Source organism: Vibrio sp. 1401, assembly GCF_033340295.1.
In genome coordinates, this window is the sequence record NZ_JAWOWF010000003.1 from 1 (window position 1) to 57,671 (window position 57,671).

General features: G+C 44.9%; 50 protein-coding genes and 4 pseudogenes (1 of these 54 running past the window's edge). 30 read left to right on the forward strand and 24 right to left on the reverse strand.

Annotation, left to right across the window (positions count from 1 at the left end; all coding sequences use genetic code 11):
- A pseudogene (locus tag R7Z77_RS02290) lies at window positions 1–168 on the forward strand (IS5/IS1182 family transposase); the annotation flags it as partial.
- Window positions 169–218: 50 nt separating this feature from the next.
- Here R7Z77_RS02290 and R7Z77_RS02295 read toward each other — a convergent pair.
- A pseudogene (locus tag R7Z77_RS02295) lies at window positions 219–308 on the reverse strand (DUF3379 family protein); the annotation flags it as partial.
- On the reverse strand, window positions 301–876 hold the full coding sequence (locus tag R7Z77_RS02300; protein ID WP_318136591.1) for a sigma-70 family RNA polymerase sigma factor: 576 nt from the start codon (window positions 874–876) through the stop codon (window positions 301–303). The pseudogene R7Z77_RS02295 and the gene R7Z77_RS02300, both read right to left, overlap by 8 nt.
- Before the next feature lie 720 nt (window positions 877–1,596).
- Between R7Z77_RS02300 and fadI the strand changes: the two genes are divergently transcribed.
- Both fadI and fadJ read left to right on the forward strand, forming a co-directional pair.
- A complete protein-coding gene (gene fadI, locus R7Z77_RS02305) occupies window positions 1,597–2,904 on the forward strand; it encodes an acetyl-CoA C-acyltransferase FadI (protein ID WP_213913642.1) in 1,308 nt (435 codons plus the stop codon).
- Complete coding sequence (gene fadJ / locus R7Z77_RS02310) at window positions 2,904–5,015, forward strand: fatty acid oxidation complex subunit alpha FadJ (RefSeq protein WP_005380532.1); 2,112 nt, start codon at window positions 2,904–2,906, stop codon at window positions 5,013–5,015. Before fadI ends, fadJ begins: the two co-directional genes overlap by 1 nt.
- A gap of 62 nt (window positions 5,016–5,077) precedes the next feature.
- Here fadJ and R7Z77_RS02315 read toward each other — a convergent pair whose 3' ends face one another.
- Together R7Z77_RS02315 and R7Z77_RS02320 are read right to left on the reverse strand one after the other, a co-directional pair.
- Window positions 5,078–5,332: a CG2 omega domain protein gene (locus R7Z77_RS02315; protein ID WP_213968039.1), complete on the reverse strand. Its 255-nt coding sequence runs from the start codon at window positions 5,330–5,332 to the stop codon at window positions 5,078–5,080.
- Between the two features lie 167 nt (window positions 5,333–5,499).
- A complete protein-coding gene (locus R7Z77_RS02320) occupies window positions 5,500–8,277 on the reverse strand; it encodes an insulinase family protein (RefSeq protein WP_318136592.1) in 2,778 nt (925 codons plus the stop codon).
- A gap of 374 nt (window positions 8,278–8,651) precedes the next feature.
- Here R7Z77_RS02320 and sixA point away from each other — a divergent pair, with 374 nt between their 5' ends.
- The gene (gene sixA / locus R7Z77_RS02325) at window positions 8,652–9,116 is read left to right on the forward strand and encodes a phosphohistidine phosphatase SixA (protein WP_005380537.1); all 465 of its coding nucleotides are present in this window, start codon (window positions 8,652–8,654) and stop codon (window positions 9,114–9,116) included.
- A gap of 96 nt (window positions 9,117–9,212) precedes the next feature.
- Here the strand turns inward: sixA and smrB are convergent, their stop codons facing one another.
- The gene (gene smrB / locus R7Z77_RS02330) at window positions 9,213–9,743 is read right to left on the reverse strand and encodes an endonuclease SmrB (RefSeq protein WP_005380539.1); all 531 of its coding nucleotides are present in this window, start codon (window positions 9,741–9,743) and stop codon (window positions 9,213–9,215) included.
- Window positions 9,744–9,805: 62 nt separating this feature from the next.
- Here smrB and prmB point away from each other — a divergent pair, with 62 nt between their 5' ends.
- Window positions 9,806–10,738, forward strand: a complete 933-nt coding sequence (prmB, locus tag R7Z77_RS02335; protein WP_005380541.1) for a 50S ribosomal protein L3 N(5)-glutamine methyltransferase — start codon at window positions 9,806–9,808, stop codon at window positions 10,736–10,738.
- A gap of 179 nt (window positions 10,739–10,917) precedes the next feature.
- Window positions 10,918–12,003: a chorismate synthase gene (gene aroC, locus R7Z77_RS02340; RefSeq protein ID WP_053349555.1), complete on the forward strand. Its 1,086-nt coding sequence runs from the start codon at window positions 10,918–10,920 to the stop codon at window positions 12,001–12,003.
- Between the two features lie 223 nt (window positions 12,004–12,226).
- Here aroC and R7Z77_RS02345 read toward each other — a convergent pair whose 3' ends face one another.
- The gene (locus R7Z77_RS02345) at window positions 12,227–12,850 is read right to left on the reverse strand and encodes a trimeric intracellular cation channel family protein (protein WP_005380544.1); all 624 of its coding nucleotides are present in this window, start codon (window positions 12,848–12,850) and stop codon (window positions 12,227–12,229) included.
- 332 nt (window positions 12,851–13,182) lie between these two features.
- On the opposite strand from R7Z77_RS02345, the gene R7Z77_RS02350 reads away from it, so the two are divergent.
- From R7Z77_RS02350 to R7Z77_RS02360, 3 genes are all read left to right on the forward strand, one after another.
- The gene (locus R7Z77_RS02350) at window positions 13,183–13,713 is read left to right on the forward strand and encodes an elongation factor P hydroxylase (protein WP_005380546.1); all 531 of its coding nucleotides are present in this window, start codon (window positions 13,183–13,185) and stop codon (window positions 13,711–13,713) included.
- Window positions 13,714–13,738: 25 nt separating this feature from the next.
- Window positions 13,739–14,002, forward strand: coding sequence for a YfcL family protein (locus tag R7Z77_RS02355; protein WP_033907374.1), 264 nt, complete (start codon window positions 13,739–13,741; stop codon window positions 14,000–14,002).
- Between the two features lie 146 nt (window positions 14,003–14,148).
- On the forward strand, window positions 14,149–14,673 hold the full coding sequence (locus R7Z77_RS02360; protein WP_005380552.1) for an NADPH-dependent FMN reductase: 525 nt from the start codon (window positions 14,149–14,151) through the stop codon (window positions 14,671–14,673).
- 76 nt (window positions 14,674–14,749) lie between these two features.
- On the opposite strand, the gene mnmC is transcribed toward R7Z77_RS02360, so the two are convergent.
- On the reverse strand, window positions 14,750–16,768 hold the full coding sequence (gene mnmC / locus R7Z77_RS02365) for a bifunctional tRNA (5-methylaminomethyl-2-thiouridine)(34)-methyltransferase MnmD/FAD-dependent 5-carboxymethylaminomethyl-2-thiouridine(34) oxidoreductase MnmC (protein WP_064354220.1): 2,019 nt from the start codon (window positions 16,766–16,768) through the stop codon (window positions 14,750–14,752).
- A 128-nt stretch (window positions 16,769–16,896) separates the two neighbouring features.
- On the opposite strand from mnmC, the gene fabB reads away from it, so the two are divergent.
- The 10 genes from fabB (at window position 16,897) to purF (ending at window position 31,311) form a co-directional block, all read left to right on the forward strand.
- A complete protein-coding gene (gene fabB / locus R7Z77_RS02370; RefSeq protein WP_064354219.1) occupies window positions 16,897–18,108 on the forward strand; it encodes a beta-ketoacyl-ACP synthase I in 1,212 nt (403 codons plus the stop codon).
- Between the two features lie 340 nt (window positions 18,109–18,448).
- Window positions 18,449–19,582: a 4-phosphoerythronate dehydrogenase gene (locus tag R7Z77_RS02375; protein WP_017635930.1), complete on the forward strand. Its 1,134-nt coding sequence runs from the start codon at window positions 18,449–18,451 to the stop codon at window positions 19,580–19,582.
- Window positions 19,579–20,592: an aspartate-semialdehyde dehydrogenase gene (locus tag R7Z77_RS02380; protein WP_017635929.1), complete on the forward strand. Its 1,014-nt coding sequence runs from the start codon at window positions 19,579–19,581 to the stop codon at window positions 20,590–20,592. The genes R7Z77_RS02375 and R7Z77_RS02380 overlap by 4 nt, the downstream gene beginning before the upstream one ends.
- A 197-nt stretch (window positions 20,593–20,789) precedes the next feature.
- Complete coding sequence (locus R7Z77_RS02385; RefSeq protein ID WP_154205115.1) at window positions 20,790–25,229, forward strand: FimV/HubP family polar landmark protein; 4,440 nt, start codon at window positions 20,790–20,792, stop codon at window positions 25,227–25,229.
- A gap of 142 nt (window positions 25,230–25,371) precedes the next feature.
- A complete protein-coding gene (gene truA / locus R7Z77_RS02390; protein ID WP_064354215.1) occupies window positions 25,372–26,166 on the forward strand; it encodes a tRNA pseudouridine(38-40) synthase TruA in 795 nt (264 codons plus the stop codon).
- 197 nt (window positions 26,167–26,363) lie between these two features.
- Window positions 26,364–27,290 carry an acetyl-CoA carboxylase, carboxyltransferase subunit beta gene (gene accD, locus R7Z77_RS02395; RefSeq protein WP_005380583.1) on the forward strand — a complete coding sequence of 309 codons (927 nt, stop codon included), beginning with the start codon at window positions 26,364–26,366 and terminating at the stop codon, window positions 27,288–27,290.
- 46 nt (window positions 27,291–27,336) lie between these two features.
- Window positions 27,337–28,599: a bifunctional tetrahydrofolate synthase/dihydrofolate synthase gene (gene folC / locus R7Z77_RS02400; RefSeq protein WP_064354214.1), complete on the forward strand. Its 1,263-nt coding sequence runs from the start codon at window positions 27,337–27,339 to the stop codon at window positions 28,597–28,599.
- A 14-nt stretch (window positions 28,600–28,613) separates the two neighbouring features.
- Window positions 28,614–29,207 (forward strand): SPOR domain-containing protein, encoded by a 594-nt coding sequence (locus R7Z77_RS02405; protein ID WP_005380588.1) that lies wholly within the window; start codon window positions 28,614–28,616, stop codon window positions 29,205–29,207.
- Between the two features lie 61 nt (window positions 29,208–29,268).
- A complete protein-coding gene (locus R7Z77_RS02410; RefSeq protein ID WP_005380590.1) occupies window positions 29,269–29,760 on the forward strand; it encodes a CvpA family protein in 492 nt (163 codons plus the stop codon).
- 36 nt (window positions 29,761–29,796) lie between these two features.
- Complete coding sequence (gene purF / locus R7Z77_RS02415) at window positions 29,797–31,311, forward strand: amidophosphoribosyltransferase (protein WP_005380592.1); 1,515 nt, start codon at window positions 29,797–29,799, stop codon at window positions 31,309–31,311.
- Between the two features lie 65 nt (window positions 31,312–31,376).
- Here the strand turns inward: purF and R7Z77_RS02420 are convergent, their stop codons facing one another.
- Window positions 31,377–32,252 carry a LysR family transcriptional regulator gene (locus R7Z77_RS02420; protein ID WP_005384959.1) on the reverse strand — a complete coding sequence of 292 codons (876 nt, stop codon included), beginning with the start codon at window positions 32,250–32,252 and terminating at the stop codon, window positions 31,377–31,379.
- 289 nt (window positions 32,253–32,541) lie between these two features.
- Here R7Z77_RS02420 and R7Z77_RS02425 point away from each other — a divergent pair, with 289 nt between their 5' ends.
- From R7Z77_RS02425 to recR, 7 genes are all read left to right on the forward strand, one after another.
- Window positions 32,542–33,648 carry a response regulator gene (locus R7Z77_RS02425; protein WP_213967591.1) on the forward strand — a complete coding sequence of 369 codons (1,107 nt, stop codon included), beginning with the start codon at window positions 32,542–32,544 and terminating at the stop codon, window positions 33,646–33,648.
- 223 nt (window positions 33,649–33,871) lie between these two features.
- Window positions 33,872–34,003: a hypothetical protein gene (locus R7Z77_RS02430; protein ID WP_005380608.1), complete on the forward strand. Its 132-nt coding sequence runs from the start codon at window positions 33,872–33,874 to the stop codon at window positions 34,001–34,003.
- A 33-nt stretch (window positions 34,004–34,036) separates the two neighbouring features.
- Window positions 34,037–34,423, forward strand: coding sequence for a YbaN family protein (locus R7Z77_RS02435; protein ID WP_080276930.1), 387 nt, complete (start codon window positions 34,037–34,039; stop codon window positions 34,421–34,423).
- A gap of 162 nt (window positions 34,424–34,585) precedes the next feature.
- Window positions 34,586–35,131 (forward strand): adenine phosphoribosyltransferase, encoded by a 546-nt coding sequence (gene apt, locus R7Z77_RS02440; RefSeq protein WP_005380615.1) that lies wholly within the window; start codon window positions 34,586–34,588, stop codon window positions 35,129–35,131.
- A gap of 8 nt (window positions 35,132–35,139) precedes the next feature.
- Window positions 35,140–37,245, forward strand: coding sequence for a DNA polymerase III subunit gamma/tau (gene dnaX, locus R7Z77_RS02445; RefSeq protein ID WP_171342828.1), 2,106 nt, complete (start codon window positions 35,140–35,142; stop codon window positions 37,243–37,245).
- Window positions 37,246–37,327: 82 nt separating this feature from the next.
- Complete coding sequence (locus R7Z77_RS02450; RefSeq protein ID WP_005380618.1) at window positions 37,328–37,657, forward strand: YbaB/EbfC family nucleoid-associated protein; 330 nt, start codon at window positions 37,328–37,330, stop codon at window positions 37,655–37,657.
- Between the two features lie 30 nt (window positions 37,658–37,687).
- Complete coding sequence (gene recR, locus R7Z77_RS02455; RefSeq protein WP_005380619.1) at window positions 37,688–38,287, forward strand: recombination mediator RecR; 600 nt, start codon at window positions 37,688–37,690, stop codon at window positions 38,285–38,287.
- Between the two features lie 51 nt (window positions 38,288–38,338).
- On the opposite strand, the pseudogene aqpZ reads toward recR, so the two are convergent.
- From aqpZ to R7Z77_RS02470, 3 genes and pseudogenes are all read right to left on the reverse strand, one after another.
- Window positions 38,339–39,036 (reverse strand): annotated as a pseudogene (gene aqpZ / locus R7Z77_RS02460) (aquaporin Z).
- 232 nt (window positions 39,037–39,268) lie between these two features.
- Window positions 39,269–39,517 (reverse strand): YkgJ family cysteine cluster protein, encoded by a 249-nt coding sequence (locus tag R7Z77_RS02465; protein ID WP_017820793.1) that lies wholly within the window; start codon window positions 39,515–39,517, stop codon window positions 39,269–39,271.
- A gap of 137 nt (window positions 39,518–39,654) precedes the next feature.
- The gene (locus R7Z77_RS02470; protein ID WP_005380625.1) at window positions 39,655–39,903 is read right to left on the reverse strand and encodes a GlsB/YeaQ/YmgE family stress response membrane protein; all 249 of its coding nucleotides are present in this window, start codon (window positions 39,901–39,903) and stop codon (window positions 39,655–39,657) included.
- Window positions 39,904–40,091: 188 nt separating this feature from the next.
- On the opposite strand from R7Z77_RS02470, the gene R7Z77_RS02475 reads away from it, so the two are divergent.
- Window positions 40,092–40,532 (forward strand): YcgN family cysteine cluster protein, encoded by a 441-nt coding sequence (locus R7Z77_RS02475; RefSeq protein WP_005384948.1) that lies wholly within the window; start codon window positions 40,092–40,094, stop codon window positions 40,530–40,532.
- 191 nt (window positions 40,533–40,723) lie between these two features.
- Window positions 40,724–42,403 (forward strand): mechanosensitive ion channel family protein, encoded by a 1,680-nt coding sequence (locus R7Z77_RS02480; protein ID WP_005380681.1) that lies wholly within the window; start codon window positions 40,724–40,726, stop codon window positions 42,401–42,403.
- A gap of 69 nt (window positions 42,404–42,472) precedes the next feature.
- Here the strand turns inward: R7Z77_RS02480 and R7Z77_RS02485 are convergent, their stop codons facing one another.
- From R7Z77_RS02485 to gap, 10 genes and pseudogenes are all read right to left on the reverse strand, one after another.
- On the reverse strand, window positions 42,473–42,757 hold the full coding sequence (locus R7Z77_RS02485; RefSeq protein WP_005384942.1) for a putative quinol monooxygenase: 285 nt from the start codon (window positions 42,755–42,757) through the stop codon (window positions 42,473–42,475).
- Between the two features lie 17 nt (window positions 42,758–42,774).
- Window positions 42,775–43,170 carry a VOC family protein gene (locus tag R7Z77_RS02490; protein ID WP_005380685.1) on the reverse strand — a complete coding sequence of 132 codons (396 nt, stop codon included), beginning with the start codon at window positions 43,168–43,170 and terminating at the stop codon, window positions 42,775–42,777.
- A gap of 140 nt (window positions 43,171–43,310) precedes the next feature.
- Window positions 43,311–43,610: a ribbon-helix-helix domain-containing protein gene (locus R7Z77_RS02495; protein WP_005384938.1), complete on the reverse strand. Its 300-nt coding sequence runs from the start codon at window positions 43,608–43,610 to the stop codon at window positions 43,311–43,313.
- A gap of 136 nt (window positions 43,611–43,746) precedes the next feature.
- Window positions 43,747–45,324, reverse strand: a complete 1,578-nt coding sequence (locus R7Z77_RS02500) for an alkaline phosphatase (RefSeq protein ID WP_005380687.1) — start codon at window positions 45,322–45,324, stop codon at window positions 43,747–43,749.
- Window positions 45,325–45,722: 398 nt separating this feature from the next.
- A complete protein-coding gene (locus tag R7Z77_RS02505) occupies window positions 45,723–46,082 on the reverse strand; it encodes a hypothetical protein (RefSeq protein ID WP_005380688.1) in 360 nt (119 codons plus the stop codon).
- Window positions 46,083–46,333: 251 nt separating this feature from the next.
- Window positions 46,334–47,281, reverse strand: a complete 948-nt coding sequence (locus tag R7Z77_RS02510; RefSeq protein ID WP_318136593.1) for a ChaN family lipoprotein — start codon at window positions 47,279–47,281, stop codon at window positions 46,334–46,336.
- 99 nt (window positions 47,282–47,380) lie between these two features.
- Complete coding sequence (gene rlmA / locus R7Z77_RS02515) at window positions 47,381–48,208, reverse strand: 23S rRNA (guanine(745)-N(1))-methyltransferase (protein WP_005380691.1); 828 nt, start codon at window positions 48,206–48,208, stop codon at window positions 47,381–47,383.
- 96 nt (window positions 48,209–48,304) lie between these two features.
- Window positions 48,305–50,341: pseudogene (locus R7Z77_RS02520) on the reverse strand (methyl-accepting chemotaxis protein).
- 198 nt (window positions 50,342–50,539) lie between these two features.
- On the reverse strand, window positions 50,540–51,424 hold the full coding sequence (locus R7Z77_RS02525; protein ID WP_017635820.1) for a D-hexose-6-phosphate mutarotase: 885 nt from the start codon (window positions 51,422–51,424) through the stop codon (window positions 50,540–50,542).
- Between the two features lie 155 nt (window positions 51,425–51,579).
- Window positions 51,580–52,575: a type I glyceraldehyde-3-phosphate dehydrogenase gene (gene gap / locus R7Z77_RS02530; protein ID WP_005380697.1), complete on the reverse strand. Its 996-nt coding sequence runs from the start codon at window positions 52,573–52,575 to the stop codon at window positions 51,580–51,582.
- A gap of 337 nt (window positions 52,576–52,912) precedes the next feature.
- On the opposite strand from gap, the gene msrB reads away from it, so the two are divergent.
- Window positions 52,913–53,320, forward strand: coding sequence for a peptide-methionine (R)-S-oxide reductase MsrB (gene msrB, locus R7Z77_RS02535; RefSeq protein ID WP_005380698.1), 408 nt, complete (start codon window positions 52,913–52,915; stop codon window positions 53,318–53,320).
- A 117-nt stretch (window positions 53,321–53,437) separates the two neighbouring features.
- Here the strand turns inward: msrB and R7Z77_RS02540 are convergent, their stop codons facing one another.
- Window positions 53,438–54,259 carry a DUF2989 domain-containing protein gene (locus R7Z77_RS02540; RefSeq protein ID WP_176311111.1) on the reverse strand — a complete coding sequence of 274 codons (822 nt, stop codon included), beginning with the start codon at window positions 54,257–54,259 and terminating at the stop codon, window positions 53,438–53,440.
- 101 nt (window positions 54,260–54,360) lie between these two features.
- Between R7Z77_RS02540 and R7Z77_RS02545 the strand changes: the two genes are divergently transcribed.
- Window positions 54,361–54,645 (forward strand): YeaC family protein, encoded by a 285-nt coding sequence (locus R7Z77_RS02545; RefSeq protein WP_005380700.1) that lies wholly within the window; start codon window positions 54,361–54,363, stop codon window positions 54,643–54,645.
- 95 nt (window positions 54,646–54,740) lie between these two features.
- Here R7Z77_RS02545 and ansA read toward each other — a convergent pair whose 3' ends face one another.
- Together ansA and sppA are read right to left on the reverse strand one after the other, a co-directional pair.
- Window positions 54,741–55,754 (reverse strand): asparaginase, encoded by a 1,014-nt coding sequence (ansA, locus tag R7Z77_RS02550; RefSeq protein WP_017635822.1) that lies wholly within the window; start codon window positions 55,752–55,754, stop codon window positions 54,741–54,743.
- Window positions 55,755–55,918: 164 nt separating this feature from the next.
- Window positions 55,919–57,671 carry the 3' portion of a signal peptide peptidase SppA gene (sppA, locus tag R7Z77_RS02555; protein ID WP_005380705.1) on the reverse strand. The gene runs 98 nt beyond the window's last position, so only the last 1,753 of its 1,851 coding nucleotides appear in the window; the start codon falls outside the window, past its right edge; its stop codon occupies window positions 55,919–55,921.

The following is a 57,671-nucleotide window of genomic DNA, read 5'->3' on the forward strand; positions in this document are numbered from 1 at the left end:
CACAAGCGTTCGCTCTCTGAAACAGCCATGTATCGCGTGAAGCAGTTGCTAGGTGGGAGGTTAAGCCTGAGAAACTACAATTCTCAGGTTGGCGAAACCTACGCCATGATTAAAGCGCTGAACAAGCTTACAGGGCTTGGTATGCCTGAAACTCAGTATATTGTTTAATAATTATTCAATTTCGGACGACTTGGTTTTCTGTCCGAATTACGCAACAAAGCCTCGCTACCAGCTAAAGCTTGCAGAATCTCTTCATCCTTTTGTTTTGGATCCGACAAAATACGACGACGAAATTCTAAATCATCCATTCTTTTGTCCTCTCTTGGTATCTTGAGAATCCAACATCTCTTTAAGTTGATTACGAGCGCGAAATAGTCGAGTCATCACTGTGTTTTTATTTAAATCAAGAATGTCGCCAATTTCTTCTCCACTGAAACCACCAACAACCTGGAGAAATAAAGGCTCACGGTATTCAACATCGAGCTTCATGAACTGTGCCTGCAGCCATTCTTGCTGATGATGTGAGTCATCGCTGACTTTAGCGTCATTGCCGTAATCATCGATATCAACTAAATCAAATTGTTTACGTTCGAAGCGGCGCGCATTTTCTCGTCTCAATATTGTGATGAGCCAAGACTTGGCAGCTTTTTCGTCTTGGAGGCTATCGAGTGACTTCCAAGCTCTAAGACAGGTTTCCTGAACTAGATCTTCCGCGACCGCTTTATCTTTGCACAACCAATATGCGTAGCGGTACAAGTCACGATGATACCCTCGGACGAGCGCTTCGTATTTTCTTTGCTTGTCCATATCAGAGTTGACCGGACTGTTGGAATTTTTCTTTCCAAACATTTTTAATATGGCCACAGGAGCCTCCATCCTCGCTCTGTGAGTTTCTTATTTGTTCTGAGCATGACTTTACTTGCTTCATCGCTTAGCGGTTTTGGTTGCAGGATTTGTCATGCAACCCCTTTGACACAATAAGCCATGTGGTTACCTAAAAGTGTATACGCAAATGTCAGATATCATCGAACACGAATTGATATATATTGTTAACAATATCATCATTAGTAATCAATGGCTTGGATAAGTTCACTCGATGGAGCATTAAAAGGGACTTCTGATGGTGGATTCTTGAATTGTTTTGAATCAATAATCGCTTTAGGTGAGCTTAAAACTCGTAAAATCACTATAAAATTGATCTATTTCAAAATATCAAGCAGTGAAGGGGTTATAGTACACCTTGTCATCTCGTTAGTCATTGCGACTAACATGTTGAGCAAGATGACACTTCCTTTTGAAGGCTGACTTTACTTTCTCCTAATCAGGAAACTGATTACTTTTCAATTGGCGTAAGTTAATTGTTTTATAGATATTCCGACCACACAGTTATGTGTGGTTTTTTTTTGCTTCGATTTTACTTTCCGTATACCTCTTACCGTTTTAACTCTCTATAGTTAACCATTAGTAATCGCATAAGAATCAAAGAAGTAGAGTAATTGAACTACTTGCTTCACGTTTATTTAAACGCACGTTTGATAAATTTAACAAATTCATTACAATGCATCAGGTCAGACCTCTTGTATTTAAGGAGAAACAATGGGCAAGCAGGAAGTAAAAACACGCAATGGTGAGCGTGTCGCTATTGTCGCGGGGCTTCGAACTCCCTTTGCTCGTCAAAGCACGGAATTTAGCCAAGTGCCAGCGGTCGATTTAGGGAAAATGGTAGTAAGCGAAATGCTTGCTCGAACAGATATTGATCCGAAGCTAATCGAACAAGTGGTATTTGGACAAGTAGTACAAATGCCTGAAGCGCCAAACATCGCACGAGAAATCGTGTTAGGCACTGGTATGAACATCCATACTGATGCTTACAGTGTGACTCGAGCGTGTGCGACGAGTTTTCAAGCGGCGGTTAATGTCGCAGAAAGCATCATGGCGGGAACCATCGATATTGGTATTGCTGGCGGTGCAGACTCTTCTTCCGTCCTGCCTATTGGCGTATCAAAGAGATTGGCTGCTAATCTGCTTGCTCTTAGTAAGACAAAAACAATGGGTCAGAAGCTTAGTATCCTCAAAAACTTGAGCTTTAAAGACCTGATGCCAGTGCCACCAGCAGTAGCAGAGTACTCTACGGGTTTATCCATGGGACAAACTGCAGAGCAAATGGCTAAAACACATGGTATTTCTCGCGCAGAACAGGATGCGCTTGCACATCGTTCTCATACGCTGGCTTCTCAAGCTTGGAAAGAAGGAAAAATCCAAGATGAAGTGATGACGGCTTTCCCTGAACCATACAAAAAGTGGATTTCGGAAGACAACAATATCCGTCATGACTCAACGGTTGAGGGATACGCGAAATTGCGACCTGCGTTTGATCGTCAGTATGGCAGTGTTACGGCTGCGAACAGTACGCCATTGACTGATGGTGGTGCGGCAGTGATGTTGATGCGAGAAGGTAAAGCGAAAGAGCTCGGAATGGAGATTCTTGGTTACATCCGAGGTTATGCATTCTCTGCTATCGGCGTGGAAAAGGACATGCTGATGGGGCCGACTTATGCCACAGCGAAAGTGCTTGAAAATACAGGCTTGGAACTGTCAGACCTGACGTTGATCGACATGCACGAGGCCTTTGCTGCTCAAGCATTGGCGAATGTGAAGATGTTTGCTTCCGATAAGTTTGCTCAAGAAAACCTTGGTCGCTCAAAAGCGATTGGTGAAATTGACATGGATAAGTTCAACGTGCTTGGCGGATCAATTGCTTATGGTCACCCATTTGCTGCGACTGGTGCGCGTATGATGACGCAAACCCTACGAGAACTAAAACGCCGTGGCGGTGGTATTGCATTGAATACCGCATGTGCTGCTGGTGGTCTTGGTGCGGCAATGATTCTGGAGGTTGAGTAATGAGCGAGCAAAAAGCATTTAGTCTAAAGGTTGATGAGCAAAATATTGCTTGGTTAGCAATTGATGTTCCTAATGAAAAAATGAATACGCTGCAGGCGGCTTTTGCTGACGAAATGAAAGAAATTTTTGCTCAGCTAAAAGACTCCAGTGGTATTAAAGGGATGATCATCCACTCCCTAAAACCGGACAATTTTGTTGCGGGCGCAGATGTTCGAATGCTAGAAGCATGCACCACAGCAAGTGAAGCGGAAGACTTAGCAAGGCAAGGTCAGGATTTATTCCAGCAGCTATCGGACTTACCGTATCCTGTCGTTGCGGCTATTCATGGCCCATGTTTGGGCGGTGGTTTAGAACTGGCTCTTGCATGTGATTACCGTGTTTGTACGGATTCTGACAAAACGCGTTTAGGTCTGCCAGAAGTACAACTTGGTTTATTGCCAGGTTCTGGTGGTACTCAGCGTCTGCCACGTTTGATTGGCCTGTTACCGTCGTTGGACTTGATCCTGACGGGTAAACAACTTCGTGCGAAGAAAGCTAAAAAATTGGGCGTTGTGGACGCCTGTGTGCCTGACACCATTTTGCTCGACGTAGCAAAACAGTTTATCGACAAAGGTAAAAACAAGGGCACGAAAAAGCTATCGACGAAAGAAAAGGTGATGTCTGGTAGCGGGCTAGGGCGCAAGTTTGTATTTGAGCAAGCTGCGAAGAAAACGAATCAAAAAACTCGCGGTAACTATCCAGCAACGGTTGCAATTCTAGAAGTTATTCAACATGGCTTAGAGAAAGGCTTCGCTAAAGGTCAAGAGCTTGAAGCGAAGCGCTTCGGTGAGCTTGTGATGAGCTCAGAGTCAAAAGCGCTCCGTTCGATCTTCTTTGCCACAACAGAAATGAAGAAAGAAAATGGCACGGATGCGAAACCAGCACCAGTTCATAAAGTTGGTGTGCTTGGTGGTGGTCTGATGGGCGCCGGAATCAGCCATGTGTCTGTTGCAAAAGCAAAAGTACCTGTTCGCATCAAAGACGTTAGCAACGATGGCGTTTTAAACGCGCTCAACTACAACTACAAGTTATTTGAGAAACAGCGCAAACGTCGCATTCTATCCAAGGCCGATCTGCAAGCGAAAATGCTGCAACTGTCTGGTGGTGTCGATTTTACCAGTTTTAATCATATTGATGTCGTAATTGAAGCCGTTTTTGAAGACTTAGATCTTAAGCAAAAAATGGTGGCGGACATTGAAGCGAACGCTAAGACAGAAACTATCTTTGCGACCAATACTTCTTCGTTGCCTATCCACAAAATTGCAGAAAAAGCGGAGCGTCCAGAAAACGTAGTGGGTTTACATTACTTCAGCCCGGTAGAAAAAATGCCGTTGGTGGAAGTGATTCCGCATGAAACGACGTCAGATGAAACCGTTTCAACAGTTGTTGCACTTGCTAAGAAGCAAGGTAAAACCCCGATCGTAGTGAAAGACAAAGCGGGCTTTTACGTGAACCGCATTCTTGCTCCATACATGAACGAAGCGGCGCATATTTTGTTGGCTAACGAACCGATCGAAAAGATTGATACGGCGTTGCTTGATTTTGGTTTCCCTGTTGGCCCGATTACCTTGTTGGATGAAGTTGGTGTCGACATTGGCGCGAAAATTATGCCGATCCTGGTTAATGAGTTAGGTGACCGATTCAAAGGGCCGGATGTGTTTGATATCTTGTTAAATGATGGACGTAAAGGACGCAAGAGTGGTAAGGGGTTTTACACTTACAAGGGCAAGAAGAAAGATGTCGACAAATCGGTTTACAAACTGCTTAAGCTCGACCCTGAATCTAAGCTAAGCGATAACGATATTGCGTTGCGCTGTGTGCTGCCAATGCTGAATGAAGCGGTACGTTGTTTGGATGATGGTATCATTCGCTCGCCACGTGACGGTGATATTGGCGCGATATTTGGTATTGGTTTCCCACCGTTCTTGGGTGGTCCGTTCCGTTACATGGACCAATTTGGCATTAAAGAGCTCGTAGAGAAAATGAATGAGTTTGCATCGAAGTATGGCGATCGTTACGCGCCATGTGATGGTTTGCTTACTCGAGCTGGTGAAGGGACAACGTTCTATTAAACGTTGCTGCGGTAGAGAAAAAGGCTTGCCAGTGGCAAGCCTTTTTCATAAAGAAGAAATGGTTACTTCTTCTTGTCTTTCTTATCTTTATTGTGGCCTTTACCTGGGTTGTCGTCCCCGTGAACGCTGCTGTTACCTTTTTTGTCTTTATCATTCCACTGCTTTGAAGAGCAATCATCTGATTTGATGGATACATTGTCTCCGCTAAGGCGCAAACAGTCGTCACTTAATTCGAAGCCATCGCCTTTGACTGAGATTTCAGCGTGAGCAGATGCCAATGGCAGTATAAGAGCCACAAGTAAAAGTGCTTTTTTCATGATTACCTCATTAAGTTATTTTTAGTGCGGTAATTAGAGCATAAGCCGCAATGGCGTAATTTCAATTTTCTGCCAATTATGGTGCCGATTCAATCTATGAGACCGACAACCTCATGGGTTTGTAGGTTCATTCTAGTAATCGACAATTTTATTTCTGCGCAACTAGATCACCCCAAGCCGCAATCTTTTGGCCGAAGTTGGAACTCTTCAATCGATCCTATTTCTTGTCCTAGATGGATGCGCGGAGCCTCCGAATGCGCTTGACCTTGAGAGTGCATGATCAAACGATTTGCAGTACGAGGTTTCAATTCGTTCACAACGAAGCGAATCATGTCTGCGCGCGTCAGCTTCTTCAACTCCGCCAGTACCTTGTCACGTTGGTTAAACTCAGTGTCTTTGTTTCCTATCGCAACCCAAAGACGTTGAGCCCGACCTCGAAGTGTGGTGTCCGGCGTTGCTATTTGGTTCCACAAGCCGCGCTTACTGCTGTGCCATTGGTAATCGTTTAACTCTAACAGCACCATATAAAAGGCATTTAAAAACTCATCGATTGAGGTAACCAGCTCGGCAGGTGCTGCATTAGGTGACTGCACATACAGTACAATACCAGGGTGACGATTTAGCGGCATATTGCCAGTGCCTACCATGTAACCTAATTGCTGCTTGGTACGGATTTCGTGGAAAAACGTTGCCGACATAAGGTGATTGGCCAATGAGTATAGCGCGATACTGCGAGGCTCAATATCCTCGCACTGGTGGTAAATAACGACCGCGGAATCTTGCTGATTACAATGCACCTCACGTTGAAAACTGCCATTTTTACCTAGCATAATGAGCGGACGAAGTGCTTCTTCATAACGTTGCTCGTTAACTCTTAGAGCATCTTTTAAAGTCGTTGCCATGTCATGGGCTTGCTGGCGTTGCCAGTCTCCGTAAACAAACATTTCAACGTGCAGTTCTGCAAGAATGGATTCTACGAATACCGAGAGTTCATCGACTTCGATTTCTTCTAGCGCTTCGACTAAGGTTGCGAAAGGCGGGTTATTGGGTTGAAGTAACCCAGTAAGTGCGTTAAACAGCTGCGAAATAGGGCGATCTTGTGAAGCATTTCTCCAGTTTCGTAACAGTTGTTGTTTGATGGTTTCAAAGCGAGCAGGGCTGAAATCTCGAGAAGCAAAACGGTGCAGAATCATTTCTAGCAACTGAGGCAGCTTTTGACTGAACCCTGAGAGGGTTAAGGTCACGCCACCTTGGTGAGCGTACATGTTGTAACCCATCCCTGCGATTTCTGCTTGATAGGTTTCTTTTGCTAGCGAATCGAGGAACATCTCTACACATAAGCGCGTTTTGACGATGTTCTTTGGTGATGCAACGGCATGAGAGCTGTCGATAGCGACATAAACGACACCTTTAGGCACGCGAAATTCGTCATCTTGCAAATGCCACAGCCGAAACCCTTCGAGATCCTCAATCAACTCTGGCAGTGAATCACCATTTTCGAGTGGCATGGGGTCGAGATCGTAGCAAATATAAGGGTTCTTTTCCGGTAAGACGAATTGCCAGCTTGGGTCGATTTTTTGATAGAAACGACGTTGGTCTTCACTAAAAGGTGTGACGGAGTACGGGGTAAAGTACCATTCGGCAGTACGGTTGTATTCCAGGCCTTTAGCAATCAAAGTGACGCGTACATTATCGATGGTTAAGTATCGCAGCAATGAACGCTGTAACTCCTCATCGTAGCCCGCCATTTTGTAGTCACCATAAACCGTGTCTTCCGGTTGATAGTGCTGCATGTTGATCACCAGATGGCTGACGAGATCCATTGGGCGCGATGGCTCTTGGAAGCGGAAAGCCGATTCTAATACCGCTTGTTTTTCGAGATAGCGCCATTCATCTAACCCGTCTTGTTTGATCATCGAGAGGTATTGAAAAACCGCTTGAACGATATCATCAACATGATCTAAGCCGTTTGGCGTCAGGGTGCAGCTTACGGTAAAGTCTCGGTAGTTACTGCCACTCGCGCCGCCGCCCGCTGAGAGAGAGGTAATCCAGCCTTTTTCTTTGAGTTGAAGCATCAAACTGCCTTCTCCTTCATAACCCAACAGGTGAGCAAAGTAGGAGAGTGGCTTCACGCTATAATGCGCATCCATTCCCGGCATGGGGAATGTGAGAATCAGTTTACGGAACTCTTTGAGCGGCTCGACTTGAACCAAAATGCCCGTGCTTTCCTCAGTGCCTATCGGTACATCAATCGATTTTCCACGAAGGTGGTGATTTGGGATGTCAGCAAACATGGTTTCTACCCAAGCTTGCTGTTCATCGAGCGACTGTGGCCCAAATAGAGTCAGTGTCATCAAATCGGCGGAATACTGAGAGTGGTGAAACTCCACAATTTCGTCGCGGATGGATTTACCATCTCGGTCGCCAAGAGTATCTAAGTTTCCGACAGAGAATTTTGAAAACGGGTGCTCTGGATTGATGACTTCTTTGTTAACTTGATACAGGCGACGAGAATCATCATTGAGTTTGAGCTTGTATTCGGAGTCGACAGCCTGGCGTTCTTTGTCTAATGCTTCTTCGTTAAACAAAGGTGCGGTAAAAAATTGGCTAAATCGATCTAAGGCACTTTCAAAGGCATTTGGAGCAATATTGAAAAAGAAACAAGTGTGCTCTGTACCAGTCCAAGCGTTGTTTGTTCCACCGTGTTGGCTAATATAGCTTTGAAACTCGCCCACTTTAGGGTATTTTTCCGTACCCAAAAAAAGCATGTGTTCTAAATAGTGTGCCAGACCTTGGCGATCGTTTGGGTCGTCGAAGTGTCCAACGTTCACTGCCAGAGCAGCTGCCGACTGTTGAGCTGTATCGGAATGAATCAGCAGTACACGCAGTTCATTGCTCAAGGTAATGTAGCGGTATTGATTTGAATCGTTAGGACTTAGATGCACGATGCGTCTCCAGATTTCGCATTACAGTAATTTAGGCTCCCCTCGCGGGGGGCGCAAAGTTTGCGTTTCGACAAATACTGCTTGCCGTATTTTTGTTATTCGTAGACTTCTGCACAGGCCCATCGCGTTTGCGTATGGGGAAGAACTGTTTGAGTGAATGCTCTGAACTCATTGCACAGTTAAATAGTGTGATGAACTGAGTACATTCTTTTAATAGATTGTTAAGAAAGTCGCTATCTTTAACAAGCGAATTGGTATAATGAACAGATAATTATATCAGTATTTTTGTTTCGTCATTGTTAAAGTTAGCCCCGTCTATCTAATAAAGATAGCAGTCAACCTTTTGGTAGCGTTAGCTATCCCTAGGAAATAACATGAAAATATTCATCATGCGTCACGGTGAAGCCGAGCATTTTGCAGATTCAGACGCAGCACGACAATTGACCCCAAGAGGCAGAGTCGAATCAGAAGCGGTTGCGAGAGCCTGTAAAGAACAGGGTTTTGCGCAATTCGATAAAGTGTTGGTGAGTCCGTACATTAGAGCTCAACAAACTTGGCAAGAGATCAGTGCGTATTTCTCTGCAAAAAGCATTGAAACTTGTGAAGATATTACACCTTATGGCCAGTCCGAGCATGTCTTCGATTTCGCAAGTGCGTTAATCGAAGTCGAACAATTGGACTCGCTTTTGTTCGTATCGCATTTGCCTTTGGTCGGTTATCTGACTTCAGAGTTTGTAAAAGACATGACACCTCCGATGTTTCCTACATCAGGCCTAGTGTGCATTGAATATGATTTACAAACACAAAATGGTGAAGTGCTATGGCATATTACGCCATAAGTGTCTAAACCAAAATAAGCGTTTGCAAATTAGAGACAGAATAAGAAAGGCAGGAGATCCCTGCCTTTTCGTTTCATCGTGTCTACGGTAAGCCTGTTACTTTTCAGGAATTGAAAGCAACACTAACAACGCACCATCACCACCAAATTCTAGTGGCGCTTGGTGAAAAGCCATAACGTCAGGATGCTGTGCTAACCAAAGTGGGGCTTTCTGTTTCAGGATGTGTTTCCCAATACCATGTTGCACACACGCACAATGAATCTCGTTTTTGATGCAATAGGCTATCATCGCACCAAGCTCGCGTTTTGCTTCTTGCTGTGTCATGCCGTGCATATCGAGGAACACGTCCGGTACATACACGCCACGACGTAGACGTTTGACTTCATAAGTGGAGACGTCGTCACGTGCATAACGAGTTGGACCTTCATCGTTTAATAGAGGGACAAACTCATCTGAAAAGTAAAATTCAGAGTCACTCGCTTCACGGTTGGAGCGCTTGATTTCTTTTTGCTTAGTATTTTTTTTTGGTTGCTGGATTATGGTATCCTGTCGCAACTTTTTTACGCCCTGTACTGCTTCCTGAAACAAGGCGAAATCGTCATCGTTCTCGGTGTCTTTTTTGCTCATTAGGTAAACAATTTCATTAATAAACTTTATTGGCAGTATTGTAGCGCTTTTCGGAGGCAATTTTGGATAAGATTTTTGTAGAAGAAGCGGTATCGGAACTGCATACCCTTCAAGATATGATTCGTTGGACGGTAAGCCGCTTTAATGCAGCGAACCTGTTTTACGGTCATGGTACTGATAATGCGTGGGATGAAGCTGTTCAGCTTATCCTGCCAACCTTATACTTGCCGATTGATGTGCCTCCGCACGTATTGAACTCTCGCCTAACGACAAGCGAGCGTCTGCGTATTGTTGAGCGCGTAGTAAAACGCATCAACGAGCGTACGCCAACAGCATACCTAACAAACAAAGCATGGTTCTGCGGTCTTGAGTTCTTCGTTGATGAGCGTGTACTTGTGCCACGCTCTCCTATCGGCGAATTGATTCAAGCGGAATTCCAACCTTGGTTGGTGGAAGAACCTACGCGCATCATGGACCTATGTACGGGTTCTGGTTGTATTGCGATTGCTTGTGCGCACGCTTTCCCTGAAGCAGAAGTGGATGCGATCGACATCTCTACAGATGCTCTACAAGTGGCTGAGCAAAACGTACAAGATCACGGTATGGAGCAGCAAGTGTTCCCAATTCGCTCTGATTTGTTCCGTGATCTTCCAAAAGAGAAATACAATCTAATCGTGTCCAACCCACCATATGTGGATGAAGAAGACATGAACAGCCTGCCAGATGAGTTCACGCATGAGCCTGAGCTTGGGCTAGCTGCGGGTACGGATGGTCTAAAACTAGTGCGTCGTATTCTTGCTAACGCGCCAGATTATCTAACAGATAACGGCATTCTTATTTGTGAAGTCGGCAACTCAATGATTCATATGATGGAACAGTACCCAGAGATTCCATTTACTTGGATTGAGTTCGAGAACGGCGGTCATGGCGTGTTTATGCTAACGCGTGACCAGCTGGTTGAGTGTGCAGAAGAGTTTAAACTGTACAAAGACTAATAGAGTCTTGCACTAAACATCAAAACACCGAGCTTTATGCTCGGTGTTTTTTTATGCATACCTCGCCGATATTAACTCTTTACATCAAAACGTAATAAAGCCACTATGAATCCACGAAGAATTGGAAAGCAGCTATGCTCTGTTTTGAGAGAGCGTGGCGATAAAAACTTGAGGAAGTAATGGCAGGAAACAGTATCGGACAACATTTCCGAGTGACGACATTCGGGGAAAGTCACGGTATCGCACTGGGATGTATCGTAGACGGATGTCCTCCGGGGTTGGAAATTACAGAAGCAGATCTACAAATCGATCTCGACCGCCGTCGTCCAGGCACATCACGTTACACCACACAACGTCGTGAACCGGATGAAGTTAAAATTCTTTCTGGCGTTTTTGAAGGCAAAACCACGGGCACATCGATCGGTTTGCTAATTGAAAACACCGATCAGCGCTCAAAAGACTACTCTGACATCAAAGATAAGTTCAGACCGGGTCATGCTGATTACACTTACCACCAAAAATATGGCATCCGCGACTATCGCGGTGGCGGCCGTTCTTCAGCTCGTGAAACCGCAATGCGTGTGGCTGCTGGTGCAATCGCGAAGAAATACTTAAAAGATGAGTTTGGTGTTGAGATTCGTGCTTACTTGTCACAAATGGGTGATGTATCTATCGACAAGGTAGATTGGAACGAAATCGAGAACAATGCATTCTTCTGCCCTGATGCTGACAAAGTAGAAGCATTTGACCAACTTATCCGTGACCTGAAAAAAGAAGGCGACTCTATTGGCGCAAAAATCCAGGTTGTGGCAACTAACGTGCCTGTTGGTCTTGGGGAACCCGTATTTGACCGTTTGGATGCAGACATCGCGCACGCACTAATGAGCATCAACGCGGTGAAAGGCGTGGAAATCGGAGACGGTTTCGAGGTGGTAACCCAAAAAGGCAGTCAGCACCGTGATACGCTTGCTCCTGAAGGTTTTGGTAGTAATCATGCGGGTGGCATTCTTGGTGGTATCTCGACTGGTCAAGACATTGTCGCAAACATTGCGCTTAAGCCAACATCAAGTATCACTGTGCCGGGTGAGACCATCACAAAAGAAGGTGAACCAACTCAGTTGATCACCAAAGGTCGTCATGACCCATGTGTGGGTATTCGTGCTGTGCCTATCGCAGAAGCGATGCTGGCTATTGTGGTGATGGATCATTTACTACGCCACCGTGGTCAAAACCATGGCGTAACAACTGAAACACCGAAGATTTAAGAGCTTTGTGTCATTCCAGCGAGCTATAGCGAGACTAGGAATCTAATTTCAGCACGATGAAAAGAGAAAGAAACATCTCTGACAACAGAGTGCTCGGATAATAGATCCTGAATCATGCTCCTTCGTCGCTGTTCAGGATGACTGAATATAAAATTATGCCACTCACTGAATCGCGGGTGGCACAATTTTATCAGGCAACCTTTTTTGTTTAAGTAGTTTTTGCTTAATGAATCGAGCCTTCGGTTTCCAAATGGAAAGAAGGCAGACGCCACTTAAAGCGTACCGCAGCCATACGCAACATGTAACCAGTAACCAGTGTAATAATAGTGGCAGTGACATCGGGAACATTGAATTCTAATAGCGCTAAGTACATTCCTGATGCGATAAGAGCGACAGAAGCGTAAAGCTCTTCATGCAGTACCAATGGTGTTTGGCGACAGATTAAGTCGCGAAGTAGCCCACCGAATACACCAGTTACTAACGCTGAAACCATACAAATACCAGGGTGCAAGCCCATGCCCATCGCAATTTTTGTTCCGATGATACTAAACACGATTAAACCTAATGCATCGAGGCGAATGAACAGACCTTTCAGCTTAATCACCCATTTCGCTAAACCTGTTGTTAGCACACCTGCAACACACGTAATTGCAAGGAACTCTGGGTTTTTTACCCAACCAAGAGGGTAGTGGCCTAATAGAATGTCACGTACGGTGCCACCACCAATGGCCGTTGCGCTGGCCACCAACATAACACCAAACCAGTCCATCTTTCTTCTACCAGCACTTAACGCACCTGTCATGGCTTCAGCCGTGATACCAATGATATACAACACACTTAGCAACATAGGGAAACACTCAACGTAAAAAGTCACTACGTTCTACGAGAATCAGCGTAGGCGAAGTAACAACACTTACAAACGGTTCTATCTCTCTTAAAAAGTGATTAAAACCAGCAACATGCTTGTAATCAAACGGCTTAAAAATAGCGGTTTGAACGGCATCAAAATAAGGCGAGAGTGTAGTGGTAAATAAGTACGCTGACGAATGAGAAATTGTATGGAGAAAGCGATGTTCAGATAAATTCAACTAATAACCAAAAATGTGGGGTTGCCTTTACCTCATAGCTAAAAACAGCGACAATATGCAGCGCATGTCAAACTGAAGTACAAACTCGACGATGACCCACGAATACCAAGACTTAATCACCATTTTTAATGACACCTTTTTAGAACAATTTAATACGAAATTAGAGTTAGGTGGTGATGAGCCTATTTATCTTCCTGCTGATGATGAACACCCTCATCATCGGATTATTTTTGCTCGGGGTTTTTACGCCTCTGCTTTACACGAGATCTCGCATTGGTGTGTGGCTGGTCCAGAGCGTCGTTTGCTGGAAGATTTTGGTTATTGGTATGAACCTGATGGGCGAACAGCAGAAGTTCAAGCGGAGTTTGAGAAAGTTGAAGTGCGACCTCAAGCTTATGAATGGATTCTGGCACAAAGCGCTGGCTTCCCTTTTACGGTGAGTTGTGACAATCTACACGGCGATTTTGAACCAGATAGGCTCGGCTTTATGAAAAAAGTGCATAAAGAAGTGCTAGGTATTTTGGACGTTGGCTTGCCTTTGCGAGTGAAAATGCTTTCTGATGCCCTGCGCGCATTTTATCAAACTAAGCCACTGGAAGCGTCGGACTTTTGCGTTAAATAACCACTAATAACCTCAGAGATACACCATGATTATTGAATTTGAAGAAAAACTACTGGAACTGATTGATGCTCGAATTGAAACGGCATCTGACGATGAATTGTTTGCTGGTGGTTATTTACGTGGTCACATCTCTTTATCCGCGGCGTCTTGTGAAGAAGAAGGGATTAGCGATATTGCTGAGCTGAAGTCACGCATTGAGAGCAGCTTAGAAGATTCGCGTACCGAGTTAAGCCCGGCCGATCGCGTGATTGTCAGTGATTTGTGGCAAGAGCTCCAGGCTCAGGCTTAATCCCTAAGCAGCGTTCTCCCTTTATTTAATCCTAGTCATTTACTACTTCGAAAAATTCGAACCTCTCAATAAAATTTTTGTGGTTGTAGCGAAACTGTTCAACTTTTATTCTGATCAGCATAAAACGTGAACAAAGGATTACAACCATGAAAATTGTCGCATTTGGTGCATCTACCAGCTCTACCTCAATCAACAAACTACTTGCTACATACGCAGCAAATCAAGTCGAAGGCGCTCAAGTGAATGTTCTAGACTTAAACGATTATCAAGCGCCAATGTTTAGCGAGGACAAAGAGAAAGAAATAGGTCAAGCTGAAGGGGCTGTCGCGTTTTTACGTGACTTGGCGGAGGCTGACGCTCTCGTTGTTTCCTTCGCAGAGCACAACGGTTCGTACCCAGCGGCCTATAAAAACTTGTTCGATTGGGCGACGCGCATTGAGCGTAATGTATTTCAAAACAAACCTGTCGTTTATTTAGCAACTTCCCCAGGTCCCGGTGGTGCACAAAGTGTTCTTGCGGCGGCGACAGGTTCTGCTCAATTTTTTGGCGCGGATGTAAAGGCATCGTTATCTGTGCCGAGCTTCTACGAAAATTTTGACGTGGAATCGGGTAAGGTTGTAAACCCAGAAGTGGCAGAGCAAGTGAAACAGGCAGTTGCACTGCTGAAGTAATCTCAGTACGAGCAACTTAGTGAGTTAGCGATTCCCGACACGTATCTGTGTCGGGAATTAAAACGAGAGAATACTCTTACAGCTCGGTAATGGCTTTGCCTTTTCTTAGTTTACGAACCCACATTCGACTTGGGTGAAGTTCGGTCAATACATCAACCGGTAATGGCAGCGGGTCCCCACAGATCTGGGAGGCCAACACTTCAGCTAATAATGGTGCAGAGCTCAGTCCACGAGATCCTAAACCTAAGAAGCAGAATAGGTTAGGGTACTGATGAATGGTTTCTACCTCTTCTGCTTTTTGATTTTGTAAGTTGGCGTATTGCGTTTTGATCGTCTCAAAGTCACCCACATTCCCGACAAATGGTAAGTGATCTCGGCTAACACAACGAATACCTTGGCGAGATTGATTATCAGTGATATCTACCTCTTTTGCCCATGTTTGATTCGGTACACATTTCACTAGCTTTTCCGCATTATCTTTTTGGGCGTTTTCATCAAATTCGTAGTCAAGGTGACTGCGGTCGTAGCTTGCACCGATACACAAGTGTTGATTACTTGGGTTAACAGGTGTCATGTAACCGTCGTAACACAACACCGTTTTCAGCTGACTCAGCGTTTCTGTTGCTGGCGCATGACTGACTTGTCCTTTCACTTGTCCCATTGGTAGGGAAGCGGTTTGACTCAATGTCTGGAACTCATGGCCGTTCGCAATTACAACCGTTGAGTGCTCAAATGTTTGACCACTCGCCGTTAGTAGCCAGAACTGACGCTTTTCATCCCAATCTAATGCCTCAACATGGTGTTCAAACTTCGTTGAGAGTAACGACGTCTTCTCCAATTGTTTAATTAACCCGCGAGTTAACTCGGCAGGGCACAGCCACCCTCCCATTGGGTAGTGCACAGACGCCATATCAATAGGTAACCCGATAGTGTTCGCAGTCTCCTCGGCGGACAGCTTGTGAATGAGCTCTGGAGTGAAGTTACCCGCAAGCATTTTCTCCAGTTTGTCTGTGGATTTGTCATCCCACATCAACTGAGTTACGCCACACCAGTCATGATCAAAATCGATCTCTTGTGCTGCTTGTTCAACAAACTGACGTGCGAACAAAAATGCAGGAGCAAACACTCGTGAAACACCCGTGTGCGGGCCATTAAGCAGTGGATAAACGGCTCCTTGTCGATTGCCTGAAGCTCCTTTGGCTGGTTGTTTGTCTTTACAGTAAAGGGTGACGTTTTGGCCACGACGAACTAACGTTTTCGCTAACGCCGCGCTAGCTATACCACCACCAATGATGGCAATCGAATCAAGATTGCTAGATGCTGAGCGATTGAACCAAGGGAGATGGTTCGACTGCTTTTCACGTTGCTCCATAGAGCCGGCGATCATTTCTCGCTTAGTGCCGAAACCTTTCACCTTTTTCATTGTAAAGCCAGCTTCGTTCAAACCACGACGTACAAAGCCTGCTGCGGTAAACGTGGCAACTGTACAATCTTGCTTGGCTAGCTTTGCCATGTTGTTGAACAGGCCTTGGTTCCACATTTCTGGGTTTTTGCTTGGCGCGAATCCATCTAAGAACCAAGCATCAATCAAACCTTGTTCGTTGTATGGAACTTGCGGCATGCAGTCTTTAATGTCACCAAACCAAAGGTCGAGTGTGATTGCGCCGTCTTCTAAAACAATGCGATGACACTCCGGCACAGCGGCAGGGTAGTGCTTTTGTAACTTTTCCGCGTACTCAGCTAGCTCAGGCCAAGCTTCATGCGCCTTCTTTAAATCGGCTTTGCTTAATGGGTATTTTTCAAAGCTAATAAAATGCAGCTCTTTCAATGTTGCGTCCGGATGCTGACGACGAAACTCACTAAACCACTGGCATACTGCTAAGAAGTTTAATCCCGTGCCAAATCCTGTTTCACCAATGACAAAACGTCTTTGGTCAAATTCCTGCCATCTTTCTGGGAGATGATTTTGTTTTAAGAAAACGTAGCGTGTCTCTTCAAGACCGTTTACGTTAGAGAAGTAAACATCATCAAATTGGTCTGAAACCGGAGTACCAGCTTCGTTCCAACCAAGTTCTGCGTTTTTTATTGAAGTCATAATGGTGCAAATTTGTGATTTGGCGCGGTAAGAATGGGGCGATTGTACGAATTTATGGGAAAGCTGACCACTTTTGTTGACTATCTTAGTTATCATCTAGCGGATTTTTGAATTATAGGAATGTCATAATGAAACGAGTCGTAATCACCGGTATGGGTATTGTTTCAAGTATCGGTAACAACGTCGAAGAAGTTCTAGCGTCTCTTAAAGCGGGCAAATCTGGCATCACTGCATCTGAGCAGTTCAAAGAACACGGTCTTCGTTCGCAAGTATGGGGTGACCTAAAAATCAACCCGGCGGAACACATCGACCGTAAGCAGATGCGCTTTATGGGTGATGCGGCTGCTTATGCATACCTATCAATGGAGCAGGCAATCGCAGACGCTGGTCTTACAGAAGAGCAGGTTTCAAACGATCGTACCGGTATCGTTGCAGGTTCTGGCGGTGCTTCTGCATACAATCAAACGGTAGCGACAGACACGATGCGCGCCAAAGGCGTAAAGCGAGTTGGTCCTTACATGGTTCCTCGTACTATGTCTTCTACTGTTTCTGCTTGTCTTGCTACGCCATTTAAGATTCGTGGCGTGAACTACTCAATGAGCTCTGCATGTGCAACATCTGCACACTGTATCGGCCATGCTATGGAGCTTATTCAACTAGGCAAACAAGATATTGTTTTTGCTGGTGGCGGCGAAGAGCTAGATTGGTCTCAAACTATGATGTTTGATGCGATGGGCGCACTGTCAACCAAATACAATGACACGCCAGACAAAGCATCTCGTACATACGATGCAGACCGTGACGGTTTTATTATCTCGGGCGGCGGCGGCATGCTGGTTATTGAAGAACTAGAGCACGCACTGGCACGTGGTGCGAAAATCTACGGTGAAATCGTAGGTTACGGTGCGACATCAGATGGCTACGACATGGTAGCGCCATCAGGTGAAGGCGCAATTCGTTGTATGAAGATGGCGATGCAAGACGTTGATGGTGTGGATTACATCAACACGCACGGCACATCGACACCAGTTGGTGACGTGAAAGAGCTTGGTGCTATCCAACAATTGTTTGGTGAGAACAGCCCTGCAATCTCTGCAACAAAAGCAATGACTGGCCACGCACTCGGCGCAGCGGGCGTGCACGAAGCAATTTACTCAACACTTATGCTAGACAAAAACTTCATTGCTCCAAGCATCAATATTTCAAACTTGGACGAAGCAGCACAAGGTCTGGACATCGTGACAGAAGCACGTGATGCAGAGCTAACGACCGTAATGTCAAACAGCTTTGGCTTTGGCGGCACAAACGCAACTTTGGTTATTAAAAAGTACCAAGGTTAACTGAATTTGTTGGCGCCTTGCGAGAGTACTGTAAACGCCAACAATCCAGTTTCCAGAGCTTGATCAGTCACACTGATCGAACAGACGCAGACTCTATCCCATGGAGAGCGGGATAGGATCCTTTTGTTCTGGAACTTTGCCCGGCTATTTAGCCGGGCTTTTTCTTTTCTCTGTTTCTGCTTTTCTCTAGGCTTCCCGTCAATCGATTCTATAGGAGTTACCTCCTTGAGGTTTATTGGTGTTATATCTTGAGATTTTTCGGGAAAAGGGCACAATCGCTTTAGTTTCGCATCTTGCGAATAAACGAACTCTTACAAATGGATGTTAGAACGCTGGCGTTATGAAAATTATTGTTGATGAAAATATGCCGTATGCTGAAGAGCTATTCAGCCAACTCGGTAACGTAATTCTAAAACCAGGTCGTACACTGACCGCCGATGATTTAGTGGATGTTGATGCCCTAATGATTCGCTCAGTCACCAAAGTGAATGCTGACCTGATCAGCAAAGCAAACAAGCTGAAGTTTGTTGGTACGGCCACGGCAGGCATGGATCATGTTGACCAAGCACTTTTAAAAGAGAAAGGTATTTTCTTCACTGCGGCGCCAGGGTGTAACAAAGTGGGTGTGGCGGAATACGCGTTCAGCGTGATGATGGTGCTCGCTCAGCAACAAGGTTTCTCGGTATTTGACAAGACAGTAGGTATTATTGGTGCAGGCCAAGTAGGTAGCTACCTAGAGAAATGTTTGAAAGGCATGGGTATGAAAGTTCTCATCAATGACCCATTCAAACAAGAGGCTGGTGATCCTCGTAGCTTTACTCCGTTGACAGAACTGATTGAAAGCTCAGACATCATTACACTACATACGCCAATCACCAAAGATGGCCCATACCCAACGCATCATTTGATTGATGAGAAGGTATTAAATGGTCTCCGCAGCGATCAAATTTTGATTAACGCGGCTCGAGGTCCCATCGTTGACAACGCTGCTTTGAAGCAACGTCTTTTGAAAAACGATGGCTTTACAGCGGCACTTGACGTATTTGAATTTGAACCAGAGGTTGATATGGGGCTTCTGCCTCTGCTAGCATTCGCAACCCCTCACGTTGCAGGCTATGGTCTGGAAGGGAAAGCTCGCGGTACGACGATGATTTTCAACAGCTATTGTGAGTTCTTAAATAACGAATTACGTGCGCATGCCAGCGATTTACTGCCAACCGCGCCTGTTCCTACTATGGTATTGGACAGAGCTTGGGACGAAGCAACACTGCATAACATCACGCAGTTAATCTATGATGTGCGTAGAGATGACGCCCTTTTCCGCCGTGAAATCAGTAAGCCAGGTGCTTTTGACCTGATGCGTAAAAACTACTGGGATCGCCGTGAATACAGCGCTGTCACGCTAGTGGGTAACAAAACATGTAACCTTGCTCCATTAGCAGAACTAGGTTTTCAGATTGAGGTAAGTCAATGAGCCAGCAATATAATGTTGCCATTTTAGGTGCGACCGGTGCGGTCGGTGAAACAATTTTGGATGTGCTTCAAGAGCGCAAATTCCCAGTAGGCGAAATCTTCCTACTCGCGAGTGAGCGCAGCGAAGGCAAGACTTACCGCTTCAATGGTAAAACGGTACGCGTTCAAAACGTAGAAGAGTTCGATTGGTCTCAAGCGCATATCGCACTGTTTTCTGCTGGTGGTGAGCTATCAGCCAAGTGGGCTCCAATTGCCGCTGATGAGGGCGTGATTGTTATCGACAATACATCACACTTCCGTTACGAGTACGACATTCCTCTTGTTGTGCCAGAAGTAAACCCAGAAGCGATTGCAGAGTTTCGTAACCGTAACATCATCGCGAACCCGAACTGTTCAACCATCCAAATGCTGGTGGCACTAAAACCAATTCACGATGCGGTGGGCATTGAGCGTATTAACGTATCAACTTACCAATCGGTGTCTGGTGCAGGCAAAGCGGGTATCGATGAGCTAGCAGGTCAAACGGCGAAGCTGCTAAACGGTCTGCCCGCAGACAAGAAGCAATTCTCTCAACAGATCGCGTTTAACTGTATTCCACAAATCGATCAGATGATGGAAAACGGCTACACCAAAGAAGAAATGAAAATGGTGTGGGAAACACAGAAGATCTTTAACGATCCATCAATCGCAGTCAATCCAACGTGTGTACGTGTTCCTGTATTCTACGGTCACGCAGAAGCACTTCACATTGAGACTCGTTCACCTATCGATGCACAAGAAGTCGTTAACTTGCTTGAACAAACTGATGGTATCGAAGTGTTCCACGGTGAAGACTTCCCTACACAAGTTCGCGATGCGGGCGGTAAGGACCATGTAATGGTTGGTCGTATCCGTAACGATATCAGCCATCATAGCGGCGTAAACCTGTGGGTTGTTGCTGATAACGTGCGTAAAGGCGCGGCAACTAACGCGGTGCAAATCGCAGAAGTTCTGATCCGCGATTACTACTAAGTCGCTTACAGTTCATTTCAAAGCCTCGCACAGTGCGAGGCTTTTTTGTACGAACGAAACAAAATAGTGTGAGATTAGTACGAATATGGCGAGAGCCACACATTTTTTATTCTCAACGCTATAGTTTTGCATGCGATATCCGATATATTTAACCGATCACCATTTCAAATTGTATCTAGCACAAAACTGAGCCTTCTATGCGTCAAAATTATAAGCGTTTGTTAGCAGCCCTTGTGTTGATGAGCGCGACTCAGACATCATCAGTGGTTCAAGCCGAAGGAATTCGTCTTGTTGGACCGTCTGGTGAAGTGCAATCATCTCCGAGCTATGCTGAAGATATTGAGCGAGCATTACCTGCTCCTCCTGCGAATACTCAACCGTCACGTTTCTTTGGTCCGACTGGTGAAAATCAAACACTATGGTCGATCGCTTCAGAATTACGACCTTCACGCGGTGTTACCGTTCAACAAACGCTTCTTGCCATTTACCGAATTAACCCTCAAGCGTTTGAGAACCAAAACATTCATGAATTGATCCCAGGGAGTCGGCTACGAGTACCTTCTCTAGAGCAAGTGCAAAGCGCGACCACAGCGCAAGCTGTTGCGATTATGAAGGCGCATGAAGCTAAGTTAAAACAGCCGAAGCCGACAAATAGAGCGACGCCAGCACAACGAGTCACCGAGCAACCAAAGCCACAAATTAAAGTAGAACCCAAACCTGCGGCTAAGCCAGAGACAGTGGCAGCAACGGAGCCAAAACCAACTCCGAAAACAATACCAGTCATCCCTGCGCCACCAGTAACCACCTCTCCGCAGGGAGAAAAGCAGGTCAGTGCGCTAAAGGACAAACTTCAAGGCTCACAAAGTGAATTAGAGTCATTAGAAGAGAAGAACCATCGTCTTCGATTGATGCTGTCAGAAGTGCAAAGCGAAGTCGAAACTTTGAAAAGCGAGCTGAATGACGAAGAACGCATTCGCTCAGAAGTCGAGAAACTGCTTGCAGAAGAGCGCCAGCGCCTTGCTGAACAACAGCGCATGCAACCAAGCACCATGGACAAAATTTTGTCTAATGGTTGGCTTGTTGGTCTTGCGGCATTAATTCCTGGTGCTTTGATTGCGTTGCTAGTTGTTATGCTTCTTGGTCGACGCTCTAAAGCGAAAGGGGAAGAAGCGGCTGCACAGGAACAGCAAAACGTTGATCCTCTAGCGGCGCCAATCGGTTTAGCGGCGGCGGATGAGCTTGATGAAGAGCTCACGCTTGATGATGAATTGTTTGCAGATGAAGATATCAACACACAGTCTTTACAAGAAGAGAAGTCAGATTTAGAAGAAGACGTCTTTGCTAACCTCGACGATGAAGAACTTGATTTCAATCTGGAAGGGGACGATGACCCATTTGCAGATATTGGCGATGACGGTGACCTAGATGTTGGTCTGGATGAGTTTGAGTCATCGAACAATGGTATCCAAGTCAACGGCGAAGAAAAAGCGCTTGGTTTAGAAGAAATGGAGCGAGCCTTAGATGAGGTTGCTCCAGAACTAGAAGTGCTCGATGACGATGAGTCTGGCTTCGATCTTTCGGATGATGTGAATGAGAAATCAGACTCGCTTTCAGACGACGCATTTGCCGAGTTACTTGCAGCCGATGAGCCGTCAGAAGAGTTACCAAGTGACACTGTCGACCAGGATATGCTTGATGACTTGTTTGCTGAACTTGGCAACGATGACTTCGATTTAGATACTGATGAGCCTGAGTTAAAACAGCCCGTTTCGGATGATGACTTTAGTGTAGGAGAGGCATCTGACGACGATATCGATAAGCTATTGGCCCAGTATGAACAACCGGCTAGTGAATCGGAAGTTCGAGAAGCTGACGCCAATGAAGGTCCTGTTCTAGATGAAAACAGTACAGAGCTACTCGATGAACTCATTGATTTTGATGAAGATGACACAGACGAGTTTGATCCACTAAACGAGCTAGAAGCAATCTCTGGTTTTGAAGGTGATGACTCGATCGAAGAGTTAGACGCAGATAGCACAGACTTACTGGATGAACTCATTGATGATGTTACCTCTGAACTTGATGAAGAGACTGAAGCTGATTTAGATCCGTTTGATGATCTGATTCGAGAGGACGAGAGCCCAGAGCTGAATAAATCGGAAGAGGAAGAGTTACTGAAATCACTTGGTTTTGGTGAGCCAGACGCCGACGAAAAGCCATCTTCCGTAGTTGAGTCAGAACAAACTCATGAAGATCAGGACATTGAGTCTGGGTTGGACATCGACGCTTTATTAAGTGAAAGCCAACCAGACACGCAACAAGCTGCAAAAGAGCAACCATTAACCGAGCCAGAGGCTGCTTCAGAGCCATTTAGCAGCGATGAATTTCTTGGTGATTTAGAGGACCTCACACCAGAGAATGATCCTTTAATGAGCGAGCTAGACGACCTATTTGAGTCAGACAGTGAAGAACTTCTGCCAACAGAACAAGAAAAAGCGGATTTTTCTGCTGAACTTGACGCTCTATTTGATAGTGAAGACGATTTACCGCAGCAAGTTGAAAAAACACAAACGGAGATAGAGGAAGCTTCATCACTACAACAAGAGGCTACCGATACTGATTCAACACAAGAACCATCCGTGGAGTCCGGTGCTGAGGTACAGCCTCACGTTGAGCAAGAGGAAGACATTCCAGCCTTCACGCCGACACCAAATACAATAGAGAATGAATTCGGTGTTCCACAAGAAGAAGATTGGCTACTGGATGAGCCTGAATTGGAGCCGGAAACTGAGTCGACCAACGATTCAGAAGAAGAATTCAATTTTGATGAGCTAGATCTTCCAGAATTCAGCGAAGAAGATGCTCTAGCATCTATGGCTGGCGAACCTGCGTTAGAAACGTCCGAGTCCGTTGAACCAGAACAAATTGAAGCCGACTTGCCAGCTGAGTCCGAAGAAGAGTTCAATTTTGACGAGCTGGATCTTCCTGAGTTTAGTGAAGAAGACGCATTGGCGTCCATGGCTGGCGAACCTGCGTTAGAAACGTCCGAGTCCGTTGAGCCAGAACAGGTTGAAGCAGACTTGCCAGCTGAATCAGAAGATGAATTCAATTTTGATGAGCTCGATTTGCCAGAGTTCAGTGAAGAAGATGCACTGGCGTCTATGGCTGGCGAACCTACGTTAGAAACGTCCGAGTCCGTTAAGCCAGAACAAGTTGAAGCCGACTTGCCAACTGAGTCCGAAGAAGAGTTCAATTTTGATGAGCTCGATTTGCCAGAGTTCAGTGAAGAAGATGCACTGGCGTCTATGGCTGGCGAACCTGCGTTAGAAACGTCCGAGTCCGTTAAGCCAGAACAAGTTGAAGCCGACTTGTCAGCTGAGTCCGAAGAAGAGTTCAATTTTGACGAGCTGGATCTTCCTGAGTTTAGTGAAGACGACGCATTGGCGTCTATGGCTGGCGAACCTGCGTTAGAAACGTCCGAGTCCGTTGAGCCAGAACAAGTTGAAGCCGACTTGCCAACTGAGTCCGAAGAAGAGTTCAATTTTGATGAGCTCGATTTGCCAGAGTTCAGTGAAGAAGATGCACTGGCGTCTATGGCTGGCGAACCTGCGTTAGAAACGTCCGAGTCCGTTGAGCCAGAACAGGTTGAAGCCGACTTGCCAGCTGAGTCCGAAGAAGAGTTCAATTTTGATGAGCTCGATTTGCCAGAGTTCAGCGAAGAAGATGCCTTGGCGTCGATGGAAGAAGAGCCAGAATTACCGAGCTCTGAGACTGCAGATATAGAACCAATCTCCGGTGAGGATGAAGAGTTAAGTTTTGACGACCAAGATCTTCCAGAGTTCAATGAGGAAGATGTTCTCGCGTCAATGAACGAGGGTGCGCCAGAGAGCCCTAAGGTTGAAGCAGAGACATCGAGACCAGCTATTCAAGCCGATAACGATCATGATGCTTTGTTTGAAGTATTTGCGCAGCAAAACGGCTTTGATACTGACCCAGAAGTGCAGCCAACAGCGACAGAGGGTGAGCCGCTCAGTAATTTGGATGATGAATCATCAATGGCTAACCTTCTTGCGGAAGACGCAAACTCAGAAGTATTTGAAGGTAAACTAGACAGTGACACCATCGCAAGTGCAGGTATGGATTTTGAAACCATGCTTGATGTTGGAGATGATTGGGATGGCTTTAAACCCGCTGCTGATAACGTAAGTTCTACTGAAGAAGTGCCTGAGGACCAGCGTGATGTTTGGAATTCGAGTGATGCACTAAGTCAGCCAGAGATCGCGCAAGAAAACTGGGCAGAGCAAAGCGACTTGGATGACTTCGACCCGAAGAAAAATCAATTTATGACGATTGATGAATTGATGGCTCAGGTCGACAGAGAAGGTGGTGAGTTCGAAGAAGAAGACCTTAAGCTCGATGTCGGATTGAACGAGTTTCCAGATGTTATCGGCGAGATCGGCGATATTGACGTAGATAACAATGCTGAAGCGGCTGGGAAACTGGATTTGGCTAAAATCTATCTCGAGATGAACGATTCTCAAGGGGCGATTAAACTACTAGAAGAGGCGATTGTTTACGGTGAGGATGATATTCGCCGCGAAGCAAAAAGCCTGATTGACGCCATTAATGGCCGATAAACCGAAACAAAAGGGTAGCGTTTGCTACCCTTTTTGTGTCCCGTTAGTAGGATGCTACCTTTATGTCACCCTTGGTGAAACTGGCAACTTGAGGTGACTTGAGTATATACTTCCCGCCCCATTTTAGAGTTCGAAGGTTAAGATGAGAATCGCATTAGGTATCGAGTACAACGGTACAAACTACTTTGGTTGGCAGCGCCAAAGAGAAGTGAAAAGTGTCCAAGAAGAGCTAGAGAAAGCATTGTCCGTCGTCGCTAATCACCCAGTTGAAGTTCAGTGTGCTGGTCGGACAGACGCAGGCGTGCATGGCACGGGACAAGTTGTGCACTTTGATACCAACGTTACTCGAAAAATGGTAGCTTGGACCATGGGCGCAAACGCGAACATGCCAAGCGATATAGCGGTTCGTTGGGCTAAGGAAGTTTCAGATGATTTCCATGCAAGATTCTCAGCGACAGCTCGCCGTTATCGTTACATTATTTTCAATCATGCTTTACGTCCAGGCATCCTAAACTCGGGGGTTAGTCACTATCATGGTGAGCTCGACGAGAAAAAAATGCATGAAGCAGGGCAGTTCCTACTTGGCGAAAATGATTTTACGTCGTTTCGCGCGGCGCATTGTCAGTCTCGCAGCCCATTTCGAAACTTGATGCATCTGAACGTTACGCGCCATGGAAACTATGTGGTTATTGATATTAAAGCCAATGCGTTCGTGCATCATATGGTTCGTAATATCACGGGTAGCTTGATAAAAGTTGGACGTGGCGAAGAGAGTCCTGAATGGATCAAGTGGTTATTAGAAGCCAAAGATCGCAAACTAGCGGGTGCGACAGCGAAAGCGGAAGGTCTGTACCTGGTAGATGTAGACTACCCAGAAGAGTTTGGGTTACCTGAAGTGCCGATCGGTCCACTGTTTTTACTAGATAATTTGAACTAATTTTACAAACTTATTTCAAAATATCGGTAGTGTTTACATTGAATGTGAACGGAAAACATACGCTATTTACGATATCAAAAATAGGTACAACCAGTTTTTTATCTACAGTAGCTGCAAGATATGGTTTAATCCGTCGGTATTATGTCGAATTTATATCTTTCGCAATGAAGCGGAAGAGTTGAGAGAAAAGGTCTTCCATGAGTTGGCTTGAAAAGATTTTAGAGAAAAGCAATCTAGTAAGTTCACGCAAAGCTTCTATCCCAGAAGGTGTGTGGACTAAATGTACCTCTTGTGAACAGGTTTTATACCATGCTGAACTAGAGCGTAACTTAGAAGTTTGTCCAAAGTGTAACCATCACATGCGTATGAAAGCGCGTCGTCGTTTGGAAACATTTTTAGATGAAGGTAATCGAGTTGAATTAGGTTCTGAACTTGAGCCACAGGATAAACTGAAATTTAAAGATTCTAAGCGATACAAAGAGCGTATCTCTGCTGCACAAAAAAATAGCGGTGAGAAAGATGCGCTAGTTGTGATGCAGGGTGAATTGCTTGGTCTGCCGCTTGTGGCGTGTGCGTTTGAATTCTCCTTTATGGGTGGTTCAATGGGTTCAGTCGTTGGTGCTCGCTTTGTGAAAGCAGTGGATGCAGCCATTGAAAATAACTGTGCGCTTGTTTGTTTCTCAGCAAGTGGTGGTGCTCGTATGCAAGAGGCTTTAATGTCTCTTATGCAAATGGCAAAAACCAGTGCTGCGCTTGAGCGTTTATCAGAAAAAGGTCTGCCGTTTATTTCTGTTCTAACTGACCCTACAATGGGTGGTGTATCAGCAAGTTTGGCTATGTTGGGTGATATCAACATCGGTGAACCTAAGGCCCTCATTGGCTTTGCTGGTCGTCGTGTAATCGAGCAAACTGTACGTGAAGATCTTCCTGAAGGTTTCCAGCGTAGTGAGTTCCTGCTTGATCACGGTGCTATTGATATGATCGTTGACCGTCGTGAAATGCGTCAGCGTGTGGGTGGTCTTATCGCTAAGATGACTAACCACAAGTCTCCTTTGGTGGTTTCGGTTAACGAATCTCCAAATGAAGAGCCATATTCTGTACCAGAAGCGGACGAAAAAGGGTAAAGTATCAACTAACATAAAAACCAAAGAATTTAATGGTTAAAGTTAGATGACCCAAAACCCAATTCCTCAAGCCACATCTTCATTAGAGATGTGGCTTGATTATTTAGCAAATATTCATTCCTCAGCAATTGATCTAGGCTTAGACCGTGTCCAAGCGGTAGCAAACAAAGCCAATCTTACCAAACCAGCTCCAACCGTAATCACCGTTGCCGGAACCAATGGCAAAGGCTCAACGTGTGCGTTAATGGAAGCCATTTTACTTGATGCTGGCTATTCAGTCGGTGTTTATAGTTCTCCGCACCTGATTCGTTACAACGAGCGTGTACGCATTAATGGCGTTGACGTTGTAGATGCCAAGCACTGTAAAGCATTCGATTATGTAGAAAAGCAGCGTGGTGATGTTAGCCTTAGCCTCTTTGAATTCGGTACGCTTGCTGCGCTACGTATTTTCCAAGTAGAGAAAGTTGACGTTGTCTTACTTGAAGTAGGACTTGGCGGCCGTCTAGACGCCACTAACGTTGTTGACCATGATGTTTCTGTTATTACGAGCTTAGCGATCGATCATGTGGATTGGCTTGGTGATGACATCAATGTTATTGGTTTTGAAAAAGCGGGCATTTACCGTTCAGGGAAGCCAGCAATTTGTGGTCAACCGACGCCACCAGCGACCGTGGCGGCTCATGCTGACGATATTGGTTCTGAGTTCTTCCAAGTAGGTATTCAGTACGATTACCAACTAACTGATAATGGTTGGAAATGGAGCAGTGGGGCATTTGAGTTAGAGGATTTACCAATCCCATCGCTACCATTACAAAATGCAGCCACTGCACTGATGGCACTAGGGGCTTCGGAATTGCAAATCACTGACATAAATATTGTCAATGGCTTGAATAATGCTCGTTTGGCGGGGCGTATGCAAGTACTGCATCACGAACCTGAAATAGTCCTTGATGTCGCTCATAACCCGCACTCTGCTGAGTATTTGGTAGAAAGAGTGAAGCAACAATATCTGGGTAAGAATATCCATATTGTGGTTGCAATGCTGCATGACAAGGACATTAAAGCAACCATTGAAGCGCTAACTCCAGTTGCAACACAATGGTATCCAGCGTCGCTTACTGGACCGAGAGCGGCGACCGCTGATGAATTGTGCCAATACTTACCTGATGGGCAAGTTCATTTTGAAAACCCTGTTGACGCCTTCGAGAGTGCGAGAAGCCACGCAAAGACAGGAGACGTTATTCTGGTGGTTGGCTCATTCCATACCGTCGGAGAGGTATTGGAACATTGGCAATCAAATAATAAATAAGTAAAGGTATTTTGATGGCAAGTAAATTCCAAAGTCGTTTAGTCGGCACCATCATTCTAGTCGCAGTCGGAGTCATTGTTCTTCCCGATGTGCTAGATGGTAAGAAACTGCACTACAAAGAAGAATTTGCCAGTATTCCTATCAAACCAGAACTTGATAGTGATGTGGAAAACTTCGAAATATTAGAGCCAGTGGAAGACGACATTACGTTACCGGATTCTCCGGTTGAAGCTGTAGTGCAAGAACGTGAGGATGCTCAAGTAGCCGTTTCTGAGCCCGAGCCAGTGCCAACATCTAAACCTGAGGTCATCAAACAACCAGAGCAAGTTGAGGTCGTCACTCGTCCTGTTCAAGAGAAAAATCAATATGAAGATTCAGCTTGGATCATTCAGTTGATGGCACTTAAGAATCACGAAAATGCTGTCGCGCTTGTCGCGGATTTGCAAAAGCGTGGTTATCAAGCTCACACAAAGAAAGAAAACGAGTTTACGAGAGTGATTGTTGGCCCTGATGTGTCAAAAAGTAAACTTGAACGACAAGTTCAAGAATTACAAAAAATTACAGGTTCAAAAGGTCAATTGCTTAAATTTAAGCCATTAAATCCATAAGAAAACGTTTGCGTCAGCATTTTTTCTGTTAAAATGCGCGCCAACTTAAGATGAAGAAAAGATGAATTGGATAGATTTTATCATTTTAGGTGTGATCGGATTTTCAGCTCTGATCAGTTTAGTTCGCGGTTTTGCTAAAGAAGCTTTGTCTTTGGTGATTTGGTTCGGAGCGTTTTTTATCTCCAGTAATTACTATGCCAAATTAGCGGTGTACTTCACCAACATCGAAGATGATATGTTTCGTAACGGAGCGGCGATTGCGGCGTTATTTGTCGCAACCTTGGTAGTTGGTGCAGTGGTGAATTACGTCATTGGTCAACTGGTACAAAAAACAGGGCTATCAGGTACGGACCGAATTCTCGGGATTGTATTTGGTGGTCTACGCGGAGTCTTAATTGTTTCTGCGGTGCTGTTTTTTATGGATGCGTTTACTGCATTCCCAAGCTCGGATTGGTGGAAAGATTCACAGTTGATCCCTGAGTTCAGCCGTATCATCGCCCCATTCTTCGAGCATTTACAAGCAACATCAAGTTTTCTGTCTGGCACTATCTAGTAGTGCCAGCTACTGTCGCAAATCGAGGATTAGGACATGTGTGGTATTGTTGGAATCGTGGGCACAACGCCTGTAAACCAGTCTATTTATGACGCGTTAACGGTGTTACAGCATCGTGGCCAAGATGCCGCTGGTATTTGTACCATAGAAAGCAATCGTTTTCGTCTGCGTAAGGCGAACGGTTTAGTCAAGGATGTATTTGAAGCAAGACACATGCAACGCCTGCAAGGCGAGGTCGGAATTGGTCATGTTCGTTACCCTACAGCAGGCAGTTCAAGCGCTTCAGAAGCTCAACCTTTCTACGTAAACTCTCCTTTCGGTATTACACTTGCCCACAACGGTAACTTGACTAACGCTAACGAAGTTCGTCAGAAGCTGTTTGAAAAAGATCGCCGTCATATCAATACCACTTCAGACTCTGAAGTATTACTAAATGTACTGGCGCACGAAATTGACTCAGTAAAAGGAAATGTCACGACCGAAGACGTATTCCGCGCAGTCACCAATGTTCATCGCACAATTCGCGGTGCTTATGCTGTGACCGCCATGATCATTGGTCATGGTATGATTGCATTTCGTGACCCACACGGTATTCGCCCGCTCTGTTTAGGTAAGCGTGAAGTTAACGGCAGAGCAGAGTACATGGTTGCGTCTGAATCGGTGGCATTGGATGCGGTCGGTTTTGATTTCGTCCGTGATGTTGCACCTGGTGAAGCGATTTACGCAACGTTTGACGGTGAGCTTTACACGAAGCAGTGTGCAGATAATCCTAAGCTGAACCCTTGTATTTTCGAGTTCGTGTACTTTGCTCGTCCAGATTCGTTCATCGATAAAATTTCGGTATACAGTGCTCGCGTTGAAATGGGTAAAAAGCTGGGCGAACGTATTCGTGAAGATTATGCAAACCTTGATATCGATGTTGTCATTCCTATCCCTGAAACGTCTTGCGACATTGCACTGCAAATCGCTCAAGCGATCGATATCCCTTATCGCCAGGGTTTCGTGAAAAACCGTTATGTTGGACGTACGTTTATCATGCCTGGCCAGCAACAACGTAAGAAATCAGTACGTCGCAAGTTGAATGCTATTCGTTCGGAATTCAAAGGCAAGAATGTGTTGCTGGTGGATGACTCTATTGTTCGAGGTACAACGTCAGAGCAGATTATTGAGATGGCTCGTGATTCTGGTGCCAAGAAAGTGTACATGGTCTCAGCGGCTCCTGAAGTTCGTTTCCCGAACGTATACGGCATTGATATGCCAAGTGCTACAGAGCTTATTGCCCATGGCCGTGACAACGATACAATTTGTAAGCAGATTGGTGCCGATGCGCTTATTTATCAACGTCTAGAAGATTTGGTAGAAGCTGTAGGTCTTGGAAATCAAGACATTACTCAGTTCGATACTTCCGTGTTTAACGGTGAATACGTAACGGGTGATATCGACCAACAATACCTAGATTTTTTAGATGGTCTTCGTAACGATGATGCGAAAACACAACTTGAAATCCAACAGGACTTAGCAAACCTAGAGCTTCATAACGAAGGCGCATAGGATGCGCTTTCTTAAGTCGTAAAAAAACCAGAGCTTCGGCTCTGGTTTTTGTTTTCGCTATCTAATTAGTGAATGTTATAAGCGATCACAAAGTCAATAAAGAGGCGAACTTTCTCTGGCAGGTGATCTTTGTGGTTGTAAAGCATATAAATGTCGCGCGGGTTTGCACTCCAATCTGGCAGTACGCGTACCAAATCGCCGCTCTCGATGTACTCTTTGATCATGACATCTGGCATTAGGGTGATGCCTAAACCTTCGGAACAAGCGCTGCGCACCACATTGAGCGCGTTTGCTTGAAAACGACCACGATCAACATTCACCACAGACTCGCCTTTGCTATTAATCAAGGTCCACTTAATAAGCGGGTACCCTTTTAGCAATGAATGGTTAGAGAGCTCTTCTGCATGATGTGGCGCAGGATTCGAGGTTAGATAGTCAGGGCTTGCAACGAGAATATCCTTCACTTCGCCAATCTTACGCGCGATGAGGCTAGAGTCGCGTTGCGGTCCCACTCGAAAAATCACATCCCATTCAGTAGGGTCAAGCTTGTCCGCATTATTCTCTGTCGTTAGCTCAATGTTGATGTCCGGGTACTGCTTCATAAAGCTGTTGAACATCGGCATCATCATTCGTTTAGTTAAGTTGTAAGGCGCGGATATCTTAATCTTGCCGGATGCTCCTCGGCAGTCGTCAGTGATTTCCTCTGCTGCGGTTGTTAGCCTTTGTAGTAAAGGAGAGCACTCATGGTAAAAACGTTCCCCTGCTTCAGTGAGCGAAAGTTTGCGAGCATGACGGTTCAATAGTCGAAGATTGACAGAGTCTTCTAGCGCTTGAATGCGTCGGGTGATGGTCGCAACCGGGATCATGGTTTTTCGCGAAGTTGCGGTGTAGCTCCCATTTTCGACAACCAGTCGAAACAGGTTTAAGTCATCTAATTTCATATTTCCAGACACATTAAATTACCGATTACGGTTAATTTATAATTAACTTTGTGATCAAAGCTTGCTTTAAGTCAACATGTTGCATCATTTGAACACAGCAACCCTGTTTGAGTAAATACTGTTATACGCCGTAATATTTGTATTAATGCAGTTTCCGAGCTAAGTTTTATAACAAGGTGAAGCGGCCTCAGGTCTTGCTGTGACACGTTTTGCTGGAAGTAAACACAACAAAAATAATGACTTAATAATAAATCTGTTTTTTTGACTGAGCTTTGTGAGGGATAAAGGTATGTTTAAGACTCACAGTCAAACGGCAATGGTCTCGGCACAGGAAGTGATTAATCAAAAACTAATAATGTTGGTGGACGATGATCCAATATTTCGTAAAGTAACCAATGCCTATTTAGAAAGTCAGGGTTTTAAAGTAGTAGAAGCAGAAAACGGCCTAGAAGCGCTTCAACAACTCAAGGAATGCCAACCCGATCTTATCTTATGTGATTTATCGATGCCGGTCTTAGATGGTATCGAGTTCGTCGAAGAAGTTAGTCTCGAATACCCATATATGCCGCTTATCGTGGTATCAGGCACGGATGAAATGTCCGATGTCGCGAAAGCGTTGCGATTTGGTATTAAAGATTTTCTTCCTAAACCGATAGGTAATTATGAGCACCTATCTCAGGCGATAGAGAATACGCTAGAAGATACCGATAGCCACTTCTCAGAACAACGTGACTTTTCAAGTCAGTGGTTCAGGGTTGATGATGGTGGTGAAATCCCGGATGAACAAGAGCTGTATTGGCATCTGGAGTATTTGCAACAGAATCCGAGTGCGGCAAGAGATTTACTGCAAGCGCTATTGCCAGAGAAGGATGCTGCTCAGGGAGATTGGCGCTGCTCGTACCGTTTATTGCAATCGACGGATGTGATGCCCTTGGTTTTCGATTATCGTTGGTTAATGAATGGTCAATTTGCGTTTTATCTCGTTGATTCTGCTTCCCAAGCTAATGATGGAGTTGCGACGACATTGCTCGTTAGGGCATTGTTTGACGACTATCTCCGTAACTTGAAAAGTTTCAGTGCTGATCTCAAGGACATGGTAGGGATCATTGAAAAAGGAATTGAGTGTTCGGAGTGTGCGGGTGCAGTCAATGCTGTGTTTGGTGTCGCCGACCTCGCTTCATCCTCGGTCTCTATATTGCCTGCGGGTTTAGATAGCCATTGGTCTGACGGAAATACGAATCAACACATCGCAGCAGGTAACCGTTTAGGGGGAGGAAGTATGAAAAACTTCATCACCCGCGATTTACCGCTTAGTGTTGCAGGACAGTTATCTATCGGGTGTTTAGGTTCTTCAAGTTTTAGTTTAAGTATTACCCGGAAATCCCGACTAGTATAATTATGACTTGCAAACCAATAAGCAGCGTCCTGACGCTGCTTATTATCTTTTTAGAACCACCAAAACAACATACGTTTAGTTCAATAACCTTACTTTTTACTGGTGTTTAGATTTGGCTGTTTAATGTATAGTCAGCGCTTAAAACAATAATGACCCATTTGTGCAACGATAATTTAACGCTGTGCCTTGGGAGAAGCAAAGTCAACTAGTGAGAAGACACATCATGGCAGACAAAGATTTTAAAGAGCCTTATAATATTTTTTACTTTTTAGGTTTTATTGCAGTTCTTTTGATCCCAACACTTCCTGCAACGCTAACCTGGCTTCGTGTAATGAATGGTTACGCAGGCTTTTAATCTAGCTATTTTGTACCGGAGTTCACCATTCGTATTAAGCGTTACTTTTTCAATACTGTTGGTGGACTCTGTATTGTGCTCGGCATAGCCGGCATAGCCCTTCCACTGTTACCCACCACACCTTTTATTTTGCTTGCTAGCGCATGTTTTATGCGTGGTAGCCCCGCATTTCATCAATGGTTACATAACCACAAAACGTTTGGACCCATTCTCGACAATTGGCATAAGCATCGGGCTGTTACTTCAAAAGTAAAAAAGCGTGGTGCGATTTTTATTGCGCTTAGTTTCATGGTTTCAATCGTTGTTGTCCCCCTCGTTTGGGTAAAAATTGGTCTTTTAGTGATGCTAATCGTTTTACTCAGCTGGTTTATGCGTCTGCCTGTGATTGAGTTGGTTGCTGACCGAGAAGAAAATCACTAAGATTGTAGAGAATAGTGTGCCCGCTCTTCGAGTGGGCGTTTGTATTTTCAGCGCCTGTGACTTTTACGAAAATAAGCACATAGTGGTGAAAACCTATTGTTCGTTGCCCTCGTGATACTGCGATTAGAGAGGGCGATGAGCCAATCTAAGTAAATCGGTATTATGACTACAGAAACAATTTCACTGATCAAATCTAGCATCAAAAGCATCCAAGACTACCCAAAGCCAGGCATTCTATTTCGTGATGTGACGAGCCTTCTTGAAGACGCGAAAGCATACCAAGCGACGATCAACTTACTTGTTGAACGTTACAAAGATATGGGCTTTACCAAGGTTGTGGGTACGGAAGCCCGTGGCTTTCTATTTGGCGCGCCTTTAGCGCTTGAGCTAGGTGTTGGTTTTGTACCAGTGCGTAAACCAGGCAAGCTACCACGCCCTACTGTTGCTCAATCTTATGAGCTTGAATACGGCGTTGATACACTAGAAATCCATACAGATGCCATCGTTGAAGGCGACAAAGTACTGGTTGTCGACGATTTATTGGCAACGGGCGGTACTATTGAAGCGACGACTAAGCTGATTCGCCAACTGGGTGGTGAAGTTGAGCACGCTGCGTTCGTTATCAACCTACCAGAAATCGGTGGCGATAAACGTTTAGAAGCACTAGGTCTAAACGTGTACAGCATCTGCGATTTTGAAGGACATTAATACATTCAATGAGTTATTTAGCTTTAGCGCGAAAATGGCGTCCTAATCAGTTTGACCAAGTTGTCGGACAAAAACATGTCCTGACGGCGTTGGAAAACGCACTGGCGCAAAACCGTTTACACCATGCTTATCTGTTCAGCGGGACTCGTGGTGTGGGTAAAACGAGTATCGGTAGGCTGTTTGCCAAAGGCTTGAACTGCGAAACCGGCATTACCGCGACACCTTGTGGTAAGTGTGATACTTGTCGTGAAATTGATGAAGGTCGCTTTGTCGATCTTCTTGAAATCGACGCAGCATCACGTACTAAAGTTGAAGACACTCGTGAACTGTTAGACAACGTTCAATACAAACCTGCTCGTGGACGTTTTAAAGTGTACCTCATCGATGAGGTGCACATGCTATCGCGTCACTCTTTCAATGCGTTGTTGAAAACCCTGGAAGAGCCGCCAGAGTATGTGAAGTTCTTACTCGCAACAACTGATCCACAAAAGCTGCCTGTCACTATATTGTCGCGTTGTCTTCAGTTTCATCTGAAACCAATCAGCGTTGATGATATTCACCAGCAACTTGATTACATCCTAGGTCAAGAGCAAGTTTCAGCAGAGCCAAAAGCGTTGGGTATGATCTCACATGCTGCAGATGGCAGTATGCGTGATGCTCTTAGCTTGACTGATCAAGCAATTGCTTTAGGTAACGGTGCGGTGCAAACTGATATTGTCAGCCACATGTTGGGGACGATTGATACCGACCAAGCGATTCACTTACTGGAGTCAATCAGCAGCAAGCAACCTCAACAAGCCATGGATAAAATCCAGCAATTAGCAGCAAATGGTGTTGAGTGGGATGGTTTGTTGCAGCAAGTCGCAACACAGCTTCATCGAATTGCGATGTATCAAGCGCTGCCAGCGTCGCTAGACCGAGCACAACCAGATGCAGAGAAAATTGAGCTGTTGAGTAAAGCTCTAAGCCCGCAAGACGTTCAGCTTTACTATCAAATTGCATTGAAAGGTCGTGAAGATTTGACCCTCTCGCCAAATGGGCGAGTCGGTTTGGAAATGATTGTGCTGCGTATGATGGCGTTCCGCCCATCAAATAACAGTGGGGCAAATGTTGTTTCTAGTAACTGCGAGCCAGCGTCATCTCCGGCTCAAAGTACCAGTCAACCAAAGGCTGCGCCAGCTCAGACAGCCGCTGCTCCTCGAGCTCAGCAGCCGAGTCCAGCACAAAGCACACCACAAGTGGCGCCTCAACCTTCATCCAGTTCGCAACCTGAGTATCAAGCGAGTGGATATGAGACGGTTCCACCACAGTATGATATGGCGCCGCCGATGAGTGAAAACCCAGCGCCGCAGCATGAAACGCCACCTCAGCAAATGCAAGAGAGCGTTTCAACACCAGCGCGCGGTGGTCTAAGCGGTTTACGTCACCAATTACGTTCTCAGCGTCAAGGCCTACAACAGAACACTCCTCAAAATGGTGGCTCAAAAAAGCCTAAAGCGGCATCTGCACAACCAGAATCGGTTATCGACCGAGTAGCGCAATTGCATGGCAATTCCGCGCAGGTGTCGCCAAACTCAGCTCCGAAGTCGACGGAGCCACAAGTTGAGGAAGCGTATCGCTGGCGTCCAAGCAAGCCTGTTGAGACAAAAGTAAATACAAAACTGACACCTACGCAGCTCAAGCAGGCACTTGAGCATGAGAAAACGCCTGAAATGGCACAAAAGCTCATCGATGAGTCATTAGAACATAATGAATGGGCGAAGCTCATCAGCTTAATGGAGATCCCTAAGCTGGTAGAGCAACTTGCGCTAAACTCTCATTATAGTAAGGAAGGAACAACCGTTTCGTTACTATTGAGAAGCAGCCAAGCTCATTTGAATACTGATAGAGCTCAAGCCGAATTGCTCAAAGCACTTAATACCGTGTTAGGTGAAGAGTGCCACATGAGCATCGAAATAGGGGAGAGTGGAGAAACACCACTTGAACTGAGAGATAGGCTCTACCAAGAGAAATTACAGCAAGCGCTGAACAGTTTAGAAAACGATCCAAATGTTCAATTTATTGAACGTCGTTTTGCTGCAGAGCTTGATAAAGATAGTGTGCGCCCTATCTAATAATCGAATGGAATGGGGTTGAAAACCCAAAGGTATAACCCCATTAATTGATGCAACACCTCATTAAACCAGAGAGATAAACATGTTTGGTAAAGGCGGTATGGGCAACCTAATGAAGCAAGCCCAGCAAATGCAAGATCGCATGCAAAAGCTTCAAGAAGAAATCGCGAATATGGAAGTAACTGGCGAGTCTGGTGCTGGCCTAGTTAAAGTTACTATCACTGGTAGTCACAGCGTACGTCGTGTTGACATCGATGAAAGTTTGATGGAAGACGACAAAGAAATGCTTGAAGATCTGATCGCTGCGGCGTTCAACGATGCAGCCCGTCGTGTTGAAGAAACTCAAAAAGAGAAAATGGCTTCTGTAACTGGCGGTATGCAACTACCACCAGGCATGAAAATGCCATTCTAATCTGCTGATATTTAATTAAGCGGACTTTTAATGCGTACCAGTCATATGCTGGAGCAATTGATGGAGGCCTTACGTTGTCTACCTGGGGTTGGCCCCAAGTCAGCGCAGCGTATGGCCTTTCATTTGTTACAGCGCGATAGAAAAGGCGGTTTGCAGCTTGCAGATGCGCTGAGTCAGGCAATGACAGAAATAGGTCATTGTACTGAGTGTCGAACCTTCACCGAAGAAGAAGTCTGTCACATTTGTACCAACCCAAAACGCCAAGAAAATGGTCAAATTTGTGTGGTAGAAAGCCCGGCAGACATCGCAGCCGTTGAAGCAACAGGCCAATATTCTGGTCGGTATTTTGTTCTTATGGGGCATTTGTCGCCATTAGATGGTATTGGTCCAAGTGATATTGGATTGGATGTCCTTGATTACCGCTTACGTCGCGGTGATATTACCGAAGTGATTTTGGCGACAAACCCAACAGTTGAAGGTGAAGCCACTGCCCACTACATCGCAGAGCTATGTAAAGAGCACCAAGTTGATGCCAGCCGCATCGCGCATGGTGTGCCTGTCGGTGGGGAGCTAGAGCTTGTTGATGGCACGACGTTGTCACATTCGCTATTAGGTCGACACAGAATTTAATAAAAAGCCGCTGAATTCAGCGGCTTTTTTGATTTTGGGAGTTAGGAACGATTAATCGTTCGATTCTTTACCAAGAAGATTTTTGTAGATAACCGCACCAAGCACGCCACCCACAATAGGAGCAATCCAGAACAGCCATAGCTGAGAAACCGCCCAGTCACCCACATATACTGCGACTGCCGTGCTACGAGCAGGGTTTACTGACGTATTGGTGACAGGAATGCTGATCAGGTGAATGAGAGTCAAACACAGGCCAATTGCGATAGGTGCAAAGCCTTGTGGCGCACGTTTGTCTGTTGCACCCATAATGACAATCAGGAACATCATCGTCATGACAACTTCAGTCACAAGTGCAGCGATCATCGAGTATTGGCCTGGAGAGTGTTCACCATAACCATTGGCGGCAAAGCCAGAACCCACAACATCGAATCCTGCTTGTCCAGATGAATAACGTAAAGCACGCCACCTGCGATAAGCCCGCCGATCACCTGTGAGATGATGTAGGGAGCAACGTCTTTTGTCTCAAAACGACCGCCTGCCCAAAGGCCAACTGTCACTGCAGGGTTCAAGTGACAACCTGAAATATGACCGATAGCAAATGCCATCGTCAGAACGGTTAAACCGAATGCCAAAGAAACGCCCAACAGACCAATACCCACTTCAGGGAAACCCGCAGCCAACACCGCGCTACCACAGCCGCCCAACACTAGCCAGAACGTGCCAAAAGCCTCAGCCAAATACTTATTCATGTTCTTTCCTGATCTTTAATTAAATGACCCGCTGAACATAGTCGAGAATTGTCAATAAATTGTGAGGGAGATCGCGCAAAAACCGCAAATGGAACGCTATGTGGCAAGAGTTCTCAAGGGTGAGATAAAAAGCAGAGGGGGGGGGAAGTGCTAAATCTTGAGTTTGCTTTGATTACTGCCTCGGAGAGAAACAACCGAGGTACTAACTTTAAACGTGTGGTCTAGAGTCGCATTACGTCAATTGTTCTAATTCAGTGATGTTGTCGAGTGCTTCTTGATTGGTGTTGCCGCATACAATCGGACACGGTTTAAAATCGTGACAGACTTTGGGGCGTTCAGGCTTACCAAATAGCTTGCACAAATTGTCGTCGTTGAGTTGCACACAACGAACACCTGCAGGTTTGCCCTTGGGCATTCCAGGTATTGGTGAAGAGATACTTGGCGCAATACAACACGCTCCACATCCTAATCGACAATCCATAATGTAAACCTCTTAAAAATTAAGGGGGCAATTATGGTCATTTTGACGTGGATTGGAAGAGTGAAGAAAGAAAAAAATAAAAGGGTGCGCTTAACATTACGCTCCCTTTTTGGTTTTTTGCTTTTAAATCATCGTGATTATTTTAAGAAACGGTTATAAACAAACAACAGAATAAATGCGCCTAGTGTTGCGGTAATGATACTACCAATGTTGACGCCAGTTGCTCCGCCGAAACCGAGAATGCCGCCAAGGAAGCCACCTACAAATGCCCCTGCAATACCAAGTAACATTGTTGCAATCCAACCGCCCCCATCTTTTCCTGGCATGAGCCATTTAGCAAGTGCGCCGGCGATTAAGCCCAAAATAATCCAAGAAATAATACCCATGAAAACTCCTTAATGCCTTCTTGATAAATTGAGTAATGGAAACTTGTTTAAGGATAGAACAGTAAAACGAAAGTAGTTGAATATCTCCACCGTTATGTGGGAAGGATGCAAGATCTTCTCAAAACTTGAACTTTTGCGTTGAGAAGAGTATAAATCGCCCCCTAAATTCCCTTGGTGAGACTTGAAGTATGAGCACTCCATTTTGGCAAAGTAAATCGTTAGAGCAGATGACAGAAGAGGAATGGGAATCTCTCTGTGATGGTTGTGGCAAATGTTGTTTGCATAAGCTTATGGATGAAGATACCGATGAAATCTACTATACCAATGTGGCTTGTAGCTGGCTGAACAGTAAAACGTGTTCGTGTAAGGATTACCCAAACCGTTTCACTTCGGGTGAAGAGTGCACCAAGCTGACCCGAGAAGACATTGACGATTTTACTTGGCTGCCACACACGTGCGCTTACCGTCTGTTGGCTGAAAAGCAGCCTTTACCAGAATGGCATCCGTTGATTACCGGCTCTAAGTCCGCAATGCATGCGGCAGGGGAAAGTGTCCGTAACAAAGTTGTTTACGAGATTGATGTGGTGGATTGGGAAGACCATATTTTAAATCATCCCAACCGTCCTTAGTCGAATACAAACAAGCCTTTCATTGATTAAATGAAAGGCTTGTTTGCTATTGGGGCTCCCAACTTTGACGTCTCGCTAACGAAATGCTGCTCAGTTTATTATTTAGTGTTGTAAACTTAGGAGTATGATTTCAACGCTTTACACTTCTATTCCTGATTGTTTTGATCAGGATTGTTCCCTATGAGGTAAACATGACGTTTCATTTCCCCCAGAAACTGCGCCTGACATCTTGGGTGACATTATTCGCACTTGCCGTCATTATGTTCTCCCCAATGGCTGTTCATGCGACTGCCACTGACGATATCCAAGAGCCTTCTGCTGCCGAAATCTCGATTGACAACTTGAACCGAGAGATTGTGGATTTATCCCAAAGCCTCTCGCAAGCGAGTGGCGACGAGCGTGATGCCCTTCAACTGCAACTATTCCAAAAGAATGAAGAATTAAGAAGCCAGTTAGCGTCAGCGATTGAACGTGAAACTATCTCTCGCGACAAGCTGATCTTGCTAGTTAAAAAACAAGAACAATACTCTGAGGATGCGACGAACTATCTATCGGAAAAAATAAAGAAAGTCGTCGAGGATTTAAATAAGGCTAAGGATGAAGAGAAGCTTGCTCTTGTTAATGATTATCGAGAGCTACAGCGTTATCTTGATGTTAGCTTCGATTCGAGCTGGCAAAATCTCGCTTGGTTGAAGGAGCTAGGGGCCCAAAACGAGCGCGCAGAAGCGGAACTAAAAGATAAAATTGATAAACGTATGCGCTTACTGTCTGCTTCAATTGAGTACTTGAGTCAGCAAAGTGAGATCATTGGCTCCCAACTTTCGTCTAGCCCAGAGTCGGAAAAAGCGTCGTTGCAACTTAGTCAGCTCATTACTAAACAAAGGCTAAATATTGCGACAGAAAGCTTACGCAACCTGATTTCAATTGGTGATAAAGTCGGTTTAGAAACGTCTGAATACAAACGCCAAATTTTTGAAGTGACGGGTAATATCACCCATGATTTACTGAATACCAAAGTTGTGTGGTCAATACTGAGTCACTGGTCCAACTCGGCACTGGATTGGTTTGCCGAGAATGCACCGCAGCATATCTTCCAGTTGTTTGTTTTTGCGCTGATTTTATTGATCGCTCGCGGACTGGCTAAGTTAACTCGCAAAGTCGTCCGTAAAGCAGTTGCATCGAAAAACTTAAAACTTTCCCACTTGATGCAGGACTTCTTTATCTCGATGTCCGGCAAATTCGTGTGGGTGATCGGTATCATGGTGGGCTTATCTCAGCTTGGTTTGAACCTAGCGCCAATCCTAACCGGTTTCGGTATTGCTGGTGTGATTATTGGTTTCGCGTTGCAAGACACGTTATCCAACTTCGCGGCGGGTATGATGCTGCTTATTTATCGCCCATTTGATGTTGGTGATTTTGTGTATGCTGGCGGTGTGGATGGCAAGGTAAGCCATATGAGTTTGGTGAATACCACAATCCGTACGTTTGATAACCAAATTATTATTGTGCCTAACAGCAAAATCTGGGGAGATGTTATTAAGAACGTCACGCATGAACGCATTCGCCGCGTGGATATGGTGTTTGGCATTGGCTATGCGGATGACCTCTTAAAAGCGGAGTCAGTATTGTCTGATATCATTACCTCTCACCCTTCGGTACTTCGCACTCCAGAGCCAATGATCAAAGTTCATACATTAAATACGTCTTCTGTAGATTTTATTGTGCGTCCTTGGGTAAAAACGGATGATTACTGGGATGTATACTGGGATGTGACAAAAGAGGTGAAACTACGCTTCGACCGAGAAGGTATTTCGATTCCTTTCCCACAACAAGATGTGCATTTGCATATGGTGGAGAAGCAAGACGCTTAATCACAGGTCCCAACTAGTGAAAGGCACTCTAGATAGAGTGCCTTTTTTGATCTTCGGTTAGCGCTATAGTTACAGTTCGTTAAAGAACACCAGTTTAGGCTCGCATTCTAACAAGTTGTCGATCTGGCTAATCAAAAGAGCAAAGTGTTCTGTTTTACCATGAAGCTCAAATGCTTGTTGGTTTTTAAATTGCTCCTGAAAAACGAAGTGGCATGTATTGTCTTTATCTTGGAACAATTGATAACGAACGCAACCTTCTTCATTGCGAGTAGGTTCAAGCGCTCGGGTAAGTACCTCTTTCAACTCTTGTTCTTTTCCCGGTTGTGCATGAAAGGTAGCCGTCAAGTGAATCATAATGTTTACTCTTTTTGTTATAGGTAACGCCCTTGGCGTTGCAGGAACTCAATTTTGTAACCATCAGGGTCGGTTACAAAAAAGAACGTTGCTAAATGCTTTTGTTGATGGTCAAAGGCTTTGATGTCACCAGTTTCAATGCCGAGAGATTTAATGCGTTTGTGGGCTTGTTCAATGTCCTCCACGCTGACGGCAAGGTGGCCGTAACCTGAGCCGTGAGTGTAGGGCTCACTTTGGTCGTGATTGTGCGTCAGTTCCAATTCAAAGCCAGTTTCTTGGTTGGCTAGATAGGTTAGAGAAAAGCCATCAAAGATGTATTGATCAGCGACTTCTAGTTCAAGTACGTCACAGTAAAATTGTAGAGAGCGGTCCAGATCACTTACTCGGATCATGGTGTGAATCATTTTTGTCATAGGTACTCCTTGATAGTCCGCACAGGTTAGCGATTTCAAAAGGAGTCTGGGTAGTACTCTAGTACGACAAATTAGAAGATGCTCAAGGGTTTATAATACGGATGCATAGCCTAGGATGGTTATTGCTCGGTTGGTTGCTATTAACTGTTAAGTTGCGCAAGTGCTTGACGAGTGGTCTCTTGAGGTTGGCGAGCGTACGTGAGGCAAGCGCATCGAAGTAAGGAGGCAAAGTTGTTCACTTCACCATTGTATTCGAGTGCTTCTTGATAAACAGTGCTTATGAATTTAGGAACCGTCATGTTTTGAGCACTAGCGATTTCCTCAAGAATTGTCCAAAAGCTAGCTTCAAGTTTTACACTGGTCGCGTGACCATCAATACGGATAGAGCGGGTGATGAACTGATAGTTGTCTTGGGGTTGCTTAGCAAAGATTTCGCACATTTTCTTTATTCATATAATTAAAGACCCATAATTATTGTGGTGTACGATTTAAAACGTCAACTGTTTTCATGCATAAAAAAACGCTCCCTTGCGAGAGCGTTGAAACATCACGAGTTGTGAAGTAAGTGCAAGTTGATTATTTAATTTGTTGTTTCAAGTACTCGCCTAGTTGCGAGTGGTGCATGATTTTTGATACCGGAAGGATAGTTTCTGCAGGTCCCCAAGCAAATACGTTGACTGGAGTATGCGTATGAGTACCCGTCCCCCATACTGTGTTTTGCTTTGTTGCATGCTCACGCGCTAGCAAGTTGCCACGGTCGTTGTAAGGAAAGAAAGCATCAAAGTCATTGATTGTCGGAACGTTCTCTTCGCTTAAGTATTTGTGTCCAGCGAGTCGGTATGGATTTGGTTTACTTGCTAATACGCGTTCTGCTTGCTCAGGCGTAATCGAAAAATCGCTATTTGCGTTCACGACTTCCGCAAACTTCTCTGGAGTTTGCTCTTTCTTATCAAGCGCTTGGAATTCACTGATCATGCCGTAGTAACTTTTCTTTTGGTTGTATAAACCATCGAGGATCTCGAACTGACCAAAGTTGAAGTTTGGCGCGTAATCCTGATTTTTGAATGCTTCGCCGTCGCGTTTTTGTGGTTTAGGCAAGTTTGCTGATGAGTAGCTAAAGCCAAAAGAGCCGGTTTCGTGGTCAGCAGTAACAATGATCAGGGTGTCATCACGGCCTTTTGCCCACTCATAAACTGAGTTTACCGCTTCATCGAATTTAAGCATTTCATGCAGCATCGTACCTGCATCGTTACTGTGGCCAGCCCAGTCAATTTGGCCGCCTTCAACCATCAAGAAAAAACCGTCTTTGTCTTTTGAAAGAATGTCGATTGCTTTGGTGGTCATTTCTTTCAGCGATGGCTGCGTGCGTTTTGGATCGTTTTTGCTTTGACTGTAGGCAATACCATCGTTCATGCCCGAGTAAGCAAAAAGTCCAAGTAATTTGTCACCTTTAGCTTGTGTGAGCATATCGCGGCTGAAAGCTAAGCTATAGCCTTGGTCTTGCGCTTCGGCAAGCAAGTTGCGTTCGTCTTTGCGTTTCGATTTTAGGTAGACATTACCTTGAGTGAGCTTTTCAAGTTGCTCGTATGTCTCTCCCTTGTCGTTTGTCGACTTTGGAATCCAATGACGAAGTCCACCAGACATCATCACGTCTACGCCTGTTTCGAGCATATCCGCCGCAATATTGTTTTCTAGGGAGCGATGTGGTTGATGAGCGGCAAATGCTGCTGGCGTTGCGTGGGTCATACGCGTATCAGAGACGAGCCCTGTCGCTTTACCTTTACTTTTGGCTTTTTCCAAAATAGTTTCGACATGGTTGCCTTGGCTATCAATGCCAATGACTTCAGAAGCGGTAGGGATTCCTGTCGCTAGCATCGTAGCTGAGCAAGCAGAGTCGACGACAATTGCGTCTTCTGGATTGGTCAGTGATGATCCAATCACACCTTCTTGAGCGAGTTTGTATAACGCTGTGCTTTCGCCTTTGTAAACCGAGTTAGGTGCGTGTTTTGCGTAGGTCTCGAGTAAACCAACTTGTTGAGGACCCATGCCGTCGCCGATCATCAAAATGACGTTTTTGATTTCAGCTGAGAGTGCGTTGAAAGAGAGGGTAGATGCAGCCACTGCCGTAACGATTGGAGATACTAAGCGCTTCATTATATTTTCCTTGTTTATTGAAAGCGCAGGCATTAAAGCAATGATTTATGAAGGTTTTGTGTCGGTAATAAAAGTTTAACCAAATTGTCGTTTTTGTTTGGTTTTGCAGAAAAAATGAGTCGCTCTCTAACGTTCGTTAGTTTGGAAAGAAGAAAGCCCACAAACGCGGGCTTGGATTACGCTTAGGAGTTGAAAGCATGGACTAAAGTTATCCATTCAGTGCCTTCACAAGAAACCTAGTTTAGGGAGCAATAAACGAGCATGTATTATCGGGCCACAAGAGCGGTCGAATTCACTTACGTTTGCATCATATCGTTCTTTGGCTTATTAAATTATGGGCTGCAGTAAGTGTTTGGTTCAAATAGGATTTGTTGTCGTGACGATTATCAGACTGGTTATCAGACTAATGCCAGTATGATGCCACCAACGGTAAGTGCCGCAGAAAGGTATTGACCCGCAGAATATGAGCCATCCTCTTCTTTCTCGATTTTATCGGGGTGATCCATGCCAAGAGCACCATGCGTGAAAGATTCGACCTTTTCACCAACAGATTTATCTTCTGCTTCTATTTTCTTGCTGTCGTGCTCGATTTGTTGCAGAGCGGCAAGTAGCGCTTTGCCTTCGGTCGAAAGCGTCACCTTATTGTGTTCGACTTTCAGCGGCGAAGCGCTAGTTTCTTCTTGTGCAATACTTGCTTGTTTAGAGGCGACAGATTGTTTGGCATAGCTATTAACAGAAGTGCTTCCTACTGGATTCATCGAATACTCCTTGGAACATCGACACTCGGTCACTGAGTGCGGGTAAAAAGCAGTTATATTTTTATCGGCGGCAAAGTTTATTTCTGAAGCTATTTGGATAAAAACAGGTCTGCTTTTGCCGCTTCTAGTTTCTATTGGTGATCTTTAGCAAAAAATAGACCAGCAGGAAGCAGACCGTTGTCACTCTATGAACTCGGAGCGGTGTGATGATGCAACGCAACGACAAGGTAGTAACTTAAATTGAAGACCAGCTACTTACATTGAAGATCGTTATTGCGTTTAGTTAGATGTTGATATGCCGCCATGCGGTGAGCATCTTGTACATACCGTACTGGTGGTGCGAGAACCTCTAACTGATAGTCTGTATTATCAGAAAGCACGTTATCTGTTAGGCTAATTACAACCACTTTTAAGCTCGGGTTGCGGCTTAAGATTGATGCTGCCGTACCCAACCCTTGCTCGGTGTGAAACTTGCCCGCAACATGGACAATCTGAGCGCCTGGGCTGTCGTCTAGGTAGCTAACGATAGATTCCGCCATAGTTTCATCCCAAGTAACTTGAGCTGCAAACTGTTTTTCCGTCTGCTCTGGCTTACCGTGATGCATGGATGCCATGAACTTTTCTTTGTACGGACTACTACCAGTGTTGATGGCTTGTGCAATGAACATTCGCTGATCATCATCGAGCTTGTTAATGTAATCTAGCCCTTGTCGACCAATGCATCGAACAATGCTCTTTGGTGCATTTGCTGCAATGACCGGGAGATTTTTCTGCTTAGCCAACTCCACGAGAGGGCGATAGTCGCTTTCATAATTGGGCCAAGCGTTGGCTTGTTTCATTAAGTACTGTTCGCCGATCTCCCCACGTAGGTAAGCGTCAACAACAGGTTGTTTGTCGCGGGTAAATTGTTCCATAGATAACGCGAGTGAGCGGTCGTAGGACGTAAGTTGTTTGAGCATATCGGTTTGAAAGCGATGAACGCCGGCGTGTGTGTGCCATTCACCAATAAGAATGACATCTGCTTGTTGCAGCTCAATTGGCAGTTTGCTTAGAGCGATATGCTCGCCAGAAGGGGTGTATAGTTGGTAGTCGTAAAAACTAGTGACTTCCGCTGAGGTTGCGTGAGAGTTGGTTTGCGTATATGAAGAGCAACCAGTAAGTAAGCCTGCAAAGAGCAAGCTCAAAGTAGAAAAGCGCATTGAAAAGCCTCCAAAAATGTCCGGATGATATTAATGGAGGCTGAGCAATGAATCAATATAAATGATAACTATTTGCGTTTGTTGTTTTTTTTTGACTTATTAATTGAGTGTTTTTTTGCGATATACACGCAACATAAAATCAGCCTCACATTGGAAAAGTGTAGCGGATTTCAACTCTTCACGAAGAGCATCGGTTGCTTTCCATGCGAATGGCGTCATTTGCAATAAATCGATTGCGGCTCCGTTTTTCAAGTCCATAACATAGTTAAGATGCTGCTGGTGCTCTAATTCAAACCCTTCAATATGTTCTGGTTCTTCATTGTGAAGACGAACTTCTTGATAAATGCGCTCACGCAGTTGGTATAAGTGGCGGCTAGCAGGAGTAACCGTGACAACAACGCCGTCGTTTTTTACAACGCGCTGCAGCTCCTCAGCTTTACACGGGGCATAAATGCGCAAAATGGCATCTAAGGATTCATTTGCGAAGGGAAGTCGGTGACTAGAAGCCACACTAAAGTTGCAGTGCGTGTAACGCTTCGCCGCGTAACGAATGGCAACTTTGGAAATGTCTAAGCCATAAATCGTGGCATGGTTCGCTTGTGTTTCTATCGTCTTTTGTACTTGATCTGTGTAGTAACCTTCACCACAACCAATATCTAATAATTGATGGGTGCTCCCCTCAGTGTATGTTGCACACAGCTGCGCCACTTCTTGGCGCATTGGGTTGTAGTAATCTCCTTCGAGGAATCGACGACGAGCTTGCATCATCTCTTTGTTGTCACCAGGATCTTTAGAACGTTTGTGATGCGCTGGCATCAAGTTAACGTAGCCTTCTTTTGCTAAGTCAAACTGATGATTGTTTTCGCACTTAAACGTTTTTTCATTTAACGCTAGAGCTTGGTGGCATAGAGGGCATTGATAGTTCATGACGATCTCGAACAGAAAGTAGGGCGGCAAATTCTATCAAAAAGCATGGTCTCAAGTGAAACAAAAAGAGCCGACTGGGTCGGCTCTTATTAAGTATTAGTGGAAGAAGTCGACTTGCTCTTTCAAGTTTCGTGCTTGTTGTTGAAGTTCAATGGCACTTTGCGAGGTTTTTGCGCTCGTGTTGCGGCTTTCTCGGTTAAGTTCACTGATAGAATGGGCATTTGCTGCAATTTCTTGTGAAACTTGAGCTTGTTCTTCTGAAGTCGCTGCAATGGCGTCGGCTTGAGAGGCTATCGACTGCACTTGTACTGCGATGGCTTCTAATGCTGTGCCCGCGTCTTGTGCTTTGTCCAAGACCTGGTTTGCACTGCGTTGGCTGTCTGTCATCATATTAACTGCATTATGAGTCGACCCTTTTAGTTTCTCGATAATTTCCACGACATCCTGAACTGAGCTTTGGGTTCGGTGCGCAAGTGTGCGCACTTCATCTGCTACAACTGCGAAGCCACGACCTTGTTCACCTGCTCATGCTGCTTCAATGGCGGCATTCAAGGCAAGTAAATTGGTTTGCTCAGCAATTTCATCAATCATTTTAGTGACGGTTTGAATACTCTCGCTATCGCGATTTACTTGCTCGATAGCCGTTGCTGATTGATCCAATTGATCGTTAAGTTGAGCAACGTCGATACATACGCCTTCAACAATCGCGAGACCAGACTGGCTATCGGTATTTGCTGAGCGTACGTTTTCCGCAATGCTTTCGACTTGTTGTGCGACAGATTGAGCGGAAGAGGCCATTTCTTCAATCGCTGTCACAACTTGCTCGACTTCTTGTTGTTGTCGGTCGGCTTGGGTCAAATTGCTATGTGCATCGTTGGCAACGCTGGTGGAGTTGCTCTCCACTAAGTCGCTTGTTGAACGGATCTTACCGACAAGTTCATTGAGCTGACTTGCCATACTGGCGACACCAGAGCTCAGGTTCGTAATTTCATTCTTTGATGCTTTACGAGACGCTGGGATGCTCAAGCTGACTTCGCCGCCGGCTAAGCGAGTCATGTATGAGTTTAGAGTCGTGAGAGGTTGTAAGCTGTGATTCAAGAAAAGTGTCAGTACAACAAAAGTAATGATTGCCGCTACCGAAGAAATGATGGCAATGAGTGTGAGAAGCGTGTCGCTACCTTTTGTAACTTCTTTGATAAATGTACCGCCTAGCAGTTTCCAGTTCCAACCTGGAACCTCTGTGTAGACAAGATACTTTTCGCCTACGTTACCTTGGTACTCGAAAGGGTAGCGAATTAATCCACTAGATTGTTCGAAAATCTGGCCAAAAGGCTTGTGACCATTGTAGTCGGCGACTTCTAGTATTGACGAATCTGAGCCGCTTTTTGCTGGATGAAGTAGGTATTTACCAAGATTGTTTTCGTCGTTATCAACGATAATGGTGTAACCAGTGTCGCCCCATTTTATCTCTTCGAGTGCATCGAATAAGGTTTGTGTCGCTTGGTCTACTGGTAAGCCAATAAACGATAGGCCTGCTACCTTTCCTGTCGCATCTTTGATTGGGGCATAGTAGGTAATGTAGCGCTCGCCATACAATTTAATTTGAGCGTAATACGGTTGTCCTGCTTTAAGTTGCTGATAACCAGGATGGTTGATGCCTAGCGTGGTTCCGACCGCTCGCTGACCTTGTGGATCTTTTAGGGAGGTGGACACCCGAATAAAGTCGTCACCCAATGGTGCGAATAGCGTTGCTATAGCGCCGGTATCACGTGTGAAACTGTCGACCAACTTGGTGTCATTAATTAAGCTTTCACTGTATTGAGTGATGTTTGGTACTTCATGTCCCATGAAGTCAACCGTGTAATTTTCGACATAGACACCGGCAAGGTAGCCATTGCGAAAAGTAGATTCGAGGACTTTAGCGGTGTGCAGGTAAGCATCGAATTGGCCAGCAATGGTTTTTGCCATTGATTCTACTTTAGATTGGTGTTCTTTCAGTGTGCTTTCCAATAGAACATCGGAAGCGTTGCGGTAAACAAGCGCTGCAATACTGCTGAAAGCAATGAATAGACACAAAGTGATCACCAGTTTCAACTGGAATCCGACACTTTGATTTCGGTATCTCTCTAACATAGACTAATTCCTGATATTTTTATTATTTATGAGTTTTGTGTCGGTATGCTATCGGTTTATATGATCAATTTTTTTGATATTTATTAATGAAACCGTCAAAAGTGACCAGTAACCAATAAGTTAGTAAAGATAGGACCATCTAAGCAGAGCTTTTATTACAAAAAAAGCCGGGTATCCCCGGCCTTTATATGGTGATTCTTACTGCGCTGAAATGACAGTGACAAGTTCATGTGTCTCACCTGGTTGGAGCGTTTGACCTTGCTCAATACTTGGTGCATGAACAGCAGACTCCACACACAACATGGTTTGATAACCATCGTCAGCCATGTCACCCATGCTTTGCGCACCTTCTGCCCAAGGGTTCCATAATACTGCTGAGTTGTGGCCTTGGTTGTGTACGCTTAGCGTACGATCCAATACCGGGTCTTTTACCAAAATTTTCGCTTCTGGTTGCGTGTAAACGCGATCAATGGTGTCAGTTAGTTGTAGAACATTACCACCTTGGCATACCGCATCCGCTTTCAAGCTATCAATGTACTCGGCACCCATGCCTGTCGTTTGTGCTTGCTTAATGTCTCCAACGTTTAGGTAAGTATGTAATGCGCCAGAGAAGGTCCAAGCCTCGTCATCAATGTTCATGACTTTGAGCGTCACTTTTAGCTCATCGCCCACTTCAATCACCAAACGAGCGTCAAACATATGGGGCCAAATATCGTGGATTTCTTCTGTCGGGAACAGAGCAAGTTCAACAATCACACCGTTATGGTTCTCACGATGTTCAACCAACTCCCATTCTGCGGTGCGGGCAAAGCCGTGAGCTGGAGCAGCAATACGCCCAAACCAAGGCCAACAAACCGGAATACCACCGCGAAGAGCAGCTTTACCATCGAAGACAGCTTTTTCGCTCATCCAGATCAGATCTTCTTGACCTTCAGGCGTGAACGACACGACATGACCACCGTATAGCGAGATGCCTGCCGTTGCTTTGTCATGAATCACGCGGACGATTTTTATCTGATCAACTTCAACGATAGTGACGTTATCAGATAGCACCGTTAGGGCTGGGAGAGTTTTTAAATCCATGTGTAGTTTCCTATCGCTGGGGAGAGCTTTTAGACGCGCTTCGCACATTAAATGCAACATCGAGCCTGCATTCTCTCAAATTCCAGATACAAAAAAGGCGACTCTAGAGCCGCCTTTTCTTTAACGAAGTTATTCGCTAATTGCTAACTTTCTAATTACTTAGAGATGTGAGCGATTAGGTCTAGAACTTTGTTTGAGTAACCGATTTCGTTGTCGTACCAAGATACAACTTTAACGAATTTGTCAGTTAGTGCGATACCAGCTTTAGCATCGAATACTGAAGTGCAAACTTCGCCGATGAAGTCTTGAGATACAACTGCATCTTCAGTGTAGCCTAGAACGCCTTTTAGTTCGCCTTCAGAAGCTTCTTTCATCGCTTTACAGATGTCTTCGTAAGAAGCACCGTTAACTAGGTTAACAGTTAGGTCAACTACAGAAACGTTAGCAGTTGGTACGCGGAAAGCCATACCAGTTAGTTTGCCGTTTACTTCTGGAAGTACAACGCCTACAGCTTTAGCAGCACCAGTTGAAGATGGGATGATGTTTTGAGAAGCACCACGACCACCGCGCCAGTCTTTAGCAGAAGGACCATCTACAGTTTTTTGAGTTGCTGTAGTTGCGTGAACTGTAGTCATAAGACCAGATTCGATACCGAACTTGTCGTTAAGAACTTTAGCGATAGGCGCTAGACAGTTAGTAGTACAAGAAGCGTTAGAAACGATGTCTTGACCAGCGTAAGTGTCGAAGTTTACGCCGTTAACGAACATTGGAGTAGCGTCTTTAGAAGGACCAGTTAGTACAACTTTTTTCGCGCCAGCAGTGATGTGCTTACGTGCAGTCTCGTCAGTTAGGAAAAGACCAGTTGCTTCAGCTACAACGTCAACACCGATTTCGTCCCATTTTAGGTCTTCAGGGTTGCGCTCTGCAGTAACACGTACAGTTTTACCGTTAACGATTAGGTTACCGCCTTCAACTTCAACAGTACCGTTGAAACGGCCGTGAGTTGAGTCATACTTAAGCATGTATGCCATGTAATCTACATCGATAAGGTCGTTAATACCTACTACTTCGATGTCGTTGCGCTCTTGCGCTGCACGGAATACGAAACGACCGATACGGCCAAAACCGTTAATACCTACTTTGATAGTCATTATAGTTGCTCCACAACTTAATTTCTGATTAAAGATAACTGGTAGTAAAATTACAGAATCCAGTAAACATCTGCAAGTGATAATCGGACTTAACTTGTTTAAAGTCAAAAAAAAGCGACGCTTTTTTTAACAATTCTTTGCAAATGTACGTTTTTTAAACTTTTAACTGATTCTTCTGTAGCCCAGTTGGCGTAATATAACTGGTGAGATAAGTGCTCTTATCAAATTAATTACGCATGGTGTCCTGGTGAGAAAGTATGTGCTACAACTGTTAAGAGAAGCAAGTTTTTTGCTAAAAAAGTCAATACCAAGAACAGTAAATAAGGAGCCGAAAGTCGTGGAACAAAGCGGGAAAAAAGTGACGAAGTCAGATGAACAGTGGCGTGAGCAACTGTCTGATGAAGAGTTCCGTGTTTGCCGAGAGCAAGGTACAGAGCCTCCTTTCAGCGGTAAGCTACTGCATAATAAGGAAACTGGTGTTTATGCTTGTACTTGTTGTAATGCCCCTCTCTTTGTCTCTGATAACAAGTATGACTCTGGCTGCGGATGGCCAAGTTTTGATGCGCCTATCAACGATCAAGCGGTGCGCTATTTAGAAGATCTAAGTCACGGAATGGTACGTACAGAGATTCGTTGTGCAACGTGTGATAGCCATCTAGGGCACGTTTTTGAAGATGGCCCACAGACCACAGGAGAGCGTTTTTGTGTTAATTCTGTGTCGTTAATTTTCAACAAATCAGAATAATAACGACAAAATTGTGCTCGAGATTGTTTTATCCTTTCAGGATGATTCATGCTCAACAGTGATCTGAGTGTCGCTCGACTTAAATAAAAACTCCCGCTCATTGCGGGAGTTTTTCGTTTATATCTCAATGGGTATCATTGCTGGGGAATAGATACCTTTCTCTATGGCTTTCGCCACCGATTCGGCTAATTCATCCAACTGCTTATATCGCTCTGGATGACTGAAATTGAACATACGTTGGAGCTGCTTTTCATCAGCAAGCGGTACGCCGAATCTCTTCGCGACCATTGCCCATAGATACGCTTGCTCTTTGTCTCCAAGCCCTTGATGAATACTTGCCATTGACTTGAGAATGACAGGATTGATGTTGTCTTCATCAGATAAAGACAACGCGTTATTAAGAAGCTCCAGGGTTTTCTTGGTATCTCGGTTGGTATAAAAAGTGGCTAATGCATATTGCATCTCAGCATTATTTAATTGGGGAGACCCTTCCATTTGTAAAAATGCGCGCCGAGCTTGAGTATCTCCCGTTTGAGACCATAAGAAATACAAAGTAGCCGGGTCTTCTGAGCCTTTTAACTCGTTTACAATGCGCTCTAGCTCATCAATACTGTGTACCAATGCATTAAAGCGTTGTCTTTTGAGAGCACTTTGATCAATAGGGGTGATCTGGGAGGCGAGTTCTAAGCATTTCCTATATTCAGCGACCAGACCGTATTCGATGATTTGGTTGGCCTCTGATGGGTTTTTCAATTGCTCAAACCGATGCCAAACCAAATTTGTTCTTGGAATTCGACATTGGCCGTCATCCATATTGAGCTGCTCGCAACGTAGCTCTGGTGTTTTTTGGCACAACTCTTCGGTTGTCACGTTACCTTCAAAACAGCCCGATAGCGCAAAACATGCGAGGCTGAGAAGTAACCAGTTTGTTCTTTTCATGGCTTTGCTTGTGATCCGTTACACCAATTCATTTTCGTATTCTTGACTCAGTTTCTTAACCCGTTATGTTCTGTAAATAGAATGTAATGAGAAGGTACACTATGGACGCAGAACAACTATTACAAGCGATGACTCCAGAAGTTTATGATCGCTTAGTCTATGCAGTAGAAACGGGAAGATGGCCTGAGGGTACAACACTTTCTAAAGAGCAGCGAGATTCGTGTATGCAAGCTGTGATGTTGTATCAATCAAAACATAATACTGATGCGCAGCATATGACGGTTGCAGCCGGTGGTGAAATCAGTTTTAAATCAAAACAAGAGCTTAAAAAACAATTCAGCGGAGAAGAGAGCGATATTGTTCGTGTCAATCCGAACATTGATTAATCCTTACGCCTTATTTCTCAAAATTTTATTATTTTGATTTTGAAAGAAAAAAGCCCAAACTGTATTGGGCTTTTTAGATCGTAGAAAGCTTGAACTTACAGGCTCATTTCACCACGCAGTACTTGTTGCATTCTCTCTTTTACTTCTTCGTAAGAAAGGTTTTGGCTTAGAAGGTAGTGTAGTTTTGCCAGCGCCGCTTCGGGCGTCATGTCAAAGCCACTGATAACACCAGAGTCTGCGAGCGCACAACCTGTGGCATATCCGCCCATATTCACTTTACCTGCCAAACACTGAGTCAGGTTGACAACAATAACGCCGCGCTCAGAGGCTTCTTTCAGGTGACCAAGCAGCTCAGGGTTCTGAGGAGCATTACCGACACCAAAAGTCAGAAGAATCATCGCATTCACGGGCTGACGAAGCGTGTTGCGGATAACTTCGTGTGAAATACCAGGGTACATGGTGATCACACCGATTGGTTGTGGCGTGATGTTGTGAACCTTAAACTCACCTTCTGGTTGTGCACCAACGGTTACGCTGTTGCTAACTTGAATATTGATCCCAGCTTCCAATAGTGGAGGAAGGTTTGGTGAAGTAAAGGCATTAAAACCGTCTGCATGAGATTTTGTGCTGCGGTTACCACGCATCAATTGATTATTGAAGAACAAAGTTACTTCGTTGATCGGGTAGTTTGCCGCAATATGTAGCGCGTTTAATAGGTTTGCTTGGCCGTCAGAACGCAGCTCTGCGAGAGGGATTTGTGAACCCGTTACAATCACTGGCTTACCAAGGTTTTCAAGCATGAAAGACAATGCGGACGCTGTGTACGCCATGGTGTCAGTACCATGTAGGATAACGAAACCATCGTATTTGTCATAGTTGTCACGAATATCATTCGCAATCTGCTGCCAGTCAGCAGGTGTCATATCTGATGAGTCAATCAGAGGGTCGTATTCGTGGATGGTGTAATCCGGCATTTCAGGACGATGGAATTCGGGCATGCTTGCTAATTGCTTTTCCATAAAGCCAGCAACAGGCACATAGCCGTGGTCGGATTTTTGCATTCCGATGGTACCACCGGTGTAAGCGATGTAGATGTGTTTTCTAGTCATCGTTTTTTCTTTCGTGTAGGGGAACAGAGGCGGGGATTATATACCTAAATAACCTTGAGATGCGAGGCTATACGCACAGCATCAGAAAGTCATCTGAGGAGATGCAAAGCCTAATAAAAAGGGCACTTCAAGTAGAAGCGCCCTTTGTAATATTGATGGAAAAACTACTGCACTTGGCAGTTCAAACAAAATGCGTATTGACCTTTAGGATCGTTGAAGCTTTGGAGCAAGCTTGCGTCTTGTTCGAATTGTTGAGCTACGGGTTGAAGACTTTTTGGTAGCAAGCTTGTTGCATCAATACCTAGAGAGACTTTCACCTGTTTCATAAACTCTTGCAGAAATAGTTCAGTAGGTGAAAGAGGCTCTTCTACCCAGTAAATGCCGTAATCGGTCACGTTCGCTAGTTTCGCCGCTAGCTCTACAGCATCATCAAAGTCACCCATTTGATCGACAAGACCAAAGGATAGTGCATCTTGGCCAGTCCAAACTCGACCTTGAGCAACTTTGTCAACTTCCTCTAGAGACATATCGCGATTCTCGCCAACTAGAGAAATAAAGCGCTTGTAACCGTGTTCGATACCTAATTGGAACACTTGAGACGCGCCCTCAGAAAGGCCAGTGGTAATACCGTCACCTGAGAACGGCGATGTGCCAACGCCATCAGTATTAATACCTAACTTGCTAAAGCCTTTTTCAAACGTGGTGATGACACTAAATATACCAATGGAGCCCGTCAGGGTTGTTGGCTGAGCAACGATTTTGTCTGCGCTCATTGAAATCCAATAACCACCAGAAGCGGCCAAACTCGACATGGATACAACAACCGGCTTACCTGCTTGCTTCAGAGCTTCTACTTCGTTACGAATCACTTCAGAAGCAAAGGCACTGCCTCCTGGACTATCTACTCGTAATACGACCGCTTTCACTTTTTCATCATTGCGTGCTTGACGCAGCAAGCTTGCGACCGTGTCACCACCAACAGTTCCGCGAGGTTGTTGACCGTCCATAATCGCGCCACTGGCTAGAACAACGGCGATGTCGTGCTGAGGTAGTGTGTAATCGGGACGAATCGTTGCAAGGTAGTCGTAGTAACCAATCGCGTTGTAGCTGTCTTTGCCGTCACTACCAAACTGTTTTGCAAATAGAGTGCGAATGTCTTGGCGTGTCGCAAGTTCATCCACTAGCCCCAGTTTGACTGCGAGCTGAGCAATATCGCCATTTACAGACTTCATCTCGTTAATCAGCTCATCCATGGTTGGATTAAGCACTTTCGCATCAATGTTTCGGTTTGTTGTTACGTCATCAACAAAAGCACTCCACAATTGAGTAACCCAGCGTGTTGCTGACTCTTTCGCCGCATCGGACATGTCATCACGAATAAACGGTTCGATAGCGGATTTATAAGTACCTACGCGAAAAACATGAGTGGAAACGTCAAGCTTTTCAAGTAACGTTTTGTAGTACATTGAGTAAGCGCTGTAACCTTTAATCAATACACCACCATCAGGTGCCAGATAAACTTTGTCAGCGTAACTTGCCAAGTAATATTGGCTTTGGTTGTAGAAATCACCTACGGCGTAAACGGGTTTGCCTGACGCTTTAAATTCGTTCAACGCTTTCGCGATGTAACGCAGTTTCGTGAGATTTGTTTCTGGCATGTCTCGCAGTGCTAGCACTAATCCAGATACTTTAGGATCGTCTTTCGCGTAGCGAATAGTATCAACGATATCGAAAAGGACGTTTTCTTTCGGTAACTCATTACCCAAAAGGGAACCAGCAAAAGAGTCCATTGGGTTTACATAACGTCTTTGTTCGACAATTGGGCCTGAAAGGTTCATCACCAATGCCGATTCTTTTTCGACGACAGGTTGACCGTCTCCGGTATAAGTAAAGGCAAAGTAGAAAACGGCAATCATC

Coding starts and splice junctions, on each gene's coding strand:
- R7Z77_RS02300 (WP_318136591.1), bottom strand. CDS start 876: ATGGAGGCTCCTGTGGCCATATTAAAAATGTTTGGAAAGAAAAATTCC.
- fadI (WP_213913642.1), top strand. CDS start 1,597: ATGGGCAAGCAGGAAGTAAAAACACGCAATGGTGAGCGTGTCGCTATT.
- fadJ (WP_005380532.1), top strand. CDS start 2,904: ATGAGCGAGCAAAAAGCATTTAGTCTAAAGGTTGATGAGCAAAATATT.
- R7Z77_RS02315 (WP_213968039.1), bottom strand. CDS start 5,332: ATGAAAAAAGCACTTTTACTTGTGGCTCTTATACTGCCATTGGCATCT.
- sixA (WP_005380537.1), top strand. CDS start 8,652: ATGAAAATATTCATCATGCGTCACGGTGAAGCCGAGCATTTTGCAGAT.
- smrB (WP_005380539.1), bottom strand. CDS start 9,743: ATGAGCAAAAAAGACACCGAGAACGATGACGATTTCGCCTTGTTTCAG.
- aroC (WP_053349555.1), top strand. CDS start 10,918: ATGGCAGGAAACAGTATCGGACAACATTTCCGAGTGACGACATTCGGG.
- R7Z77_RS02345 (WP_005380544.1), bottom strand. CDS start 12,850: ATGTTGCTAAGTGTGTTGTATATCATTGGTATCACGGCTGAAGCCATG.
- R7Z77_RS02350 (WP_005380546.1), top strand. CDS start 13,183: ATGACCCACGAATACCAAGACTTAATCACCATTTTTAATGACACCTTT.
- R7Z77_RS02355 (WP_033907374.1), top strand. CDS start 13,739: ATGATTATTGAATTTGAAGAAAAACTACTGGAACTGATTGATGCTCGA.
- R7Z77_RS02360 (WP_005380552.1), top strand. CDS start 14,149: ATGAAAATTGTCGCATTTGGTGCATCTACCAGCTCTACCTCAATCAAC.
- mnmC (WP_064354220.1), bottom strand. CDS start 16,768: ATGACTTCAATAAAAAACGCAGAACTTGGTTGGAACGAAGCTGGTACT.
- fabB (WP_064354219.1), top strand. CDS start 16,897: ATGAAACGAGTCGTAATCACCGGTATGGGTATTGTTTCAAGTATCGGT.
- R7Z77_RS02375 (WP_017635930.1), top strand. CDS start 18,449: ATGAAAATTATTGTTGATGAAAATATGCCGTATGCTGAAGAGCTATTC.
- R7Z77_RS02380 (WP_017635929.1), top strand. CDS start 19,579: ATGAGCCAGCAATATAATGTTGCCATTTTAGGTGCGACCGGTGCGGTC.
- R7Z77_RS02385 (WP_154205115.1), top strand. CDS start 20,790: ATGCGTCAAAATTATAAGCGTTTGTTAGCAGCCCTTGTGTTGATGAGC.
- truA (WP_064354215.1), top strand. CDS start 25,372: ATGAGAATCGCATTAGGTATCGAGTACAACGGTACAAACTACTTTGGT.
- accD (WP_005380583.1), top strand. CDS start 26,364: ATGAGTTGGCTTGAAAAGATTTTAGAGAAAAGCAATCTAGTAAGTTCA.
- folC (WP_064354214.1), top strand. CDS start 27,337: ATGACCCAAAACCCAATTCCTCAAGCCACATCTTCATTAGAGATGTGG.
- R7Z77_RS02405 (WP_005380588.1), top strand. CDS start 28,614: ATGGCAAGTAAATTCCAAAGTCGTTTAGTCGGCACCATCATTCTAGTC.
- R7Z77_RS02410 (WP_005380590.1), top strand. CDS start 29,269: ATGAATTGGATAGATTTTATCATTTTAGGTGTGATCGGATTTTCAGCT.
- purF (WP_005380592.1), top strand. CDS start 29,797: ATGTGTGGTATTGTTGGAATCGTGGGCACAACGCCTGTAAACCAGTCT.
- R7Z77_RS02420 (WP_005384959.1), bottom strand. CDS start 32,252: ATGAAATTAGATGACTTAAACCTGTTTCGACTGGTTGTCGAAAATGGG.
- R7Z77_RS02425 (WP_213967591.1), top strand. CDS start 32,542: ATGTTTAAGACTCACAGTCAAACGGCAATGGTCTCGGCACAGGAAGTG.
- R7Z77_RS02430 (WP_005380608.1), top strand. CDS start 33,872: ATGGCAGACAAAGATTTTAAAGAGCCTTATAATATTTTTTACTTTTTA.
- apt (WP_005380615.1), top strand. CDS start 34,586: ATGACTACAGAAACAATTTCACTGATCAAATCTAGCATCAAAAGCATC.
- dnaX (WP_171342828.1), top strand. CDS start 35,140: ATGAGTTATTTAGCTTTAGCGCGAAAATGGCGTCCTAATCAGTTTGAC.
- R7Z77_RS02450 (WP_005380618.1), top strand. CDS start 37,328: ATGTTTGGTAAAGGCGGTATGGGCAACCTAATGAAGCAAGCCCAGCAA.
- recR (WP_005380619.1), top strand. CDS start 37,688: ATGCGTACCAGTCATATGCTGGAGCAATTGATGGAGGCCTTACGTTGT.
- R7Z77_RS02465 (WP_017820793.1), bottom strand. CDS start 39,517: ATGGATTGTCGATTAGGATGTGGAGCGTGTTGTATTGCGCCAAGTATC.
- R7Z77_RS02470 (WP_005380625.1), bottom strand. CDS start 39,903: ATGGGTATTATTTCTTGGATTATTTTGGGCTTAATCGCCGGCGCACTT.
- R7Z77_RS02475 (WP_005384948.1), top strand. CDS start 40,092: ATGAGCACTCCATTTTGGCAAAGTAAATCGTTAGAGCAGATGACAGAA.
- R7Z77_RS02480 (WP_005380681.1), top strand. CDS start 40,724: ATGACGTTTCATTTCCCCCAGAAACTGCGCCTGACATCTTGGGTGACA.
- R7Z77_RS02485 (WP_005384942.1), bottom strand. CDS start 42,757: ATGATTCACTTGACGGCTACCTTTCATGCACAACCGGGAAAAGAACAA.
- R7Z77_RS02490 (WP_005380685.1), bottom strand. CDS start 43,170: ATGACAAAAATGATTCACACCATGATCCGAGTAAGTGATCTGGACCGC.
- R7Z77_RS02495 (WP_005384938.1), bottom strand. CDS start 43,610: ATGTGCGAAATCTTTGCTAAGCAACCCCAAGACAACTATCAGTTCATC.
- R7Z77_RS02500 (WP_005380687.1), bottom strand. CDS start 45,324: ATGAAGCGCTTAGTATCTCCAATCGTTACGGCAGTGGCTGCATCTACC.
- R7Z77_RS02505 (WP_005380688.1), bottom strand. CDS start 46,082: ATGAATCCAGTAGGAAGCACTTCTGTTAATAGCTATGCCAAACAATCT.
- R7Z77_RS02510 (WP_318136593.1), bottom strand. CDS start 47,281: ATGCGCTTTTCTACTTTGAGCTTGCTCTTTGCAGGCTTACTTACTGGT.
- rlmA (WP_005380691.1), bottom strand. CDS start 48,208: ATGAACTATCAATGCCCTCTATGCCACCAAGCTCTAGCGTTAAATGAA.
- R7Z77_RS02525 (WP_017635820.1), bottom strand. CDS start 51,424: ATGGATTTAAAAACTCTCCCAGCCCTAACGGTGCTATCTGATAACGTC.
- gap (WP_005380697.1), bottom strand. CDS start 52,575: ATGACTATCAAAGTAGGTATTAACGGTTTTGGCCGTATCGGTCGTTTC.
- R7Z77_RS02540 (WP_176311111.1), bottom strand. CDS start 54,259: ATGAAAAGAACAAACTGGTTACTTCTCAGCCTCGCATGTTTTGCGCTA.
- R7Z77_RS02545 (WP_005380700.1), top strand. CDS start 54,361: ATGGACGCAGAACAACTATTACAAGCGATGACTCCAGAAGTTTATGAT.
- ansA (WP_017635822.1), bottom strand. CDS start 55,754: ATGACTAGAAAACACATCTACATCGCTTACACCGGTGGTACCATCGGA.